This window comes from Novosphingobium beihaiense (genome assembly GCF_022832375.1).
Lineage (GTDB): Bacteria > Pseudomonadota > Alphaproteobacteria > Sphingomonadales > Sphingomonadaceae > Novosphingobium > Novosphingobium beihaiensis.
On record NZ_JALHLG010000033.1, the window covers coordinates 1 to 57,671 of the forward strand.

The following is a 57,671-nucleotide window of genomic DNA, read 5'->3' on the forward strand; positions in this document are numbered from 1 at the left end:
GGATTCGCTAACGGAATCCATTGGCCATTTGCGCAACAAAGCCCCCCGGCACCACTCTTTCCCCAAAAGGAAGCAGTGGTTCAGAGTTGAAGCTCCAGTCCGCGAAGGCCTCAAGACAGGCTACGGCAGCCCTCTTCCCATTTTGAAGAATCATGCGATGGTTCGCCCGGGCCATAGGTGGCCTGTGGCACCGGTGTTTCAGCGGGTAAGCTGACAGATGCCTACACCCTTCGGGTATCGATTCCGGGGCACGGCCTCAGCCCGATCGCCTTCGTTGCCATCAGAATGATTGATAATCAGTTCCTTGCACACGTACTTTGGATTTACCTCCGAATTGCATGCCCCCGCACATCCTAACGCAGGTTAGCTAATGACTTAGTCATTGGAATGCTCTGATTCCTTGGGGGGTATCGGCAAGCACATGGTTGATCCGATCGTGTCCATTGTGACGCCTGCGCGCGTTGCAAGCCACACGCTGCAACGCACGTTCGCAAGCGTCGCCAGCCAACTCTTCGATCGCTGGGAACATATCGTCGTAACTTATCCCTCCGATCTCGAAACGGAGCGGGTCGCCCGCCAGGGCGCGTCCCGTGATCCGCGCATCGTCGTGAAAAGCGCCCCGTGTGAAACCGCCGCTGCCGCACGCAACGCCGGAGTGGCCAGCGCAAGGGGGCAGCACGTCCTGTTCCTGGATGCCGACGACACGATCGCTCCGGCCCACCTGACGCGGATGGTCCGCCAGGCCGCAGCCACCGGCGCCGATGTCGTGGTCTCGGGCTATCGCCGCATAAGTTCCGGCGGAACAGTGATCCAGCGGCGCGCCGAACACACCGGCCCTCTCGACATCGACAGGATCCTGAATGGTCCGCCTGCCGCTCTGCACAGCATGCTGTTCCGCCGCCAGCTGCTGGAGAAAGTCGGCTGTTTCGATGCAGGACTGGAAACAAACGAGGACTGGGACCTGTGCCTGAAGGCGGTGGCGGCGGACGCCACGTTCCACGGCTGCCCGGGCGAATCGGCGGAATACTGGATCAGCCCGGAATCGCTTTCCAGCACAGGCGCCGCGATGATCCGTGACCGCTGGCAGGTGGCGCAGCGCGCCGAAAAGCTCCGGCTTGCCGGGAAAGGGTCTGCCGAAGGCAAGGATCTGGCCCAGGACCGGCTCAACACCGCCTTGTGGACAAGCGCCGTCGCCATCGCGCGCGGCCGCAGCACCGGGGGCCTTGCCGCGATGACCGGTGCCGGGCCGCTACCGGCCCCGGCCTCGCTGTCGGCCGGCGAAGGAACCGCGGCGCTGGTCGACGGCCTGATGGTGGGCTTTGGATGCAAGCCCTCCCGGATCGAAACGCACATGGCGGCGCGCTGGGAGGCGCTGGAAGCCTGCCTTGCCGAACTGGCCGACGCCTTCGCCGATCCCGGTCTCGACGAAGCCTTGCTTTCCGGTTTCGAGCTGGAACTGGCCCGGATGGCATCCCCCGGTGCCCGACGCTTCATCGGCAAGAGCCTTGCGATCCCGGCAGGCCTTGGTCTGATGCGCCCGCTGGATGTCCCCGCCGATGCCCGGCAGGTCATTCTGCGCCTTCCACTGCTGCGCCCCCGGTCCATGGCGACGGCCGCTTTCGCACCGGCCGTCGCACAAGGACGGAGCGCGGCCGCGCTGCTGGCGCGGCGTGCGGCGGCCTGGCTGGCCGAACGGCCCCGTTCGCGCTTTGCCAAGCTCGCCTGGCTGCGTGACCGCGCGATACGCGCCGCCATTCTGGGACGGCGCAAGGTCCGCACGCGATTCCAGCCCGAGCCGCAGGAAGAAGCCCCCGTCGATCCCGTCTCAACCACCAATTGGGACGCGATCTTCACCAGCGAAAACCCCTGGGGCTATGACCGCGACTACGAGCAGGGCAAATACGAACGGACACTGTCGCTGCTTGCGGGCAAGACGATCGGCCGCGCACTCGAACTCGCCTGCGCCGAGGGACATTTCACAGAGCAACTGGCCAAACGCGTGGAGCACCTCACCGCGTCCGACGTGTCCGCGAAAGCACTTGAACGGTGCGAGGAGCGATGCCGGGCCCGCGATCTGACCAATGTGGACTTCCTCGAACTCGATTTCTTCCAGAAGCCGATCGGCGAAGGCTGGGATCTCATCGTATCGTCCGAAGTGCTCTACTACATGGCCTCTCGCGACGATCTCGCCCGCTACGCGCGCCGGGTTTCCGAAGCTCTGGCGGATGGAGGATACTTTCTCCACGCCCACGCCTACGAGGTCGACGACAGCCGGGACCGCAGCGGCTTCGACTGGGGAGACCAGTTCGCGGCCCGCACGATTTCCCGAACGTTTTCAGACACTCCTGGCCTCGTCCTCGAAGCCGCCATCGAAACGGAACTCTATCGCTGCGAGCTCTACCGCAAGCGCGGCGCGCAGGATCAGGCCGCCCTTCCCGCTCAGGCCGTGACGCAGTCGATCCGTTCCGAACTCGATCCGGCGCTGGCCGCCGACGCCGTCTGGAACGGCGCTCTGGTCACGCGCGGCGAAGCAGAAGCCGAGCGCCACTACCGCGTGCCCGTGCTGATGTACCATTCCATTTCCAGCCACGGCCCAGACTCGCTGCGCCCGTGGCGGACCACGCCGGAAGAGTTCGAACATCAGCTCCGGTTTCTCCGGCGGCGCGGCTACCGCTCGCTGTCGATGGAGGAATGGGATACGGCACGCGCACGCGGAACCGCGCTCAGCGGCCGTCCGGTCCTCATCACCTTCGACGACGGGTTCGCGGATTTCGCCGAACAGGCCTGGCCTATCCTGAAACGCAACGGCTTCGATGCGCTGGCCTTCGTGGTTTCCGGCGCGGCAGGCGAGGCGTCGGACTGGGACCGCTGGCACGGCCCGCCCGCGCCGCTCATGGATTGGGAATGCCTGGCCAGCCTGGCGGACGAGGGGCTTGCCATCGGCAGCCATTTCCACACACACCTGCCGCTGGACCACCTAACGTCAGCCGAGATCGAACGCCAGGCCCGCCTGTCACGCGAAATCATTGCCAGCAAGACCGGCACGGTGCCAACCACGATCGCGCCTCCTTTCGGGATCTGCCAGCCCCGCCATGCGGAAATCCTGCGCCGGGCCGGGTTCGAGCGCGTGTTTCTGGCCGAAGGCGATCAGGCTCCGCTCTTCGGCCCACGGCTGCGCACGCCGCGCATAGAGGTGCCGGGCGGCCTGCCTATTTCCCATTTCGCGGAGCTGGTCGGCGCAACCGAACCCGCCGAAGCGGCAGACCTGCCATGATGGGCGCCGCCCCGCAGGTCAGCTTCATAGTGCCTGCCTACAACGCCGCGCAAACCCTTCCAGAAACACTGAAAAGCCTGGAGGCCCAGACCATCGCGGACTGGGAGGCGATTGTCGTGGATGATGGCTCTCGCGACCGCACGCCGCAGGTCGCAAAGCGCTGGGCCAAGGACGATCCGCGCATCCGCGTGATCCGCCAGACCAATGCCGGAGCCTCCGCCGCGCGCAACAGGGGCATCGCCGAAGCCAGAGGCGCCTATATCGCCTTTCTCGATTCCGACGACTGGATCACGCCGGATTTCCTCGAAACCCTGCTGCCTTTGACGGACGGCGGCCGGACGGTCGCCTATTGCGCCTACCAGCGGATTCTGCCCAGCGGACGCACCGGGCCGGTAGACTGGTGCCCGGAACTGCAGGCGGACGCTTTCGAAGTCCTCGTGCACCGGTGCGAACCGGCCATACACTGCCTTTTGATCCCCGCCGCCGTGCTGCACGCCGCCGGTGGCTTCGACACTTCCCTGCGGACATGCGAGGACTGGGATCTGTGGTTGCGGATCGCGAGGACCGGCGCGGCGTTCCACGGCACGCAGCGCGCGCTTTCCAGCTACCGGATGCAGCCCTTTTCGCTCTCGACGATGCGCGCGCTGCAGGACGACGCAGGCCGTGTCTCCGCGTTGGCCTCTCGCCCCGATCCCCGGGTAACAGCCCCGGCGGCGCCTTACGCGAATGGCTGGCAGGAAGCACCGGATAAGCGGCTGGCCGCGGCCCTGACCGAACAAGGGCGCCGCTTCAGCCGCGGCCTCCCCCTTGAGCCGGACTGGATCGTCAAGGCCCTGGGAGCCGATTGGCGGGAAGCTGCAGCATCGGGCCCGGGCGATGTGGTCGCAGCCATCGAACAGGCCAGCACGCGCCTGTCCCCGAACCCCGGCGCCCGGTTCGTGCAGGACATGGCCAAGGCCGTCGCGCAATCCGATCCCTGGCTGGGCGCCCTGCTGCTGGACTGGCATGACCTTCACCGGGCCGAGAAAGCCTCGCAAAGAGAGCCTGCCTGCATCGGGCGGTGGCTTGCCATACCGGTCGATCTGAACGATCTTCCCGGCATCCTTTCACCGCCGCCGGGCTGCGATGCGCTGTTGCTGAACTGCCGCATCCAGGGGCGCTGGCGGGCTCTGGCGCTGCCGTTTCACGAGCCGCTCTCCCGCGCGCAGATCGCCCAGGCCCTGCTGCACCACTTCAGCATTCCCGAACTGGCAAGAGAAGCGAAAGTCTGGCGCTCACCGCGCTTTATGGCCCGGCTGGCCGCCGAAACCGCTGCCATGGCCCGCCACAATGGCTTTCGTGTGCCAGACCGGGCGCGGCTGACGGCATGGGGCAGCACGGCCCTGCGCCGCGCGTTCGCCCGCCAGACCGGTATCAAACCGGCACCGCTGGTGCCCGGAACGCCGTTCGGCGTGGTGCCGGTGCTCATGTTCGACCGCATCGTTACCGGCACAGCGGGCGTTCTCGATGCCGAGATCGGAACCCGGCAACTCGGTGAACTCTTCGCCCTGCTGGCCGAAGAAGGCTATCAGGCCGTGAGCCTTGCCGAACTCGCCGCGGCCCGGCGGGGAGAGCTTGCCGTGCCGGAACGCCCTGTCGTTCTGGCTTTCACCGACGCACCCAGCGCGCTCTCTACCGGCGTTCTGACGGACTTGCCCCCTGCCCTCGGATGCGCTGAGGTTTTCTTCACACCCGGCGACATTGCCCGCGGCTTGCCCCGCGACGCCATGCGCGGGGAAGCAGGCGCACGGCTGCGAGCAAGCCTGCGCGTGCCGGAAATGCCGCTCGCCACGGCCGAGGCCCTTTCCGTCACCGCGCATTGGCAAAGCCAGCTCGCTCTCCAAAGCGGGCAGCAGGCGGCCAGCGGCGCCTATTGCGATTGCCCCGGACTGCCCGCCGCCATTCTCCAGCACGCAGGCTTTGCGCTTGTCCTTTCCCCGGGATCGACCCCGGCGAGGCTGGACACGGGTTGCCCTTTCATTCCCGCCATACAGTGCAGCGGAGCCGGGGGCATCGGCGATGTCCTCGAATGCCTGCGGCCTGCGGCCTGATCCCATGGCGGCGTCCCCGGAACACACCGGCACGGCCCAGCTCACCAGCGCTCTGCGGTTGATGGCGCCCGAACTCAGAGCCAGGAAAGGGATACTGGCTTTCCTCGTCGTTCTCGGCCTGGGCGTCGCCGTGGCCGAGACGCTGGGGGCGGCGACGCTCCTGCTGCTGTTCACCGTCATGTTCGGCGATCCCAAGTCGCTTGTCAGCCTGGAATTCACCGACGATGCGATCGTGAACGCCGCGATTGCCAAAGTTCTGTCGGTACTGGAGGCCAATCTGGCCGTGACAGTGACGGCACTGGTTATGCTTCTGCTCTTGAGGATAGCCATCGTCGCCATCCACGGCGTCGTGACAAGCCGGGTGGAGGAACGCGTGGCGCACCGCCTTCGCGTCCGCCTGTTTGAGGCGTGCCTGCGGCTTCCCCTGCTGGAAGCCCGCCAGCATTCCTGGGGCCAACTCTACAGCGCGATAGACCAGCACAGCCATGCCGTCCCCGAAGTGCTGGATGCGATCTGCTATGCCCTGCGCGATGCCGTGGTGCTGGTTCTGCTGGGGCTGCTGCTGCTGATCGGCGCCCCGGCGCTGCTGGGCGTCGCTCTCGCCACGGCGGTCGTGACCAGCCGTCTGCAACGTCTGGCCGACCGCCCGGTCCACGATGCGGGTGTGCAGATTGCGCAAGCCCAGCAGAAGATGTCCGAAACGCTGATCCGCACAGTGCAGGCCATGCGCACGATCAGGGCTTTCGGCCTCACCAAAGCGCAGACCGCACGGTTTTCTCAGGTTTCGGACGAGACCGCACGGGCTCAGGCGCGCGCGCAGGTCATCACCAGCCTTACCGAACCGCTCAGCCATGTCAGCACGCTGGTAGCCGTGCTGGCCATGGGGCTGTTTGCGGGGCTTTCCGGAACCGCGCCTGCGACTTTGGCTCTGGCCGCCGGGCTGCTCTATCGCCTGCAGCCCTATGCCGCCTCGATCCAGGAATGCCGCCTCCTCATCGTCGAGCGGCTGCCGAGCCTGCGCATTGTCAACGAAGTTCTGGAGCGGGCCCCTGCCCCCGTTCGGCCCGGCACCCGTTTGCCCGGCGGCCCTTCCGAGATCCGCTTCGAACGGGTTTCGTTTCGCTATCCGGGGGCCCGGCGCACTTTGCTCAACGAGGTATCGCTGGCGATCCCGCCCAGCGGATGGACGCATATCGATGGCCCCAGCGGGGCTGGCAAGTCCACCATCGTCAACCTTCTGCTCGGCCTTATCGATCCGGACCACGGGGTGATAACCGCCGGCGGATACCCGCTTCGCGAACTTGAGCCGGAAAGCTGGCGCCAGACCATCGCCGTCTGCGGTCAGGATATCGAACTGATCAGCGGCTCGGTTCGCGAGAATATCATCCTCGGCACCCCGGATGCGGATGACGCGCTCGTCTCCAGAGCCATTGATGCCTCCGGCCTCGCCCCTCTGATCGCCTCGCTTCCCGCCGGTCTCGATACCCCGCTGGGAGAACAGGGCAGCCTGCTGTCGGGCGGTCAGCGGCAGAGGGTGGGCATTGCCCGCGCGCTGGTGCGCCAGCCCGCTCTGCTCATTCTCGACGAAGCCTCAAGCGCACTGGATCAGCCGTCCCAGCAAGCCATCATGGAGGCCATTGCCCGGGAAATGCAGGGCAAGGCAGTGATCGTCATCGGCCACCAGCTCGTGCCCCTGCCCGAACTGGCCGCGTATTTTCACTTCGGCCTTCCCGCCCATACTGTTCGCGAGGCCCAGCTCCACCATGCTTGACAGCCGGACATCGGTGGCCGTCATCATTCCCGCCTTCAACGCGGGTGCGACCATTGCCAGAACGCTGCGATCGGTGCTGGCGCAAAGTCTCGTGCCCGACGAAGTCGTGATCGTCGATGACGGTTCGACCGACGATACCCTCATCCGGATCCAGGCCTTCGCACCGCATTTCCCGCAGCTCACCGTGACAAGCCAGGCCAATGCCGGGCCCGCCTCCGCGCGCAATTGCGCCATCCGTCTGACGGACTCCGCCTTCGTCGCGCCGATCGATGCCGACGACGTCTGGCATCCGGACTATCTGCAGGCCTGCGTGTCCGCGCTCCGCACCAACCCGCATGTCGGGCTGGCCTATGCCTGGCATCACCTCATCGACATGGAGGATCGCGTCCTGCGCGGACCTATGCCCTTCACTGTCGAAGGGGAAGCGCTGGGCCCGATGCTGCTCACCAATTTCGTCGGCAATGGCAGCAGCGCCGTCTACCGGCGGCAGGCCATAGAGGACGCCGGGTTCTATCAGCCCCCCACGCGGCGCAGCCACGGCGGAGAGGACTATCTCCTGCAATTGCGCATTGCCGCGGAATGGCAGGTGGCCTGCGTGCAAAGGGATCTGGTGGGATACCGCAAGGCCTGGGGATCGCTTTCGAGCGACTGCCGCGACGCGCTCACCACCCGGCTCGCCGCCATCCGCATCGCGCTGAACGAGTCCGGTCCCTGCCGTTTTCCCGTCGAGCGCTGGGTGCGCGGCGATGCGCAACGCACGCTTGCGGTTCGCCTGCTGGGACAGGGAGACTGGTCCGAATCGATGCGTACTGCGGCAAGGGCACTGGCATCGGACACACCGGCCTTCCTGTTCGATTTCGGCTTGCGTGTGCGCAACCTGGCCCTGCGGCGGATCGCGGGCCACGCGCCGGTGGACCGCCCGCTGGACCGCTTGCTGCTCTGGCGCCTCCGGCTCCTGACCGGCCGCCTAGCGCGCGGAGGAACGGTGCCCTACCCTCTCGAAAGCCAATGGGCGCTGCCATACGATCCCGCTCCAGCCTTCGATGCGCCCGATAGTCTGCCCGCTGTAGTACCGCAACCGGGGCAGGTTTAGCACCAGCAGAGCGCGCATCACGTTCACCAGGCTGCGCCCCGCCCACCAAACCAGCGCCGCCGGGCCGAAGTGATGCTTGCGCAGAACATAGCCGAGACCGCGGGCATAGACCCTGCCCTTGCGGACCATGGCATCGTCGGGCTGATGGACCGGCAGTTCATGGTGATGACCGATCAGCCCGGGATCGAAATAGCACGGCGCTCCCTGCTCAAGCGCGCGCAGGATCAGATCGTAGCCCTCCCCGCCCTGCCACACGCCCGGCCCGCCAAGGGAGATGTTCTCGTCATAACCGCCAAGCGCCTTCATCAGCCCGGCATCGACGGCCATGTTCCATTCGATCTGCCGCGTAAAGACGTTGGACCGGCGGATCGGGCCGCTATGCCGGTCGAACCGGCCGTTTATGGTGCGCCCGAAGACATCCGCGGCCCGGCCGGTGACGAGTTGCGCGCCGGTCCTCTCCAGTATCCCGTCGAGGCGATCAAGATAGCCGGGGGGATACCATGCGTCATCATCCGGGAAGAGCAGTATGCCCGCCTCTGCCTGCAGCCAGCCGATATTGCGCGCCACGCTGGCACCGCCTCCCCTCGGGATACGCAGATGCCGGATGCGGAACGGCCAGCGCGCCTGATCCAGCAAGGGTGCCAGAACGATCTTGTCGTTCTGATCGACGATGATCACCTCGAAATCTGAGAATGTCTGCTGTGCCAGACTCTGCAGGAGGCGCTGCAGGTCCCGGTTCCTGTCCACCGTCGCAACGACGAGGCTGAAACGGAACGCCCGCCCGGTATCTGGATCTTGGCCCATGAGGCCATGTGGTACCTAACTTCGCGGGTGCAGGCTTCTGCCCAATGGTATTAGCCCGCTTGAAAGCGTTGTCTGCGGGCATTGCCGACGTCTAAAATATCCCCAAGGTCGCAATCGAGACAGCAGGGGCTAACGGCGCATGGACTGTCCTTTTTCAGACCGGCTGGCGCGCTTTCCATCGGGATCCCCGGCTGGCGCCATCCGGACTGCAGAATTCTAGATGGCTCTTCCGGGCCTCAGCATAAACGGCAAGTTTCTCATTCAGGCGACCACCGGCGTGCAACGCGTTGCCCGGGAGATCACGCGTGAAATCGACGAAATGCTGGATCGCGGGGAACTGCGCACGAAAGTGACCTTGCTGGTTCCACCCGGCTCCTGGACGGCAGACCTTGAGCTGAAGCACATCGAGGTCAAAACGATCGGCAGGCTCAGCGGCTTTCTCTGGGAACAGCTGGAACTGCCCCGTCACGCCGGCGCGGACCTGTTGCTTTGCCTTGGCAACACCGCGCCTGTTGCCATGCTGAAACGCCACCATTCGCGCATTGCCGTGGTAATCCACGACGTGTCCTATCTGGATTTCCCGGACGCCTACAAGCTTCCCTACAGAGTGATACACCGCGCGCTGCTGCCGCTGCTGCTGACCGGCGCGCGCGAGATCTTCACAGTTTCGCGGACCGAACGCCGCCGCCTCGCGCGGATCAACGCCGACGCCGCCCGGCGCACCACGGTCGTTCCGAACGGAAGCTGGCGGGAAAGCGATCCCCCCCCAAGCCCCGCCCCGCTGAAACTGCGCCCGGGATATGCCCTCTATGTCGGGTCGCTGTCGCTCAGGAAAAACTTCAAACGCATCCTCGATACGGCCATCCGCCTGGCGCGGGAGGACGGCATGGAGTTCCTCTTCGTGGGCGAAACGGCCCGGATCATGCACAAACCGGATGCGGAAGTTCCCGCTGACGTGGCCGGCCGCATCCACTTCCTCGGCCAGATCGATGACAGGGACGAGCTTGCCCGGATCTACGCGCAGGCCCGGGTCATGGTCTTTCCTTCACTTTACGAAGCCTCTCCCTTGCCGCCGCTCGAAGCGGCCTATTTTCGCTGCCCCGTCGTGGTCTCCAACATTCCCTCCATGTGGGAACGGTGCGGACAGGCGGCGGCCTACTGCGATCCACACTCCACCGATTCCATTGTCAGTGCCGTCCGCGAAGTTCTCTCCGACCCGCATTTCAGCAACACGCTCGCGGCGGCCGGGCACCGCGTGGCGGCCGCCCGCCTCTGGGCCGATCAGGCCCGGGCCATCTGTGCGAAGATCATGCCCGAAAGCGTAACCCCCGAAGCGCTGGAGCGGATCCACGTCCCTGATCTGCTCAGAAAAACCGCATAGCCTGTCAGCCTCCGGAAGGGCACGGGCCGGTACCGCGGAATGGCTATCGCTTCACCTCCAAGCAGTATCCGGAATCAGCGCGCTCAATTGTGGAGTACCCCAAAAGAGGTAAGGCGTAAAACGCGGTAGCTATAAATACAATATTGTCCCGGACAGCAAAACCGAACTATTCATCGGATCATAACAACGCAGGCACGCCACATCTTTGACACACGCTGCCGCGGCGTACTGCCCATACATCTGGGAACAGCGCCTTACACCTAAGGCGTGACATCAATTGCGTATCAATGCTGCCTTTTCTGTAAACCGTGCGAGGTGAGGCTGATGCACGATCCATCGGAAACGAAGACTCTTCCGGCCTGGAAAACACTTGTAGTGCTGGCCTGCGCCGTGCTCGGCCTGGTGGGTATTTTTGACGCCGTCACCAACCTCCCGGTCGTGTCCGGATGCGCCTTCTACTCCCATTGCGACGAAGGCGCCTTTCGCAATCCTCCCGGCGCCATGGGACGCGACGTGCCGTGACCGAAAGGCCGCACGATCCCGCATTTGTCGTCTATGACGGAGAGTGCGTCTTCTGCCAGAACTATGTCCGCATGCTCCGCCTGAAAGAATCGGTAGGCCCAGTCGATCTCATCGATGCGCGAAGCGATGCCCCGCAAGTCCGCGATCTCTGGGCCCGGGGCTATGACCTCGACGAGGGCATGGTGTTTTCCTATCGCGGCCGCATCTACCACGGGTCCGATGCGATCCACGCCCTGGCCCTGCTGGCTTCTCCATCTACGGTATTCAACCGCATAAATGCCACGGTTCTCTCGCATCCGGCCATCGCGCGCTTGGCTTATCCCTGGCTCAAGGCCGGGCGCCGCATCACCCTCTGGATGCGCGGCCGCAAACTGATGGGAACACCGGCGGTATCCGCCGAATCTCCCGAAACCGATCCGCTTCCGGCATCGTCCGACAAGCCCTCGTAAATGGCCAGGCTAAAGAACCTGACGCCCGCCGAAAACGTGGCGGGCCAGCACTTCGACACGATCATCATAGGATCGGGGTTCGGCTCCGGTTTCTTCCTGCTCGAAGCCTTGAAGCACAAGCGCACGGGCCGCGTGCTCCTTCTCGAATGGGGGGAGATCCGCAGCCACGCCGAACAGATGGAAGCAGGCGCGCATTCCGCGATCAAACCAGGCACCACATATACCAATTCCAGCGCCAAGCCGTGGAATTTCACGATCGGCTTCGGCGGCGGCACCAATTGCTGGTTCGGCCAGACGCCGCGGTTTCATCCTTCGGATTTCCGGCTGCACTCGCTCTACGGCGTCGGCCGGGACTGGCCGTTCGACTATGCCGAGCTCGAACCCTATTACTGCGAGGCAGAAGAGGTCATGGCCATTTCCGGTGACGAGGACATGGCCGCCGTCCTGCCGCGCTCCCGCCCCTTTCCGCAGCCTGCGCATATCCTTTCGACACCGGACGCCATGCTCAAGAAAGCGCGCAAGGACATGCACTTTGCCATGCCGACCGCGCGGGCGAGGCTGGCAACGGACTCGCGCCCGGCATGCTGCGCCAACTTGCGCTGCACCTTGTGCCCGATCGACGCCAAGTTCACCGCCAACAACAGCCTCACCGGCGTGTTCGAACACCCCAGCGTAACCTTTTGCGCCGGAGCTCGTGTGGATCATTTGGAGACGGAGAACGGCCTCGTGCGCTCCGTCCACTTCGAAACCGGGACAGGCAGCCATACCGTTAGCGGCGATCTCATCGTCCTCGGCGCCAATGCCATCCACTCACCCGCTATCCTGCTGCGCTCGGGAATCGGCAGCGGCCTGACCGGCAGGGGCCTGCACGAAGCCTATGGCATCGAAGCCGAAGTCATGCTGGACGGCATCGATAATTTCGATGGCAGCACGATCACGACGGGCCTGGACTATGGCGCCTATGACGGCCCCTTCCGCAAGACCAGCGGGTCGGCCCTGCTCTATTTCGAGAACCGCTGGAAATTCGGATTCCGCCCGGAAACCGGGCGCTGGCGCCAGACTTTGCCGATCGTGATCGTCGTCGAGGAGCTTCCCCGGGACGGGGACAGGATAGAACTGGACCCAAACGGCCAGCCGCACGTGATCGGCGAAGCGCCCAGCGCCTATGCAAGGGACGGAGCGGAGCGGGCTTTCAACCTGTTGCCGGAAATTCTGGCCGCGCTGCCGGTGGAGCGGATCGAGAAACGCGGCGTCCGCCCTACGGAGAGCCACCTGCAGGGCAGCCTGCGAATGGGAACCGACCCCGCCCGGTCCGTGGTCGATCATAACCAGATCCACCACGTCTGCCGCAACCTTGCCGTCGTCGGTTCCAGCGTTTTCCCGAGTTGCTCCGCCGCCAATCCCAGCCTGACCGTCGCGGCGATGTCCCTGCGCGCGGGACGGAGCCTGCTCGCATGATCCCCGTCCGCCGCCGCACAGTGATTGCCGCCAGCGTAGTAACCGTACTGGCCGTGGCGGGAGGATTCGAAATGGCCGGGCCCCGCCCGGGGCAATCCAAAGCCCTGCGCGGCATCCTGCAGCGCATGATCGGCGACTTCACCATGGAAGAATCCGCGTTCGACCGTTTCGTGGAGGATTTCTGCGCGGCCAAAGCGCACTGGTCCACCTTCGAAGCCGATGCCCTGGCCATTCTTGAGAACGCCGGCATCATCCGTTCGGCGGCCCGCGCATACCCCGGACTGGCCAGCAAGCTGGACCAGTTGGAACGCCAGGCCCTGACCGAGTTTGCCCTGGCCACAGGGATCCAGGGGCCGCCCGGCTCCCATCCGCTCGCCTACCTCGGCCTCTTCGCTTCCGGGGCGTGCAACAATCCTTTTGCCCGGCTCGCTTGAGCCAGAACCCTCTCAAAAATGATTATATCTTTTCGGGTTGCCCTCTCAAAATGGGTGTCTCTCCATAGCATTGGAAAGTCCAAACCGGATGCGTGTATTCTTGCTCCCAGACAACGATCTGCATCAAAATCCAATTCCACATCGCAGGTACGGGAAACATCGCGGCCTGTAGAAAGACATAACGGGAAACGCAGAAATGGAAGATGTATCACAGCGCCCCATAGCGAGCGGCAGCGCCATGAGAATGGACTGCCTCAACACACTTCACCCGCAACTCAACTACAGTGATTTCGCGCCGGTTTCCCGCCAGCTTCTGATCAGTTACGCCCAACTGGCGGACCGGGGCGTACCCGTGCAGGCCATCGCCGCGGCCATGCTGGGGGCGACTTTGAATTTCTATGACGCATTCGGCCTTTCGCATGAATTGCCCGACCTGCTGCGCTCCATGGCGGAACTGCTGGAACGGGGAAACCTGCATTCCTGACCGGCGGGCCTTGACTGGCAGAACACCTCGGCCTCCCGCCCCTTTCCCCATGGGAGAGGTCCTCTACCCATTTTGGCCCCCCTCTTTTTCCCATCTTCGCCACCTGCAACCGATGCCTTAGCCTGATCTGGAATTGGCCCTTACGCAAACGCGAAAGGCCAGGCAGCGACAAGGATAGTCCCATTGCAGGTTTCAAGTCAGGCATCGGCACTTCCCCTCGCCCCCCATGCGAAGCGCCCTGCGGCCCGGCAAGTACGCGACGAACCCCATTTTCAGGCTTGGAGGAGGAGCCCGGCCTCCAGCAGCACTCCCCGGCAACGGGACGTGCTGCTGGTTGGCGGGGACCTGCACAACATCGGCGATCTCGCCCTGACCGTGCAGAACGTGCTTCTGGCCCGCGATGAGAACCGCAAGGCCGTGGTGCGTACCTGGGGACAGCCTTCGCCAGCGGCCCGCAAGCAACTTCACCACTATGGCGCCAGCTGGATCAACGGCCGCAACCTTGCCGCCCTGATCGCCTGTGCCTTCAGGCGGGACATCGTGCTGGGCGGCGGCGAGCTTATCCGGGCGAACACATCGATCCCGCCGCTGCTCTTCCTGTGGATGGCCGTTGTGGCCGCGCGGCTGGGCGGGGGCAGCGTGTCCATCCGCGGGCTCGGCGCAGGCCGGGTCACGGGACTGCGTGCCCGTCTCTGGCGCGGCATTCTGGAGCGCGCCGGGTCCATTGCCGTCAGGGACGAGCGCAGTGCCGAAAACGTGCGGCTGCTAAGCCCTTTCAGCCAACCCGTGGTGGCTGCGGACATGGCGTTTCTGGGCAATCGCATCGCGGCAACGGCGGACAATGCCGAAAGCCGCTTTCCCGGAGCTGTCGTGATCGCGCCGTGTATCGACGCTTCGGAACAGCGCCATCTCGATTCCGGAACCATCGCGCGGCTCGCGGCCGCAGCCCGAGAGCGCTGGCCGCAAGCGCGAATCGTTCTGGCCTGCCACGATGCCAGGGCCTTCATGGACCGGGCGGCCGCCGAAAGACTGGTGCGCGAAGCCGGGCTCGATGCCACGTTGTACGACGCGGATGGCGATCTAGCCCATATGCAGGCGCTCTACCGCGATGCGCGGCTGGTCATCACCAACCGGCTGCATGCGGGGATCTTCTCGCTTCTGCATGACACGCCGCTGCTGGTGATCGACGACGGAAACCCCAAACTGGGCATCCTCACCCGCGAGTTCGGCTGCCCGGCCGTTGACGATCTTCCGCCAGATCTGCTGCCCCAGGCGATCGAACGCGCCCTGAACCAGGACTTGCCCGCCAGCCGCGCCGTCAGAAACGCCATGAACGAAAACGCCGCGCGTAATCTGGATGCGCACCGCACGGTGATTTTCAATGTGAAGTACAGCCCAAACCTGGGCGACGGCGTGATTGCGGAATGTCTGGAAGGCGAACTGAGGCGGTGCGATCCGCGGCTGGCTCCCTTCTCAATCGACATGGCCGGAAGGACCGATTTCTGCTCCGGCCACGGCCGCCACCGCAGGCGGATGCTTGCCACGCGCGAATGGTTGCCGGACCCGGTGCGCAGCCGCCTGATCCCCCTGCTGCTCTCCCCGCTGATCCGCTTCCGCCACGCGCCGCGCTGGCGCCGCAGGATGCGGAATTGCAGCAGCGTCGTCATCGGCGGCGGCGCCCTGTTCGCGGACGTTGACCAGAATTTCCCCATCAAGCTGTCTCAGGCCGTCGATCTCGCGACCGAAAACGGCCTTCCCGTCGCCATCGCCAGCGTCGGAGTGACGAACGGCTGGTCGCGGCAGGGCCTGCAGCGGCTGATATCCCGCCTGTTGCGGGCCCGTGTGCTGATGTCCTCGGTTCGCGATCAGGCTTCCGCCGAGACCTGGAATGCCCTGTTCGGCGCGCGCGGCGTGAAACCGGCGAAGGTCGCCCCCGATCCGGGGTTGCTGAGCGCGCGGCAATTCGGGCATAGCCCGCGCACAGCCTCCGGCCAGAAGCGGATTGCACTGTGCGTGACGGCCCCGATCGCGCTGCGGCTGCACCACGAAGACGAGCATAACGACAGGCACCTCGAAGCCTGGATGCAGGGCGTCGCGCGCGATCTCGCCAGCCGGGGGTGCAGTGTCACCCTGTTCACCAACGGCAGCCCCGAAGACCGCCTTTTCCGCGATCGCCTGCGAACGGCGCTTTCCGATACGCCGGAAGTGGAATTTGCCGGGGATTTCGCGACACCGCAGGAACTGGCCCACTTCATTTCCGGCTTTGACTGCATCCTGGCGCACCGGCTGCATGCCTGCATCGTCGCCTATTCCTACCGCATTCCCTGCATCGGTTTCGCGTGGGACCGCAAGCTGCGCAGCTTTTTCGAACAGACCCTGCGCGGCCGGTTCGTGGCCGATCCGCGCGCAGCGACGCCGATGGATATTGCCGGCCTCGCGCTTGCGGCGATGGACGAAGGGGTGGACGCGGAAACGCACGGCCAGCTCGTCGAAGAAGCGGCCGCAGCGGTTCGCAGGCTCGCGGATTGCCTGTTGGCCAGCAACCAGGGACCGGCACGATGATCGGGCGTATCGTTATCGTCAACGATCTGTCGCACGCCATGGGCGGCGCCTCGGCCCTTGCCATTCAGGCGGCCAAGGGGCTGGCACGCCGGGGCTATCCGGTCACTTTCATCTGCGGCAGCGCAGGCAATAGCGATCTGGAGACTGAAGGCATCGAAGTGCTGGCATTGGGCCAGGAGCGCCTGCTCGCGGCCAATCCGGTGACGACTTTCGTGCGCGGCATCTACAACCGGCAGGCCGCCGCCATGGTGAGCCAGTGGATCGCCGACAACGATACCCCGCACACCGTGTATCACGTCCACGGCTGGTCCCAGATCCTCTCCCCATCGCTGTTCGGTGCATTGGCGCCGGTGCATGACCGCACCCTCGTGCACGCCCACGATTTCTTCGCGACATGCCCTAATGGCGCCATGTTCGACTATGGCAAGAGCGCCCCCTGCCCTGCAAAGCCGATGAGCGTCGCGTGCATGACCACGGGCTGCGACCGGCGCGGCCCGGCCTCCAAGGTCTGGCGCGTGGCACGGCAGGCCGTGCAGGACCGCACCTTGCGGCACAAACGGCTGCCATTGCTGCTGATCCACGGCAATATGGCCCCCTATTTCCAGCGCTCCGGATACCGGCCGGAAGAGATGGCGGTGCTGCCCAACCCGGTTGTCCCCTTCACTACGGAGCGGGTGGCGGCCGAGTACAATCACGAGGTGCTGTTCGTCGGCCGCATGGAAGCGACCAAGGGCATTGATCTCGCGGCACGGGCCTGCCGTCATGCCGGTGTCCGCCTGATGGCGATCGGCACCGGCGACCTTCTCGGCACTCTTTGCGAGGCCTATCCCGAAATGGCATGGCTCGGCCACAAGCCGTCCGGGGAGATCCCGGCCTTTGCCCGCCGGGCCCGGATGGCGGTCATGCCCAGCCGCCATATCGAGCCTTTCGGGCTTGCTGCGGTCGAAGCGCTCTGGAGCGGCATTCCGGTTCTCTCTTCCCGCTCCTCGCTCATCGCTCCCGATATCGAAGCGGCGGGTGCCGGGCGTTCGATCGACCCGCGCAATACCGAAGAGTTCGCAGCCGCCATCGCAGCGATTGCCCATGACGATGCAGGGGCCCGGCGCATGAGCCATAACGCCGCCACGCGGACCGGCGGGCTGGCGCTTACGCCTGAAAAATGGATCGATGCCCTCGCCGCCGCTTACGAGGGTCTGCTTCTCGGCGGCAACGAAGGCCTCGCCGATGCGGCTCTTTCATGGGCGGCGGGGTCCCCTGGAAACGGCGCGGAAGCGGCCATGCCCGCCGCGCGTGCCGCCACTTCCCCGTCCCTGGCACATTAGAGAGGTTTCTGAAATGCGCCTTCATGTCGTCTTCGCGACGCTCAACCGGGCCGAACTGCTTACCAAAACGGTGGACCGGCTCGCCGATCAGATCCGGCAGCCGGACGGGATCGTGATCTCTGCCACGTGCCCCGCCGATGTCCTCGGACTGGAAACCGCGCGTCCTGACACGCATGTCCTGCTGTCCGGCAAGGGCCTGTGCAAACAGCGCAACCGGGCGCTCGACTACCTTGCCGGAAACACCGACATCGTCGTCTTCTTCGATGACGATTTCGTGCCGCACAAGGATTACCTCGCCGAAATCGAGCGGCTTTTCGTCCTTGAACCCGATGTGGCGGGGGCCACCGGCGATCTGCTCGACGATGGCATCCACGGAGACGAGATCGCTTTCGAGGACGCGGTGGAGCGGCTCGATAGCCACGGACTGGCGCAGGACGATAGCTGGCGCAGCCGTCAGGCGCTCTACGGATGCAACATGGCGATCCGCATGTCCTGCGCCGAAGGGCTGCAATTCGACGAAGCCCTGCCCCTCTACGGCTGGCAGGAAGACATCGACTACACCTATCAGCTCGGGCAGCGCGGGCGCATGGTTTCCGGCCCGCGCCTGACGGGCATCCACCTCGGCACCCGCAGCGCCCGCACGCCCGGCAAACGCCTGGGCTATTCGCAAGTCGCCAACCTCGTGCACATGTGGCGCAAGGGAACGATGCAGCCGAGGCTCGGCCAGAGGCTGATGCTCCAGAATCTGACGTCCAATGCCGCCCGCAGCCTGTTTCCCGAACCCCACATAGACCGGCGCGGGCGGCTGACCGGCAATCTGATGGCGATCGGCGATCTGATGCGGGGACGGATCGACCCGCGCCGGGTGGAAACGCTATGACGGCACCGTTGCCGATCTACTTCAACGGCAAGTTCTACAGCGGCGGGCTCAACGGTGTGCACCGCGTCGCGGACCGGCTGATCCGCGAATGCGACCGGGAACTGGCGCGACTGCCGGAAGACGAGCGCCCCGATGCCTTTCTCATGACATCGGGCAAGGCGGACTGGGTTCCCGACCTGCAAGTGATCAAGCGCCGCAACTACACCAGAACCGACCAGATCTGGGAACAGTTCGTGCTGCCTTTCGCCGCCCGCAGCGGGATTCTGGTCAACCTTGCAAACCTGGCGCCGATTGCCCACCGCAACAAGATCACCATGATCCACGATGCGCAGTTCCTGTTTTCGGACTGCGGGTATCCCGCCAGGCAGCGGCTGGGATACCGGTGGCTGACACCGATGCTGGGCCGTTCGAGCCGCGCCACGCTCACCGTCTCCGAATTCTCGCGCCGCATGCTGCATCAGTTCTCGGTCGTGAACGAAAAGCAGACGCACGTCATTGCCAACGGCGCCGATCACATTCTGGATGTGGAAGAAGATCCCGGCGTGCGCGCAAGGCTGGGCATCGAGGGCGAAAGCTATGCCGTGATGTTCGGCAGCCCCAAGGGATACAAGAACAACGCGACTCCGTTCGCCGCTTTCGCGGACGGCAGGCTTTCGCCCACCAGGCTCGTCATCGTCGGCCCGGAACGCGCGCAGCTCGAAGCGGCTGGGCTGACGCCGCCTGACGGCACGATCTTCGCCGGAAAGCTCAACGACCGGGAACTCAAGGGTGTGCTGGCCGGGGGGCTTGCCATTCTCTTCCCGTCCCGCACCGAAGGGTTCGGATTGCCACCGCTGGAAGCCATGCTCTGCGGCTGCCCGGTTCTCGCCAGTCCGGCGGGCGCCATTCCCGAAGTCTGCGCGGATGCGGCCATCTATGCCGGTACGGACCGGCCCGGAGAATGGATCGAGGCGATCGAAATAATGCGCAGCGATCCGCAGCTGCGCCAGCGCAAGATCGCCGAAGGATACGCGCGTGCCGCCCGCTTCACCTGGAGCGGGGCCGGTGCAAGCCTGATGAACGTCATCCACGCCCTTGCCGGGGAGAAGCTTCAATGACCGATATGCCGGCCGTTTCCGTCCCTTCCCGATCCCCCGCCAGCATTCCCACCGGCATTCCCACCGTCGATGCCGTTATTCCCACTTACAACCGGCGCGATCTGCTGCCCGCCGCCGTTGCCAGCATCACCGCGCAGACGCTGCCCGTCCGGCGCATCCTCATCGTCGATGACGGATCGACCGATGGCTCGATCGAGTGGGTGCGAAGCGCGGCCAGGCAAGACCCACGCATCGTGCTGATCGAGAGGCAGCACGGCGGCGCCAATGTCGCGCGCAACGCAGGGATAGCGCAGGCACAGTCCGAATGGGTGGCCTTCCTTGATTCCGACGATGCCTGGGAACCGGAAAAACTCGAACGGCAATTCGCGGTTCTGAAGGACCGGCCGGACGTTGTCGGCATCTTCTGCGGCTTTCGCCACGTCGGCGGCGCCGTGGAACGCATTCACTTGCCGCGGGACAATCCCTCCCTGCTCGATCTGCGCTGTTCCAACGCGCTGGGCAGCACATCGGGCGCGGTGGTCCGCACGGCGGCCCTGCGTCAGGCTGGCGGATTCAATCCGGATCTGCCGAGCTGCCAGGACTGGGACTTGTGGTTCCGCCTGCGCAAGATCGGCCGCCTGGCCGTGATCCGGCAGCCGCTGGCGCTCTTCAACAATGGTCCGCACGAACGCATCACCACCAATATGCACAAAGTGCTTTCCGGCCACCGCGCCATGTTTGCGCACCTGCTATCCGATGTCGCCCGGCCAAGCGAACGCAGCGCCATCATGTCGAAACACAAACTGGTGGAAGCCGATATCAAGCGGCGCTTCGGAGATTCCCGATCGGCCCTGCTGATGGTTCTGCAATCGCTGCTTCGCCACCCCAGCAAGTCCGCCCTTGCCGCCTTGTGGCGCCTCGTCCGCTCGATGACGCGCAGCCTGCGAAAGCCGGGAGCCCTGCAACAGTGCTGAGGGCCAGCGCCGCCAAAGGGGCGATGGCGCTCGGGACGACCCGGATCGCGCTGAACATCGGCAATACGCTGGCGATCTTCATCCTGGCCCGGCTGCTGACGCCGGAGGATTTCGGCCTGGTCGCGATCTGCACGACCGTGCTGGGCATCATCATCGCCCTGACCGAGCTCTCGCTGGGCTCGGCCCTCATCCAGCGCCGGGAAGTCTCGCGCGAGCACATCGACACCGCATGGACCCTGGCACTGTCGCGCGCGCTGCTGATTGCCTGCGGGTTCCTCTTGTTCGCGCATCCGGTCAGCCTGCTTTACGGAGATCCGCGGCTGGGGCCGCTGTTCGTCGTAACGGGCATCACGGCCGCCTTCACCGGGCTCACCAATCCGCGCGTCGCGCTCCGGACGAAGGATATGCAGTTCGGCCCGATGATGGCCATGCAGGTCACGCAGAAGCTGCTGGGCCTTGCCATTTCCATCGCGCTGGCCCTGTGGCTGCGCAATTACTGGGCGCTGGTGATCGGAACCGCGGTGGGCACGGCCTGTTCAACGCTGCTCAGTTACTTCATCGCGCCCTATCTGCCCCGCTTTTCACTGGCCCGCTCGAAAGACCTGATGGGCTTTTCAAGCTGGCTCTTTTGCGCGCAAGTGGTCGGCGTGATCAACTGGCGCTTCGACCAGCTCCTGATCGGCCTGTTCCTGCCGCCCGCCAAGCTCGGCATCTATTCGGTCAGCGACAATACAGCGGCCATCCCCAGCCGCGAAATGACCGCGCCGATCGTTCAGGTGCTGTTTCCCAGCTTTTCGACGATGCAGGACGACCTGCCCCGGCTGCGCAGCGCCTATCTCAATGCGCAAACGACCCTCGGCCTGGCCAGCCTGCCCATCGGCATCGGGCTGGCGCTTGTGGCCGAACCGTTCGTTGAGCTGGCGCTGGGGCCGAAGTGGCTGGAAGCGGTGCCGATCATCCAGTTCATCACATGGGCCTATGCGATCCAGACGCTCACGTCCGGATCGCGGCCCGTGGCCATGGCGCTCGGCAAAACGCGCACGCTGTTTTTCCGTGATCTGGCCGGACTTGCGCTTCGCGTTCCGTGCGTGAGCATCGGGCTGGCCGGATGGGGCCTCATGGGGCTGGTCACGGGGCGGCTGCTGAGTTCGGTAATCGGCGTGTTCGTGACGTTCGGCATGGTAAAGACCGTGCTGGGCATCCCCATCGGCGAGCAGATCTGGTCCCAGCGGCGTACCCTGTTTGCCGTGGCCGCGATGACGATCTCGGTCAGCATGATCGACCAGCATCTGGTCGCTCTCCATGCCCTGCCGCTGATGCGCCTTGCCGTTCTGACCGGCACCGGCGGCATCACATTCCTGGGAGCACTTGCCTTGTTCTGGGCCGCGGGAGGACGGCGGCCGGGGCCCGAAACCGAACTGATCAACCTTGCCCGCGGAGCCCTGGCAAAGATCTAAAGATCTGACGTCCGAACTCCGCCCCCTTCCTGGCCCCGTCAGCGCGCCAGCCCCAGGCGGGCGGTCATCCGGCTCAGCCGCCGCTGAACCTTCGACGGGGCGAACTTGTTCTGGATCGCGCGCGGATTGAACACCCCCGGCCGGATCATTTCCGGCCCTTGCAGGCTCAACGCCGGCTTGCCGGAAAGCTTCGCGATCTGGCGCGCCTGGAGCAGCTCGCTTTCGATGAACAGTGCGCAGCCGGACTCGCGATAGACTTCGGCCTTGAAGCTGCCGTGCAGCCCCAGCCGCCTGCGCGTGGCGGCATCGGGCAGGTCCAGCATGCGCAGTTCCTTGTAGCGGATGCCGTGGCGGACCAGCCATTCCTCGGTCTGCGGCCGGTATTTCTCCAGACGGCTTGTAACCAGCATGGCGATCTCGCGGCGCGGAAGGTGCAAAGGCTCCGCCGTCAGCAGGAATTCGAGATAGGCAGCCCCGTCATCGTTCTGCTCGGAGCGCGGGTCCACGCACAGGACGCCATCGATATCGAAGCATGAGCGCGAAACGATGGGGTGATGCAGAACATTCCATTCGAACACCCGCGGTTCGGGCACATCGGCAAAGATGAAATCGGCATCGGAAACCTCTTCCCCGGTGCCATAGACCGCCGCGAAAGTGAGGCGCGGCGGATTGGCCAGCGCGGCCAGCTTGGCGCGGGCCTCCCGCATCGATTCGCCGGTGCGGCAGCTATCGTCGATCACCAGCACATGGGCGAAATCGCCGCCCGCCCCTGCTTCCGTTTCGCGCCGGGTGCTTCCACTGGCCAATATGCGCCCTTCCGCGAAAGCGTCGATATCGGCCAGCGGCAGATTGCGGGCGAGGGCAATCATCGTTGCAGGCAGCATGCCGCTGCGCGGAATGCCGACGACAAGATCGATATCTCTCGGCAGGCGGTGCAGGTTGCTCCAGACGTCCTTGTACAAGTCCTTGATCGATCGGAAGTACATCAACTCGAACCTCTTGTTGCCGGTGCAAGCGCTCCCGTCCCCCCGAGGGCATCGGGCGGAGCGAGACGGCTTACGCAAAGAGTGAAGCGGGGCCTGACCGGGATCGCCGGCAGCATCCGCCGAAGCGCCAGAGCGGCCCCTGCGAACAGGGCGAAATTCGTACCCGGATGGCTGTTGGGAGAGGAAATCGCGGCGGGAACCAGAACGACGCAAGCCGTCGTCGCGCATGCCGTCATGACGGCCGCAACGGCCTCTCCCCGGCGTGCGCCCATCATCCCCACAGGGCGAATGATGCTGATCACGTATCCGGCGAACGTCATGACGCCAATCACGCCCATCGTCCCCAGGATCGCCGTGAACAGGCTGGAGGAGCGGAAGCTGCCCGGACCTATGCCCAGCCCTCCCGAAACCATGAACGCGGAAAAGCCCTGCATGGCCCAGAACAGCCGCTGCTGGCCGGAACTGGAACTGCCCTTGTCGACCGTCATGTGCAGAATCATGTCCGACACCTGCAGCGCCAGACTGGGAATCGCGGCCAGCGCGACGGCGATCAGGAACAGCACCGAAAGCCCGGCCATGACAGCCTGCCGCAGACGGACAGGCTCCGCGCCTTTCGGAAAGATCAGCAGGCGGGCGAGGAAGAACATCAAATAGCAGCCAATGCCGACGTAAGCCGTGCCGGACGTGCTGATAAACAGGGCCCCGCCCAGAACCACGGCGGCGACCCCCGTGTGCCTTGCCCATACCGACCGGTACCAGCACTCGCAGTTGAAAATGAACCATGCGATGCCGAAGGCGGCCCATCCCGATGCTTCGGGAAACAGGCCGTCGATGCGGTTGAAGCCCTGATAGGACTGGTCAAGCTGCGCATAAGTTCCGTTCCGGAACAGGGCGAACACGGCCTCTACCGGTGTCCCCTTGGTGAAAGCCGCCACAAGGCCAGTTACGGCATGTACCCAGGCCAGCACCACGCTGCCTTTCACCAGCGCCTCGATCCCGCCTTCCGTGCGCATGGCCACATAGCCCGCCAGCGCGACCAGCAAGGCGCCAAGCAGATAGACCGCCGCCGTCAGGTTCTGCGCCGTGGGTTCGAGCGGAACCGTATCGAACAGGCTCCTGGCATTGGTAAAACGCATCGGCGCGACGTTGAGCTGCCCTGCGAAGATGCGCGGCGCGGCAAATGCCGCGGCCATTCCGTAAAGCGTGAAAAGCACGAAAAGGAAGTTTGCCTTTACACCTTCCACCAGCAAGGCGAAGTATCCGCCCCGGGGCATCAGAATGCGCAGGAAAACGAAGAGCAGCGCGAACTGGACCGGCGGAATGGAGCTGTTTCCCAGCGCCGTGAGCGTCACGGCGGATGAGCCTCCGAACAGGCCCGAAAACAGCAGGAATACCAGCAGCGACCGCAGCGGCTGGAACAGCAGCGCCGAACCGATCAGCAACTGGATCATGCCGACGAAAGTAAAGTGCATGCTATTGCCACCCCGCCACGTTCTGCGGGCAGGATGCAGGCGCGCTGCCCACCCGGAACAGGCGCACGCGATACCGGAATGTATGCCCCGAACTGCCCGAACCGGGGGCAAGCCGAATATCGACCGCCTGTCCGGCTTTCAGGTGCAGGTTCGTCACCGCCACTTTCGCCGCGTCTGACAGCACGGTCCGCCCGATTTCCCCGCCGCCCGGCGCGTGCACAGTGATCAGTATGGTGGAGGAAGACGTTCCCCCTTTTGTAAAGCACCCCAGCAGAGAGGCGCTGAGATCACGCGGCGCCGTGTAACGCAGCGTGATCTGCGCGGCCTTCGTCACCGCGCCTGTCGCATCGTCTATCCGCATGGGCTTCAGCCACCGGTTGCCCAGACTGGTCGAGAACGTGCTGTCGAGGGGGGCGAGAGGCTTTTCCTTACCGGGCGCGCCGGACAGATAGCCCCATGGCGCCGCGCCATATTGCAGCAGGCTGTCGGCAAGGACAGTGCTCGGGCCCAGCCCGGGCCGGGCACCGAACACGACAACGGGTACCAGGCCAAGTTCCACTTTTCCGGAGAGCTGATTTCCCTGCGCATCGAATACTTGCGATCCCGGCGCAGGATTGAGCGTGCGCGGCACGCCCCAGACCACCCAGCGATCGGCCCCGTAGCGCCAGATCGGCGAAAGGCGCGTGTCCGAGACCTGCTGCGGCCGCCCGCGCGGCAGAAGTTCACGCTGCACCAGGCGAAACGCCCGTCCCGCCGGTTTCATGGCGCCCCCGGACGTCAGCAATCCCATCGCGGGAAACCACTTCTGATCGACAAGCGCATACCATGACGCCATCCGGACACCCGATCCGGACAGCAGCGTCACCATCTTCACCAGTGCCCCGGCCCCTTCGGCAGGCGCATCGAAATTGTCGCTGAACTCCGTGGCCCAGACCGGCAGCACTTTCCCGTGCTTTCGCATGGTATCGGCAAGATGCGCGATCTCCCAATCGACGTTCTCGCCATGGTTGCGATAGGGATGCACGGCAATGCCATCGGCGTGGGACAGTAGCCCCAGACCGAACAGCGTATCGAGATAGCCGGTGCCGATGGCGTTCGTCGATCCGCCGATCAGCGCGACATCGGGGTGCGCCGCTTTGAACCGGCCATAGATCGCCCGCATCAATGCAGCATAGTTGGTTTGGACATAGCTCTTGCTGCCCAGCGACTTGGCGCCGTTCAGTTCGTTGCCGACCTCGATCCCGGCAAGACAATCGCCGAAACGCGACGCCACGCGGTCGAGATAGCGGCCGAACGCCTCCTGCCCTTCCGCCGAACTGACCAGAAGCCCGCCATCATAGAGCGGGTTCGATGGAACGATCGCCAGCACCAGCCCCATACCCCGCGAGCAGGCCTGGTCGAGCGGCGCAACGCTGGCCGGAAAGGCGATGCGGCCCTTTTCCTTCTCTGCCGCCGCCCAACTGACACCGTCGCGAAGCAAGGGGGCCTCCAGCGCCCGGGCCTGATCCAGCCGGCCTGACGGCCACCCCTGGGAAAAGTGCGTCTGCGCGCCAAGGATGAAGGGTTCGACCGCAGCCGCCCTCGCCCCGGACCCGCCTTCCATCCGGAAACCGAGGAGGAGCGCGAGCCCCCCTACGATTACGGCCCCGGCAGCGAGTAAAGCGCCCTTCCTCATCGCACCGTCACACCCGCACCGCCGACAGGATCTTCTCGTCAAAACGCTCGGGCGCGAAGAGGTTCGCGCGTTGCACGGCCTTGCGCGAATCGAAATGCGTCAGCCAGTCTTCCAGACGCTCCAGCGCGTCGATCAGCGATTCGGGCTCCTGCCGTTCGAAGAACAGGCCAGTCTCGCCCGGCACGATACTGTCGAGCACCCCTCCGCGCCCGTAGGCCACCACCGGACGGCCCGCCGCCATCGCCTCCACCGGAACGATGCCGAAGTCCTCCTCCGCCGTGAACACCAGCGCCCGCGCCTGGGCATAGGCCTTGCGCAGCTTGTCGAATTCCAGCCGGGGAACGAAGCGAATGTTCGGCTTGGCAATGGACTTGAGCTTCTTGAGCATGCCGCCCTCCCCCACCATCAGCAGCGGAAGCCCGGTCTGGTTGAAAGCTTCCACGGCCAGATCGGGGCGCTTGTACGGAACCATCTGGCCGACCCAGAGATAACTGCTGCCGACATCCTCCGTCGGCGTGAACAGGCTGGTTTCCACCGGGGGATGGATCACGTCCGCCTCGCGCCGCCAGCACTTGCGCACGCGGTCCCGAACGAAGAAGCTGTTCGCCGCGATCTTGTCGACACGGGCGCTTGAGGCCATGTCCCACTGCCGCATCCGGTGATAGATGAAGGGCATGGCCGCCCGGGCCAGCGGATTGGCCTCGCGCCGGTACTGGTGGTAGTGGTCCCACAAGTACCGCATGGGCGAGTGGCAATAGCACAAGTGCAGCGCATGGGGGCTGGTGATCACGCCCTTGGCCGGGCCGCTCTCGCTGCTGATAACAAGATCGTACCCCGTCAGATCGAGGTGCTCCAGCGCCATCGGCATCAGCGGCAGATAGTACTGGTAGAGCTTTCGGGAGAGCGGCAATCCATTGATCCAGCTCGTCGTCACGTTCGTCTCGCGGATCACTTTCGACATGCGCGATTCGTCGTAGACATGCGTGAACAGGTCCGCCCCGGGAAACAGGTTGAGCAGGCGTTCGATAACCCGCTCGCCGCCGCGCATGGACACGAGCCAGTAATGGACGATGGCCACCCGCGGCGCGCTGAAACGGGCCGGAAACGGCTGGACTTCGGCCGCCAGAGCCGCACTCACGCGTAGTACTCCTTGTACTGGCGATAGAAGTAGGCCGGGTCCTCATGCCCGAACAGGCGGCGGCGGCGCATGTCGATCTGGTTGATCGTCAGGCCCACCACATTGACGCGGTCGGCCGGCAACAGGTTGAGCGCCGCCCGCACCGCGCCCTGCAGCGTCCGCCGCCACCGCACCACCATGACCGTCGCGTCGGCCAGTACGGCCAGCGTGCGCCCGCTGGCGACCGGCAGGATCGGCGGCAGATCCAGCACGATATATTCGAAATTGCCCCGCAGTTCCTGCACCAGTTGCAGGAAGGGTTCGCTTGTCAGCAGCAGTTCGGGCGCATGGTTCGATGGCTTGAGCGCCAGCACGGACAGGCCGTCTTCGCTGGAAACCAGCGCATCCTGCAAGGACGCCTTGCCTTCCAGCACCTCTATCAGGCCCGGATGATCCGGCGCCAGGCGAAGCAGGCGGCTTACGCCCCGGCCGCGCAGATCGCAATCGAGCAGCACCGTCCCCTTTCCACTGAGCGCCAGCGTCTGCGCAAGGCAGGTCGATACCGTGGTCTTGCCCTCTTTCGGCAGCGCCGATGTCACCGCGATGACTTGCGCCGGTCCATAGACCGCCTGCTCGATCGAGGTGCGCAGCGACCGGAAGGATTCCGCGAAAGCCGAACGCGGCTCCTCGTTCAGCGCGGGAACGGCGCGCCGCATCTTGCTGACCGAGGACAGCAGCGGGATCGAACCGAGATAGCGATGGCCGATCCCGTATTCGATCTCCTCGGCTGTCGAAATCCCCCGGAACAGGGCCTCGGCGCAGTATGCCGCAGCCACGCCCGCACCCAGCCCGATAACCAGAGCCAGGACCATGTTCATCGGAATGTTCGGCGAACTGGGCAGAAGCGGCGCTTCCGCCAGCGACAGGATGCGCGCATTGGGCCGTTCGGTGCCATCTTCGGCCACGAGCTGCTTGAAGCTGTTGAGGTACGTCTCATAGAGCGCCTGCGACGCCTGCGCCTTGCGCTCAAGCTCATCGAGCCCGACCATTGCCGCATTGTTCTGCGCCAGTTTGCCCCGGGCCGCGCCAAGGCTGGAGTTGAGCGAGGCCAGCCGCTGATTGGCAACATCACGCTGGGCCTCAAGATTGGACATTATACGCTTGATTTCACTTTGAATCTGCCGCCTGATTTCCGCAAGCTCGCCTTTGGCCTGCACCAGTTGCGGATAGTTGGGGCCATAGCGCGTTTCGAAGTTGGCCACCTGCCCGCCCACTTGCGCTTCACGCGCCCGCAGGCTGCCGATGACGCCGGAACCAAGCGCTTCGCCGACATCGTCGCCGACAGACCCCGAGCGCAATTGCGCTCGTGCCGTCGCCAGTCTGGCCTGACTTTCGGCCGCTTCCGCACGAGCAGTCGTAACCGCCTGATTATAGCTCGAAATCTCCTGCTCGGTCAGCGAAGCGCCGGAGGTGCTAAGCAGCCCGTTCGCGATACGGTAGCGCTGCAACGCCTCGGTATCGGCGTGCGCCTGCTGGCGCAGTTCTTCGAGGCGGGAGGCCACGACCTTGGTGGTGTCCTTGTTGCGGTCCCGCGCGAGGTTCACTTCCCATTTTGTGAACTGCTCGGCATACATATTCGCGCCGCGCGCGGCATCCGCGCCGTTATCCGCGTCGAAGTAAATGCGAAGGGCATAGCTTTCGCCGCTGCGCTCGGCCGAAACGCTGGACTGGAAACCGGAAATGATATCCGCGCGCTGCTTGGCGCTTTTGCCGTCCAGTGCGCCCAAGGCTTCCGCGACACGCTCCGCAAGCGCGCGCGCCTCCAGTATCTCGACTTGGGTATCGACATAGGCACTGTTCGGCGCAGGCCCGGCCTGACGGCCCGCGGCTGAGGAACCGCTCGCATCTTCCGGCGGCGCCTCCAGACTGACCGTCGCCTCGGCGGAATAGACGATGGGCCGCGTAAACGTGATGGCCGCGCCAATGCAGACGGCAATCGCCGTGATCAGCAGAATCAGCCCCAGCCTTCTGCGGAAGAAGGAAAGCGAACCGCTCAGATCGACACTGTCGGCGGGCGTCATCAGCGCCTGGCCGGGAGACAGTGCCAGTTCCCGCCGCGGGTCCTGCCCGGGACTGATGATTTGCTGCGAACTGTTCATGGTTTATCTCCTGTCCGCCGGGCAGCGCCATGCCAGGGAATCTCAAAGGACAAAGCTGATGCCCGCGCGAATGCTCGCACCGTCGTAGGACCGGGCACCAAGCCCGGAGCCATCCTGTTTGCGCACCCCGGCTCCGGCGAACGCCGCCAGATGAGGGGTGAGCTGATACCGGGCGGTCGCTTCCGCGAAGTAGCGTGTGTCGGTGCGGTCGATGCCCTTGTAATCGTTGCGGACCAGTCCGGCTTCGATGCCAATCAACAGACGGCTGCCGATCGCCGTGGACGCATTCGCCGCGAACGTCGTGCGCAGGATGGACGATGTATTCTCGAACGGGCTGCGCTCGACTTCGCGTTCCACGCGCAGACCGAACTTGGTCCGGGCCGTCGGTGTCCAGGTGGCCTGGAGGTTGAAGTCCACCGCCTTGATATCGCTTTCGGAGGGATCGTCCGAATTCTGCAGGACGTAACCCGCCCCGGCTTCCACGTTGACGAGATCCGAAACCTCGTAGTCAATGCCCGCAAGCACGGAAAACCCTTGCGAATTGCGGACCGGATTAACGTCGTAGCGCAGCCGGTTGCCGCTCACGCGCATGAAAAAGCCGAGCGCCGGGCTGCTGCGGTAGCCAACGCGTGCCGCAAGCGAATCGCGGCGGACGTCACGGGAAGACTGGTCCAGCGTCACGCCGTCAAGCTGCGCATCATGATACGTCAGCTTGCGCGTGGCCGCATCGACGCGCCAGTCGACTATGCCTCCGCTGCGCCCGAACTGCAGGCGAGCGCCGAATTCGTTATAGGAAACTGGCTCGTCCGTCGCGAACTGGTCGCCAAACGTGCCGCGCCGCTCGATTCGGCGGGCCTCGCCAATGGTCGTGCTAATGAAATAGCGTTCGGCCAGATCCAGCTTGGTATCGGCCTGAACCGACCACTGATTGCTGTTTTCAGCCCCGGTTTCGAAATAGCGCCTGCCTTCGGCCGACGCCCTCACTTCCAGCGCATGCCGCGAGAAGTCGCTGGAAAGGCGGATGCTCGGCCGCACCACGGCAACCGTATCCGATGTGTGGTTCGGCTGGTTGTAGATGTTTGTGTCATACCGCACGTCTGCAGTGACCCGCGGGCGCAGGATAAAGGGCTGAACCCGGATCCCCTCCGGCTCGAAAGCTTCGACCATGGTTTCCGGCACATCGACCGGACGGTCCTGCGAAAAGGCCTCTGCTGGAAGGAAGGCAATCGGGCCGGTAAGGCACATTGCCGAAATCATGCGAAGGGAGGTGCCTCGAAAAGCCAGTGGTCTTTCCTTCAGAAGTTGACGGTTTCTTGAGACATTGCCGGTTACAGACCGGGCATCGGCAAAGGCCCCTTCACGGGGCGATGCAACGAGGGTCCGCGTGCGAAACACTGCTCGAACTGCATATGAACACGAGGCCCCGTCTTCGATGGATTCCCGCGGGGCCCCCGCCGGTTTTCCGCACCGGGAAAGCGAGGCCGTCCTGTGTTCCGGACCATTTCTGCGCGGCCTGGCGGTTGCCCTGCCCTTGGCCCTGGCGATCTGGACGATGATCTTGTTCTGGTTGATCTGACGGCCGGTCTCTCCCGCAGGCCGGGCTAGCATGACCCCCGTCCGGTAGCGACGGCCGGGATCGTTGCGAAAAGGATCTTCCAGTTCATCAGCAGCGTATGCACGCGGGCGTATTTGACGTCCGCGGCCACGCGGCGGCGGTACGCGACGCTGCTGCGGCCTGAGACCTGCCACAGCCCGGTCAGCCCCGGACGGACGGCGTAGTAGTGATAGATATAGCGGCCATACCGGGCGATTTCAGCCTGAACGATCGGGCGCGGCCCGACGAGGCTCATTTCCCCCCGCACCACGTTGAACAGCTGAGGCAACTCGTCGAGGCTGGTGATCCGGAGCAGCCGCCCGATCCGCGTCACGCGGGGATCATCGGGAAGCTTGTGATCGCGTTCCCAGATCTCCCGCAAATCCGGATTGGCGCGCAGAATGTGCTCAAGCCGCTGTTCGGCGCCGACATACATCGAACGGAATTTCAGGCACGGAAAGCTGCGCCCGTCACGGCCGACCCGGCGATGGGCGAACACGGCAGGGCCGGGATCGTCGATCCAGATCGCCACGGCCACAACGATGAAGACCGGCAGCAGGATCAGGATGAGAACCAAGGCCCCGATCAGATCGACGGGCCGGGCCAGCGGGCTGGCCGGGCGCGAGGCCTTGTCCCAGCGATCCCATCGCAATGTCGCGCGGGGGCCGCGCGAAACCTGGCCCCTGTCCGGGCCATGCATTCCGAAATCGATGCGCTGCGGTTGTACCAGCGTGGGCGCGATAGCCTGGGATACTACGGCCCGTCCCCGCCCATGCAGGCGGCTTGCGTGCAAACTCATGACAATGGCCTTTCCTCGTTGGTGGCAGCCAGAGGCGGGACCGCCTCCCTGCACCGGGAGTTTCGAAGAACAGGAATTCAGGCCTTAGATTGAGTTCACACGCGCCATTCGCGCAAACACGCATTCGACTTAGCCGGATACCCATTTAGGATAAAAAATTGTTAATACCCTGGGTTGCCATCCCTCCTAAGAGTGCAGGCTGTGCTGTTATCACTCGCAAGAGCAATGGCGAACTTCATCCATATTCATAGCATTCCGGATTGAAGGACTATTCGGAAGCCCGGCTTTCAAGAATAGTGTGAAGCGGAGGAGAAGAGTTTGCGAAAAATTGATTTTGGCTCAACTACTCTGTCTAATACACAGAAGTACCGAGGCCATCTGTCGAACCGCATATCGCGGCTGCAACAATATCTTCGCGTGGCCGCAAGTTGCGTCCTGAGCGCGCTTTTGTTGAGCGGATGCACCACGCAATCGTATCCGGAAGCCAATGTTGCCCAGGCCAACGCCGAAGTATCGCGTGGCTATCACATCGGCACCGGCGACAAGCTGCGGATCACGGTTTTCAATGAACCATCCTTGTCAGGCGATTTCGACGTCGGACTTGATGGTAAAGTCGAAATGCCGCTGATCACGCCCGTTGCCGCGGCTGACAAGACGCCCGACGATGTCCGTCAGGCGATCGCGGCCAAGCTGGGCGCAGGCGGCTATGTTCTCGAACCGCGCGTTGCCGTGGCCGTGCTGAGCTATCACCCCTTCTATGTTCTGGGCGAAGTCAACAAGCCCGGCGAATATACATATTCAAGCGACCTCTCACTTCTGCAAGCCATTGCCATGGCCGGCGGGTTCACGGCCCGCGCCAACAAGGCGAGCGTTGTCGTCCGCCGCGAGGGCTGGAATTCGGGACGGAAAGTCACTCTGGGAGATCCGCTTCTCATCATTGCCCCGGGCGATACGGTCATGGTCACGGAGTCTGTATTTTGACTGCTGCCGACGCCCTTTTGCACGCGCGCGTTATGTTCACTCTTGAACATTTCGCCGCATCCATAAACAGCTTTTAAAACCGGCACATAGCAAAATGACGGCTAATATTAAACGCTTTAACACCCATTACAAACCCGCTTAGATTTGATCCACTCTGTATTTTTACTAGAAAGTTAAAGCACTTTAGATAACTATGTAAGAACACTGCATTCGAGAACGATTCGGCATGCAGGCATGAACACCTTTTACAATTCGCCCATCCTGACGGGGTGCATTGCTGCCGAAAAAAGATCTTGGGAGAAGATGGGGTGACGCCTTCGACGGTGTTTCTCTTAAGGAACCCGGCACACCGGTGCCACGGAGACGGCAACTAACTGAAAGGCTTGGCTGAACGCCGACTGGCACGGGCACCCCCCGAGTTCGTGCCATACGCCGCATTCGGGAGTCGAACCTTGGGAACATCAGTTTCTATAGTCAATCAAAGCCCCATTTCGCGGGAAGGACTGCGCAGAATCCTGTCCGAAGGGGACATCACGATATTCGCTTCGGTCTCCTGCGTAGACGAGCTTGGCGAAATCGACAGCGGCTGCGAGCATGTCGTGCTCCTGGACATGGTGACATCTTCAGAGCAGGTCGCTTCCCTGAAATCGCTTCTTGACCGGGACCGGCACTTCAAGGCCGTCGTCCTTGTCGAGAAGTTCGATTATGGCGCCATGATCGAATGCTTCAATCACGGGGCCCAGGGATACGTCGTCAAGGACATGTCCTGCGATGCCCTCATCGCGCTGATCCAGCTGGCGGCGCTGGGCCACAAGGTCATGCCGCCGGACGTCATCGATCAGCTTCCGCAGCGCGAAACGCCGCGCGGGCCGCTTGAGCAGGAAGCCGATCCCGCGGTGATCGAATCCAATCTCTCGCTGCGCGAACAGGACGTGCTGAGTTGTCTGATGGCCGGGTATTCTAACAAACGGATCGCCCGCAGCCTCGACCTCAGCGAAGCGACGGTGAAAGTTCACGTCAAAGCCATACTTCGCAAACTGAAAGTCATGAACAGAACGCAGGCCGCGATTTGGGCAACCTCGCGCGGACTGCCCAGCAGAGGGAATCTGGCATAGCCAGCGCTCCCCGTATTCCGGAATCACTTCAAGATCTTGCACTACCCTTATTGTTGCGGCCCCACCTTCGATATCGGAGATTTCCATGCAGGCAGCCGGTGCAATTCCCTTTTTCCGCCAGCCGTTGCGCATCACACCGCCCGGCCAGCGCGCCCTTCCCACATTCGATGGATTGACGGCGTTCGCCCCTTTCTGGGGTGCGGCCGCTCTGTTCAGCATCGCCGGTGATCCGCAGGGGCTGATCGGGCGGGAAGGACTATTCTACTTCGCGCTGGCATGGGCCATCGTGGTAAACAGCGCAGTAACGATCCTGTACCCGCGCAAGACCTGGGCCCTGGTGTCGCTCGCACTCGTAACCACGATCCTCTATCTGGTGCGGCTGCCCGTCGCATCGAACAACAAGACGATTACGACGGCGTTCGACCTCTCCCTGCTGGTCTGCGCAGGGTATCTGTACGCCAAGGGAACGCTGGACCGTTCGCGCCTCTACGAACTCATCCGCATGCCCGCGCGATTGCTGCTGGCGACAATGTACTTCTATGGCATCTACCACAAGATAAACACGGATTTTCTGGATCCGACAGTAAGCTGCGCCGTGGGCCTCTACAAACCGCTCGCCGCACCATTCGGCGTGGAAGACAATCTGATCGGGCGGTACGCGGCGATTTGGGCGACTTTCGTTATCGAGGGGATCGCGATCGTTTCGCTATTCTGGCGAAAGTGGTTTGCCGTGGGCCTCGTCGTCGCTCTGGTCTTCCACTACATCATACCGATTTCCGCCTACAGCTGGTACATGGACTTCTCCAGCCTGGTTTTCGCGCTGTACATGCTGACGATGCCCCGCGAAGCCAGCGCCAAGGTCTATGAGCTGACATACACCTGGGTTGTCATGCCCTTGCGCGATACGTTCGGACGGATCGGGGTGATCGCCCCGGCCGTGGCATTGCTTTTCCTAGCAACTTCGCTGGTGCTGATGCTGACCCTCGCCCATCCGGGGCGCCCGGCATTGATGCTGCTCCATTCGATCTTCATTCTGATCTGGGCGGTAGTCGGCGGCGCCGCGATGACCGTGATGGTCTTCGCGGCCATGCACTATCTGCCATACAAGGGCAGCGCACCGGCCCCGGCGCCCCGCTGGACCTGGATCATACCGGTGCTGTTCTTCGTGAGCTGCCTTTCCCCCTACGTGGGGCTGAAGACGGAAAGCTCCATAAACATGTTCAGCAACCTGCGCACCGAAGGCGGCACGACTAACCACCTGATGTTTTCAAAGCCGCCATACTTGTTCTCCTATCAGTCCGAAGTGGTGAAAGTGACGGATTCGTCCAGCCCCTCGCTGCGCAAGTCCGCCGCACAGGGGCAACTGCATATCCTGTTCGCGGTTGAGGAATACATGCGCCGCCACCCCAATCAGTGGGTGACTTATGTTATGAACGGCAAGACCTATTCACACCAGACAGCCGCCAATCTCCCGGCCAATTCCGCCTCCTGGCTGGAACGCAAGCTGCTTATTTTCAAGACGGTCGATCCGGTGAGCCCGAAAGTCTGCACACACTGACCTGAGGACTCGCAAAGGCGGACGCTACCGCCTCTCCCGGCGCTTGCCAAAGGCCGCGGCGCCGGGCACATCGCGGGGCATGACGCTTGAGCAATTGCGGATCTTCGTCGGCGTTGCCGAACGCGAACACGTCACCCGTGCGGCCGAAGCTCTCAATGTCACGCAATCGGCGGCCAGCGGAGCGATCGCCGCGCTGGAGGCCCGTCATGGCGTCAAGCTGTTCGACCGGGTCGGGCGCCGTATCGAACTGACCGGCGCGGGCCGGATGTTTCTTGAGGAAGCCCGCGCCGTTCTTGCCCGGGCCGCCAGCGCTGAACTGGCCCTGTCGGAATATGGCGGGCTCCGGCGCGGATCGCTGCGGCTGGTCGCCAGCCAGACCATTGCCGGATACTGGCTGCCGGAACGCCTCGCGGCATTTCACCGGCGCTATCCCGCCATCGAATTGTCCGTGGCCATCGCCAACACCGAAGGGGCAGCCCGGGCCGTGCACACCGGCGAGGCCGAACTGGGATTTATCGAGGGTGCCATAGACGATCCGGCGCTGGCGCAATGGCCGGTGGGGGCAGACCAGATGGTGATGACGGGGCTGGAACCGGCCGATGCCGTCACCAGCGAATGGCTGACCCGCGCGCCCTGGGTCATGCGCGAGGAGGGATCCGGAACACGCTCCACGTTCGAAGCGGCGATCCGCGATCGGGGGCTCGATCCCCGTTCGCTCAACGTGGTGCTGACCCTGCCCTCGAACGAGGCCGTACTGGCGGCCGTGCGGTCCGGTGCCGGGCATGGCGTGCTTTCCACGCTGGTTGCAGGCCCGGCCATTGCCGCGCGCACCCTCCATGCGCTGCCGTTCCACTTGCCCGAGCGGCCGTTCTTCGCAATTCGCCAGAAGGAACGGTACCGCAGCAAGGCCGCCGGAGCGCTGCTTGATGTCATCGCCGGTTATGAAGCCCAGCCCGACTGGGTGATTTGATCGCAGTTCCCGATCAAACCGCCCGGCTATCCGGTGGGGATCGGGCTGTGCCAGAACCATACCCGCATGAAGACATCGAAAATACGCAGGATTCCCGCCATCCCGCTTCAGAACAATCAATCTCAAATAGAGATTGAAACCATGTGAATACACCGTTGGATTGATTGATCTTCGCAGTCCACCTGTCTCCCGCCGCAAGGAGACAGCCGTGATTGCCAACTTTCCCTTCCGCCCCTTTCTCCGCCTCGTCCCAGGGCTCGCGCTCTGTCTTGCCGTGACTGGAGCCGCCTTTGCCTTGCAACGGGCGGAGGAAGCACTGTTTGGGCGGGCCTGGCTCGAAGCGCTGGTACTGGCGATCCTGCTCGGCACGGCGCTGCGCTCGGTGTGGACGCCCCAGACCCGCTGGTTTCCCGGCATCGCCTTCAGCGCCAAGTTTCTGCTGGAAGTGGCCGTCGTGCTGCTGGGCGTATCGGTGAGCGCCGCCACGATCCTCGCCGCCGGGCCGTGGATGCTGCTTGGCATTGCAGGCGTGGTGATCGTGGCCATTGGCGCCAGCTTCCTGATCGGACGGCTGCTGCGCCTGCCGGTGCGCATGGCCTTGCTGGTCGCCTGCGGCAATTCGATCTGCGGCAATTCCGCCATCGCTGCCGTTGCCCCTGTCATCGGCGCGGACGGGGATGATGTCGCCGCCTCGATCGGATTCACGGCGGTATTGGGCGTGGTGGTTGTGCTTGGCCTCCCGCTGCTGGGAATCGCGCTTCACCTCGACGGCTTGCAATACGGCACACTGGCGGGGCTGACTGTCTATGCGGTGCCGCAAGTGCTGGCCGCCACGGCCCCGCTGGGATCAGCGGCGGTGCAGATGGGCACGCTGGTCAAGCTGGTGCGCGTTCTCATGCTCGGGCCGGTCTGTCTGCTGCTTTCGATCATGGCGCCGCGCCTGCGCGAAGAGACCGGCGAAATGCCCCCGCATGTAACCGCCGGAGACCGTCCCCGGCCCGGCCGCCCTGCCCTTCACCACTTCGTCCCCTGGTTCATCGCAGGGTTCCTCGTGCTGGTGGCGGCCCGTTCGTGCGGCTTCGTGCCCCGGGCTCTGGTAGCACCTGCGGGCACTGCCGCGACTTTCCTCACGGTCGTATCGATGGCCGCGCTTGGCCTTGGCGTCGATGTGCGCTCGGTAGCTTCGGCGGGCGGGCGCGTCACCGGGGCCGTGGTGCTCTCGCTGGTGGTGCTGGGCGCGATCAGCCTTGCCCTCATCCGGGTTCTTGCCATCGCCCCGTAACGCGGCCTGTTTCCCAGCGCTTTCATATGTCTGTCACCAGCAGGGCGCAGGAGGGGCCCGCCTTACGTCCCCCCTGATCCAGCCCGGAGTTTCGATGTCCTTCTTCGCCCTTTCCCTTGGTCTTGCCGCGAGTACAGCCGCTGCCGGGGAGACAACCCCGGCTCTTCGCATGAACGACATCCAGGCCGTCGGCACGCACAACAGCTACAAGCAGGCCATGAGCGAAGAGGTCCGCCGCAAGATTGCGGCCAAGAGCGCAAAGGCGGTGCTGGCGCTGGACTACAGCCACCGCCCGCTTGCCGAACAGCTCGATCATGGTGCGCGGCAGCTTGAAATCGATGTAAACTACGATCCCGAAGGCGGATACTACGCCGGAAATTCGGACGACGCGGAACTGCGCAAACCCGGTTTCAAGGTCCTTCACATCGCCTTCAGCGATGCCGCAAGCAGTTGCGAGCGCCTCGTCACCTGCCTGACCCAGATCCGCGACTGGTCACGCGCGCATCCACACCATGCCCCGATCCTGCTGATGTTCAACACCAAGGAAACCGGCGACGAAGCCCACGGCAAACCCGCCAAGCGCTTCACTGAAGCGGCCTTCGACGCCCTCGACGCCGAAATCCGCTCGGTCATCCCGCGCGGCATGCTGATCCTGCCCGACGATGTGCAGGGCGGCTATCCGACCCTGCGCGAGGCGGTGCTGGCGGGCAACTGGCCCACGTTGGACGCGGCGCGCGGCAAAGTGTTCTTCGCGCTCGATGAACACGAGGACAAAGTCGCGATCTACCGGGGCAAGCGCAAATCTCTGGAAGGACGCGTGTTCTTCGTGAACACGCGCGAAGATTCGCCGGCCGCAGCCTACCTCACGCTCAACGATCCCATCGCGCAGGCCGAACGGATCAAGCGTGACGTCAAGGCAGGCTTTATCGTGCGCACCCGCGCCGACGCCGATACCTGGGAAGCCCGCGCGGGCAACCTCACCCGGCTGCGCGCGGCACTGGCGAGCGGGGCGCAGTACATCTCTACCGACTATCTCTGGGAAGACCCGCGCCTGCCGGGATACCGCGTGGCCTTGCCGGGCGGCGGTCCGGTGCGGTGCAATCCGGTCCGGTGCCCGGGCGGTGCGGAGCCGAAAGAATAGGACGGCGCGCCGGTCCCGCATAGGGGCCCGTCGGCCTGGGATACCGCTGCGGCAGATAGAATCCGTCGAACGCTTCCGCCGTTGCGGTCCTTGCTGCACCGCGTCAAACCTGTGCAAACGGATGGGCCAAAAGATCCCACCGCGGGCCGTGACAGGCTAACGTCATAGTTCGTCGTAAAATGTCGCAAACGCGTAAAGGGCGCTTGCAGCAGCCTCAGAATGCCTTGATAGCACCTGTCAATTCGTCAGAAAGTACTACCAGTTGGCTCCTTCCTCCTATCCCCCCGCCCCCAGCCGCACCATTGCCCGGCCATACCGTCTCGCTCTGGGCATGCTGGCAGCCGCCAGTCTCGCCTCGTGCTCAGGCGGAGAACAAGGCGGCCAGAAGCGTCCGCCTGCCCAGGTTGGTTATATCGTGGCGAAGGTGGCCGAAGTTCCGGTTAGCGTGTCGCTCAGCGGCCGCACCGTCGCCTATGAAACCTCGGAAGTGCGCCCGCAGGTATCGGGAGTAATCCGCAAGCGCTACTTCACCGAAGGCGGCTATGTGCGGGCTGGGCAGGCGCTGTTCCAGATCGATCCCAGCCTCTACCGGGCCGCCGTCAACCAGGCGAAGGCCAATCTCGCCAGCGCCAGGGCGACAGCCGATGCTGCGGCCGCGAAGGCGCAGCGCTACAAACCGCTGGCCGACATGGAAGCCGTCGCCAAGCAGGACTATACCGACGCGCTGGCCAGTGCCCGCGTGGCCAAGGCCACCGTGGCGCAGATGGCCGCCGCGCTCGATACCGCCAAGGTCAATCTGCGCTTCACCACCGTTCCCGCCCCGATCAGCGGGCGCATCGGCCGCTCGCTGTTCACCACCGGCGCGCTCGCCAGCACCAACCAGACCGATCCGCTGGCCGTGATCCAGCGTACCGATCCGATCTATGTGGACATGCAGCAATCCGCCGCCGATCTCACCGCCCTGCGCCGCAAGCTGGCCGCAGGCGGCGTCACGCCGGGCAGCACGCAAGTGCACCTGAAGCTGGATGACGGATCGGAATATCCGGCCACCGGAACCGTGCAGTTTTCGGAAGTCACGGTCGATCAGGGCACCGGCACCGTGACTCTGCGCGCGCGCTTTCCCAATCCGGACGGGATGCTGCTGCCGGGCATGTTCGTCACGGCCATGTTCGATCAGGCCAATGACCCCAATGCCATTCTGGTGCCCCAGAATTCCGTCCAGCGCGATTTCGACGGCAGTGCCTACGTGATGGTGGCAGGGGCGGACGGCAAGGCCGTGCGCCGCACGGTCACGGCCAACCGCACTTATGGGCCAAGCTCGGTCATCACCTCCGGGCTGAAACCGGGCGACAAGGTTATCGTGCAGGGGCTGAACGGCCTGCGTCAGGGCGCCGCGATCAAGCCTGTTCCCGCTTCGGCGCCGCAACCGGTCGGCCAGAACGCCAGACCTGCCGGCGCGAACACCGCGAACAAGGGCGGCTGAGCCCGGCATGTCACGCATCTTCATCGACCGGCCCATCTTCGCATGGGTGCTTGCCATCGTCGTCATGCTGGGCGGCATCGGCGCGCTCAATTTCCTTCCCAACGAGCAATATCCCGATATTGCCCCGACGCAGGTCAACATCCGCGCGACCTATCCCGGTGCCTCGGCCCAGACGATCGAGAACAGCGTCACCCAGATCATCGAGCAACAGCTCACCGGGATCGACGGCCTGCTCTATTTCAGCTCGCAATCGTCCAACCGCGGGCAGGCGACGATCAGCGCGGTCTTCGCCAAGGGCACCGATCCCGACATCGCGCAAGTGCAGGTCCAGAACAAGGTCCAGTCCGCCCTCTCCCGCCTGCCGCAGTCGGTGCAGAACCAGGGCGTGCGGGTCACCAAGTCCAACCCCGACCAGCTCCTGCTGATCGCGGTCTACGACACCACCGACACCCGTTCCAATCAGGACGTGTCGGATTATCTTTCGTCCAACATTCAGGATCCGATCTCGCGCGTGCAGGGCGTGGGCGAAGTGCGCGTGTTCGGCGCGCCGCACGCCATGCGCATCTGGCTCAATCCCCGGAAGCTGGCGGCCGTCTCGCTGATGCCGAGCGACGTGGTCTCGGCCATCCAGTCGCAGAACACCGAAGTGGCGGCGGGCGAACTTGGCGGACTGCCCGCGCCCAAGGATCAGGCGATCGACGCCATCGTCACCGCCGGATCGCGGCTGCAGACGCCAGACCAGTTCCGCGCGATCGTGCTCAAGACCAATCCGGACGGTTCGGCCGTGACCATCGGCGATGTCGCCCGGGTGGAAATCGGCGCCGAGAGCTACAGCGCGATCAGCCGCTTCAACGCCCATCCCGGCTCGGGCATTTCCGTCTCGCTGTCTCCTGGCGCCGACGCGCTGGCAACGGCCGAGGCGGTGAAAGCCAAGATGCAGGAGCTTTCCACCAGCATGCCGGAAGGGCTTGCCTTCATCTACGGCAACGATTCCACGAACTTCATCAAGCTGTCCGTCTCCGAAGTGGAAAAGGCGCTGTTCGAAGCGATCGTGCTCGTCGTGATCGTGATGTTCGTGTTCCTGCAAAGCTGGCGCGCCACGCTGATCCCCGCCATCGCCGTGCCGGTGGTGCTTCTGGGCACTTTCGCGATTTTCTATCTGGTCGGCTTCTCGATCAACACGATGACGCTGTTCGGCCTCGTGCTGGCCATCGGCCTGCTGGTGGACGATGCCATTGTCGTGGTCGAGAATGTCGAGCGCCTGATGGAAGAAAATCCGGGCATGTCGGCGCGCGAAGCGACGATCAAGTCGATGCAGGAAATTCAGGTCGCGCTGATCGCCATTGCGCTGGTGCTTTCCGCCGTGTTCCTGCCGATGGCCTTTTTCGGCGGATCGACGGGCGTGATCTACCGCCAGTTCTCGCTCACCATCGTTTCGGCCATGGTGCTCTCGGTGCTCGTCGCGCTGATCCTGAGCCCGGCGCTCACGGCCACGCTGCTCAAGCCCAGACATCCGGGCGAGGAGTCCGCCCCGGCGGTGGTCGAACGGCGGCTGCCGCTGCTCGCGCATGCGTGGGACAAGTTCCACAACGGTTTCAACCGCACGTTCGAACGCATGACCCATGCCTACGTGCGCCAGACCGAACGCGTGGTCGAGCACAAGTGGCGCTGGCTGGGCCTGTTCGGCATCGTCTGCCTGGCCACACTGATGCTGTTCCAGCGGCTGCCCACCGGGTTCCTGCCCAACGAAGACCAGGGCAACATCATGGTGCAGTGGCGCCTGCCCGCGGGCACCCCGCGCGAAAAGACGCAGGAAGTCCAGAGCGCGGTCGAAAAGTACTTCCTCACCGAGGAAAAACGCAACGTGCGCGGCATCTTCACGATTTCCGGCGGCGGCTTCGGCGCCTCGGGCCAGAACACCGGCATGGGCTTCGTCAAGCTCAAGCTCTGGGACGAGCGCGAAGGGCCCGAGAACAGCGCGCAAGCCATCGTCGAGCGCGCCAGCACGGCGTTCCGGGGCCTCCGCGATGCGCAGGTCTTTACCCTCGTCCCCGGTGCGATCCGCGGTTTGGGGCAGTCTTCGGGCTTCACGATGGAACTGCAGAACCGCACCGGCATGAGCCGTCAGGCCTTTGAACAGGCCCGCGACAAGCTGCTGGCAGAGGCCATGCAAAACCCCGAACTGGCCAGTGTGCGGCTGAGCGACCTGCCCGACGTATCGACGCTCAAGATTGATTCGAACACGCGGGCGCTGATGTCCTACGGGCTGAACCCGCGGGACGTGAACTCCACGCTCTCCACGGCCTGGGGTGGCACTTACGTCAACGACTTCATCGACAAGGGGCGCGTCAAGCGCGTCTATGTTCAGGGCGATGCGCCGTTCCGCTCCCGGCCAGAGGATCTGGCGCAGTGGTACGTGCGCGGCGCCAATGGCCAGATGGCGCCCTTCTCCGCCTTCGCGAAAGTCGGCTGGTCGACCGCGCCCAGCTCGACCTCGCGCTTCAACGGGCTTCCAGCTTACGAATTTTCCGGCACGCCCGCGCCCGGCGTCAGCTCGGGCACGGCGATGGACATCATGGCGGATCTGGCCGCCAAGATTCCGGGCACCAGTGTGGCCTGGTCGGGCTCGTCCTATCAGGAGCGGCTGTCTTCCGGGCAAGCGCCGGTGCTCTATGCGCTTTCGCTGCTGGTGGTGTTCCTGTGCCTCGCCGCGCTCTACGAAAGCTGGTCGATCCCGGTGGCGGTGGTGCTGGTCATTCCGCTGGGCCTCTTGGGCGCGATCGGCTTCACCGCGCTGCGCGGGTTGCAGAACGACGTCTATCTGCAGATCGGCCTGCTGACGACCATGGGCCTTGCCGCCAAGAACGCGATCCTGATGATCGAATTCGCCGAACAGGCCGAAAAGCAAGGCATGCGCGTGATCGAAGCAGCACTGCTCGCAGCCCGCATCCGTCTGCGCCCGATCCTCATGACCAGCTTCGCCTTCATCTTCGGCGTGCTGCCGCTCGCCACCGCGACCGGCGCGGGCGCCAACAGCCGCATCGCCATCGGCACCGCCGTGGTCGGCGGCATGCTGACGGCCACGATTCTGGCGATCTTCTTCATTCCGCTGTTCTTCGTGCTGGTGCGCCGCAGCGTGCGCGACGGGCTGGCCGCCGCCCACCGCTGGTGGCGCAACCGGAACACGCCGGGAGAAGCCGCATGAGGCGCGCAATGCCGATGAAACGGGCAATGAAACGGACTCTGGCCCTGCTTCCCGCCGTGGCGCTGGGCGCCTGCTCGATGGCTCCGAAATATGTCGCGCCCACACCGCCGGTCCCGGCGTCCTGGCCCGCCGGGGATGCCTATCTCGCGCAGAGCGAGGCGGGCCTGCCGCTGGTCTCCTACAAGGAGATCTTCCGCGATCCCCGGCTGCAAACGCTGATCGAGCAGGCACTGCGCAACAACCGCGATTTGCGCGTGGCCGCCGCCAATGTCGCCGCCGCGCGGGCGCGGATCACGGTTACCCGCGCCAACCAGTTCCCGGCGCTGGACGTTCAGGGATCGGCCACGCATTCCGAAACCGCAGGCCAGGTCACGGGAGATGGCTGGTCCTATTCCGCGCAAGGCGGCATTTCGAGCTTCGAGCTGGACCTGTTCGGCAAGCTGCAGAACGCGACCGAAGCCCAGCGCAACACCGCGCTTTCCACCGAGGCTTCGGCCCGCACGGTGCGGCTCGGGCTGGTGGCCAATCTGGCGCTCGCGTGGGCAGGCTATGCGGCGGACAAGGACCTGCTGGCGATTGCCCAGTCCACCGTCGCCAATGCTGAAGACAGCGTCCGCCTGACCGGGGCCCGCCTCAAAGGCGGCATCGCGCCGCGCGCGGACCTCAGCCGGGCGCAGCAGGTGCTGGAAACCGCCAAGGGCGATGCCGCCACGCAGACCGCCGCGCTGGCGCAGGATATCAATGCGATCCGCCTGCTGGTCGGCGCCGGTTTCGACCGCTCCCTGCTCCCCAACAGCATCACGGAAGTGAGCAAGGGCCTGGCCGTGCTGCCCGCAGGCACCAGCTCCGAAGTGCTCCTGCGCCGACCGGATGTCGTTTCCGCCGAATACGCGCTGCGTTCCGCCAATGCCGATATCGGCGTGGCCCGGGCGGAGCTGTTCCCCAGCATCTCGCTCACCGGCCTGCTGGGTTTTGCCAGCGATGCGCTGTCCTCACTGTTCGATCATGGGTCTTTCACCTCGACCGCCCGCGGCACGGCAAGCTGGTCGATCTTCAACGCGGGCGGCAAGGCGGCGAACGTGAAAGTCGCCAAGGCCCAGCGCGATGCCGCATTGGCGACATACGAAAAGGCAATCCAGACCGCGTTCCGCGAAGTGTCGGACGCGCTGGCCGATCAGGGCACGCTCGCCGAGCGCCTGCGCGCCGCCAGCGCCAACACCGCCGCCGCACAGGATACCGCGCGGCTGACCGAAGCAACCTACAAGCGGGGCATCGCCAGCTCGCTGGACAACCTCGTCGCCCAGCGCACGCTCTATACCGCCCGCCGCGCGGAAGTGGCCGTGCGCCTGCAAGCCGCCACCAACCGCATCACACTCTACCGCGTGCTAGGCGGGGATCAGGCAACGGCGCCGCAAGAGCCCCAATGAACCGCCGTTCGTGTCGAACGGAACATAGTGGAGCTGCCCCTACACCGCCTCAGGAATAGAGAGGGATGATCTGCGGCAGTTCCACCGTGGTGCGTATGCCCGGCGCGGCGGCGCAGACGGCCGGGATCGCATTGATCGGCCGGTGCGCCGTCAGCCCCGGGGTGTAGGCGGCATAGTCCTCCGCCGAAACCGGGAACGTAATGTCCACTTTCACCGGGGTGTCGCCCTCGGTGGTGATCCGCCAGCCGGATTCGCGCAAGTCCCAGTCGGCGTTCTCGATATCGGTGGTGACGTACCAGTTGGCGCGGAAGCGCAGGACCGCCCTGCCCTTGTGCTTGCAGGTGATCGTGGTGCGCATGGCGCCCACGGTACCTGCAGGAACAGTGCCTGCCGCGATCTGCAAATCGGATTTCGTGGCCGAGAGTTCGCCGAACGCCTCGATCTCGTCGGCAGGCAGGCCGATGGCTTCGGCCACTTGCGAAAGCGAGCTGCCGAAATCGCCTTTCAGATGCTCGGCGCGGCGCTGGTCGAAGGGAGCCATCGGCGCGGCGAAGCCCATCACCTGAAACAGCATGTCCGGCGAATCGCGGCTGGAAACGTCGGCATATTCGTCGATCGTCAGCAGCCCGTGCCCGCGCTGGAGCGACAGCAGCGGGATCGCCAGCGCCTCGGTCACGAAGCCGGGGCTGGAGCCGGTGGAATAGATGGAAGTTCCGCCCTTGGCGCACGCCTCCTCGATCCGGGCACGGTTTGCCGGGTCCATCAGCGGCGGATAGTGAAAGTCGCCGCGCGTGGTGACGACATTCTTGCCCGATGCCAGCAGCGCACATAACGCATCGTAATCGGTGCCCTGCGGCATGAAGATCACGCAGTCGGCATCAATTGCCACGATCTCGTCGAGGGAATTGGTGGCCTTTATGCCGGTTTCGGGCAACCCGCACAGGTCGCCTGCATCCTTGCCGACTTTGTCCGGCGAACTCACCCAGAGCCCGGCCAGCTCCATGCGCGGATGCTCGATCACCATGCGCAGCGCGCGGCTGCCGACATTGCCCGTAGCCCACTGGATAACGCGCCAGGTCTTGCCTTCCGGCATTGTGCTTCTCTCCCGTTCGACTGACAGCCGCCGCGCTTCAGGGCGGCGGACGATTACTGGCATTTGGCCAGCAGGCGCCCATGCAGGCAATCCCCGCGTGGGAACGCGCCGCTGGTCAGATATCGGCCGGTCAGAAGTTGAAGCCGAACTCCACGCCGTAAGTCGCGGGCTTCGACCAGTTGGCGCCGATCCCGAAGCTGGAATACTGCGCCTGGGTCATATAGCGGCTGTCCGTCACGTTATCGCCGAACAGGGCGAGGTAGTAGGACCCGTCGGGCGCCGTCCACTGCCCGCGCAGCGCCAGCGTGGCATAACCGTCTTCCTTGAACTGCACGCCCGAAGGCCCGAAGAAGAAGCTCGACGAGTAGAAGAGGTTGCCCGACAACGCGAGATCGCCCCCGCCCAGACGGGTTTCGTAGCGCCCGCCCAGAAAGCCCGTGAATTCGGGCGTGCGCTGCATCGTCACGTTCTTGAGCGTGGCCGGCACCACAAGGAAGGTTACCCCGTTCGCGGCGCAGCTGTCCGCCACGTCCGTGCCGAGATCAGTGCAGCGCGTGTAGACCGGCGCGTTGTTGAACGTCTTGTAGCGCGCATGGACATAGGACGCCCCGGCCGAAAGGCTGAAAGCAGGCGTCACCTTGTACTGCAGCGAACCTTCCAGACCATAGATCTCGGAGGTGGCCGCATTGATGATCTCCGCCGTGCCGGTGCGGTAGATCGAGACCTGCAGGTTCTTGTAATCATAATAGAATGCGGCGGTTTCGAACGACAGCCCGCGGTCTTCATACTTGAAGCCGATCTCGTAGGCGTTGATGTCCTCGGGCTGCACGTCGTTGCAGACAAAGTTGGTCGCGGGCGTCTGGCATGACCCGCCCACATCGAGAATCGCCGCCTTGTATCCCTTGGTAAACGAGGCATAGACACTGGTCTGACGGGTAGGCTTGTAGCGCAGCACCACGCGCGGCGTAATCTTGTCGTTCGAGATGTCCGGCACCGGCATTTCCACCGCCGTGAACTGCTGGTTCCAGTAGGCATCGACGATCTTGTCCTTGGAATAGCGCGCACCGGCCGTGATGAAGAAACGCGGGGTCACTTCGTATGTGGCATCGGCGAAAGCGGCATAGCTTCTCGACGTCGTGCTCGATCCGCCAAGGCGTATGTGTGAGGCAGCATCATTGCCAAAGTTGTCGATAAAAGTGATGTACTGGTCGGTGTTCTCGAAATAGAACAGACCGGCGGTCCATTGCAGCGGCGTGCCCGGCTTGGAGGTCAGCAGGAGTTCCTGACTCCATGTCTCGTTGTTGTTGGGCAAGCCCAGCTGAAATCCCAAAACCTGCGCAGGTCCGAAACCGTACTCCACACGCTGTGCTGCTGTGATGTTCTCAAGCCCCGAATAATCGAGGTCCTGCGACATGTTGCTCTTCTCGTTGCGGTACTGCGAATAGGACGTGAGATCCGCAAAGCCCAGATCCGCCTTGATCGTAGCCTGAAGCACGTCGCTGTTGGAACGGATGAACTCCCCTACCGAGCCGCTCGCGATCCTGTTCTTGGCTGTAGTATAGGTCCCCGGAATACCGCCAAACGGCGCGCCCAGCCCGAAATCGGCCGTATCCAGCGTCGCAGCGAGCATCGGCGAAGGATCGTCTACATCGCCATGCTTGTAGCGCAGCAGGACGTCGACACTGTCCGACAGTTCGGCCTTCAGGCCCAGACGCACCGACCAGTTCCGGTAGTCGCCCACGCGGCGCTTGTTGTTCGAGATATCGTGCTGCCACCCGTCGCCACGGCGGTACATGCCTTCGATCGTCATCGCGACACGGTCAGAGATCACGTAATTGGTGAAAGCCTCTGCCTGGAGCTCGTTATAACGCCCGAAGCTGACCTGGCCCTCTGCCGAATTGCCGGTGACCGAAGGTTCCTTGGTCGAAACCAGAATCGCACCGCCGGTGGTATTGCGGCCGAACAGCGTGCCCTGCGGCCCTTTGAGCACCTGAATGCTCTCCACGCTGATCAGATCGAAGTCCGCCGCCAGCGGATTGGGCGAATAGAACCCGTCGATGTAGATGCCGACATTGCCGCCGCCGCCCGATGTCGTCACCGCGGTGCCGATGCCGCGGATCGTCGGCTGGAAGAACCCGCCTGCAAAGTCGAACCGCAGCGCCGGGGTGACTTTGCCGATGTCGGCAAGCTGGTTGACGCTCGACGTTCTCAGGGCATCGCTGCTGAGGTTGGTAATCGAAATCGGCACATCGACTTGCGCTTCCGCGCGGCGCTGCGCGGTGACGATGATCACGCCGCTGTCGATAGCCGTATCGCCTTCCTGCTGGGCAAAAGCCTGGCCCGGCGTCAGCGCCGCCAGCCCGATGAGCCCGAACAGGGACGCACTTGTCCTTACTGTCTTCACGGTATCCCTCCCTTTTTTATGCGGCAAATTCGTAATGCCGTGCCTGACACTTTTCCAGCGCCTTACTTGACACCTGTTGAATTTACCGCGTGTGCAGCTTTGCTGCAACAGAGGTTGGAAGACCGAAAAACGCCCGTTAGCGACCCGCTCAGGGGCCGATAAAGCCGATCGTGTCCTGATGCGGATCGTAGGATTCCGCCTTCCAGCGAACTGATCCGAAAGGCCGTTCGAGGCGGCGATGGACGCGGTGCCCCTGATTGCTGCGATTGTAGGAATCCGCTTCGCCCTGGATCGCAATGTCCGTCTGGGTATAGCGATCCCTCATGCGCAGATAATCGCCCCAGGTCGGGCAATGGTAGCGTTCGGTCCATAGCGCCGGATCGGCGATGTCGCGCGCGATAGACCACTGGAAGGCGCCGATGCGCTTGCGCACCGTCTGCATCTTCATCATCACCGCGAAAAACTCGCGCGCCCGGTCGGGATCGACGTCGTACTCGACCTCGACGACGATCGGGCCGGAACGCAGGGACAAGTCCATTGCGACCTCCGGATCGTTGGAAAGCGCCACGGTCGACGTGTCCGCATCGTGATCAGATTCGATGCGCAGGATCAGCCCCAGGAAGGCAGTAGCCCCCACCGCCGCGCCAGACATCATCATCGCATAGGCAACGCCGTGCCCGTTGGCCAGTTCGCCCCATCCCCACGCGCCGATGCCGATACCGGCGGTTATCGCGGACGAAAACAGCGACAGCGCCCGGGCCGCCACCCAGCGCGGCGCGGACATCTGCACAGTGACGTTGAGCATTGCGATTGTCAGGATATTTCCTGCACCAACAACAAGATAGGCGGCACAGCTCAGAACCAGTGACGTGCTCAGCCCGGCGGCTGCCAGAGCCAGTCCGCTTGTGACCGCGCAGATCCGCACGGCGGTTTCGGTCGACAGCCGTTCACGGATCTGGCTCACGAACAGCGCTCCGGTCACGGCGCCCACTCCCTGCGCACCGAGCAGGATGCCGAACGTCGCGGCATTGCCGTGCAGGATGTCCTTGGCCACCAGCGGCGCCAGTGCAGAGGCGGTGGCGGTCGTCAGCCCGAAGGCCAGAACCCTGAGCAAGGCGGTGCGGATGGCCGGTGCGTGAAACGCATAGCGCGCACCGCTGATCAGCGCCCGGTCGATCCTTTCGGGAGGCAAGCGTGACGGCACATGCGCGCGCCGCCACAGGAAGAAGGCGGCGAGCAAAGGCAGATAGAGCACCGCCGTCATCCCGAACACCGATTTGGCCCCGTAGATCACCACGATCAGGCCACCCAGCGCCGGACCGAAGCTGCGCGCGACGTTATAGCTGATAGTCCCGAGCGCCACGGCCGCAGGCAGATGCGCGCGCGAGACCTGTTCGGGGATCGAGGCCTGCCAGGACGGTGAATAGAGCGCCACTCCGGCGCCGATCAGCACGCAGAACAGCAGCAGCGCCCAGGGCGTTATCAGGCCGAAATGCGAAATCCCCGCCAGTGTCGCGGCGCAGACGGCGCTGAAGCCCAGCCCGCTCATCGCAATGCGGCGGCGGTCGAACATGTCGGCGATGGCCCCGGCGGGCAATGTCACCAGCATCAGCGGCACCATCATCGCCGTCTGCACTAGCGCCACCATGCTGGGCGAATCCGACAGGCGCGTCATTTCCCACGCCGCGCCCACCCCCAGGAACAGTTGCCCGAAATTGGAAAACAGGCTGGCGGACCAGATCCTGCGAAACACCGGCTCGCGCAGCGGCGCGAAAGCGCCACCAGCGTCCTCTTGCCCATCGGCATCGATGCTGCCGTTCATCCTGACTTCGCCCCTGTTTAGTATCCTGCTGCCCGCGATCTTGTCGCAAGCGCCACCCCCGTCAAGCCAGCGCATCGCGAAGACGATCGATTGACGCAATCCCGGCCCGTCCCAATATACTAACCCATGAAAGCAATCGCCGCTGCGATAGGGCGCTGCGGAGCAATTGCTTTTCCCCATGCAGCCCCGCATGACCCGCGCAAACAGCGCCTGCGCGCAGTCTGCGCCCATTGGGATTTCGAGGAGACCGATCGTGACCGAAGCCTATATCATCGATACTGTCAGAACCCCGCGCGGGATCGGCAAGATGGGCAAGGGCGCGCTCTCGCAGATGCATCCGGAGCACCTCTCCGCCGCGGTCCTTGCCGCCCTGCACGAACGCAACGGCTTCGAGACAGCGGACGTCGACGACGTGATCTGGGGCGTTTCCGCAGCGATCGGCCTGCAGAGCGGCGATATCGGCCGCATGGCCGCGCTCGATGCCGGGTACGACGTGAAAGTGGGCGGCGTCACGCTCAACCGCTTCTGCGGCTCGTCCATTACCTCGACCAGCCTGGCCGCCGCGATGATCATGTCCGGCATGTCGGACCTCATGGTCTCGGGCGGCATGGACATGCTTTCCTATGCCAATGCTTTCGGCATGAAGATGCGCGAGGCGGGCGTGGGCAGCGCGGGCATGGGCGCGGGCAATCCGCGCCTGCAGGCCAAGCATCCGCAATCCAACCAGGGCGTGTGCGCCGATGCCATCGCCGCGATGGAAGGCATCACCCGCGCCGAGCTCGAACAGCTTGGCGTTGAAAGCCAGCGCCGTGCAGCCAAGGCCATTGCCGAAGGGCGCTTCGCCAAGTCGACCATCGTGGTGAAGGACGATGAGGGCAACGTCATCCTCGACCATGAGGAATATCCGCGCCCAGACACCACGGCCGAAAGCCTGGCCCAGCTCAAGCCCGCCTTCGAGATGTTCCTGAACATGCCTTCGGCCAAGGGCGGCAAGACTTATGCCGAGCTGATCAATCAGGTCTATCCCGATATCGATATCAAGCCGATCCACCACGTCGGCATTTCCTCGGGCGTGGTCGATGGCGCCTCGGGCATTCTGCTGGCGTCCAAGGACTATGCCGAGAAGCACGGGATGAAACCGCGCGCCCGGATCGTCGCCATGGCCGAAACCGGCGATTGCCCCACGCTGATGCTCAACGGCCCGGTGCCTGCCGCGAAGAAAGTGCTGGCCAAAGCGGGACTTACCAAGGACGACATCGACACCTGGGAAGTCAACGAGGCCTTTGCCGTCGTCGTGGAGAAGTTCATTCGCGACCTTGATCTCGACCGCGCCAAAGTGAATCCCAACGGCGGTTCGATCGCGCTCGGCCACCCGATCGCGGGCACCGGTGCAATCCTGATCGGCACGGCGCTTGACGAACTCGAACGCACCGGCGGGCGTTACGGCCTGATCACGATGTGCGCGGCGGGCGGCATGGCGCCTGCGATGATCATCGAACGGGTCTGAAAACCGGCCGCACCGGCCAAACAGGAGTAGCGCGTGGCGAGCGACGCCGACAACAAGACGACTGGTCCGCAAAAAGACCCTTTCGGCATCCGTGACGAGAGTCCCAGGCGGCAGGTCGGCCTGCGCATGACGGTCATCGCCCGCCTCCAGCGCAACAGCTTCGACCGCAAGGTGTCGGCGCTGAACGTGACCCGTTCGCAATGGGCGATGATTGCCATCGTCTCGCGCTATCCGGGCTCCACCCAGCGCACGATCGCAGAATATCTCGAAATGTCGGAAGCCTCGGCGGGCCGTCTGATCGACCGCCTCTGCGCCGACGGGCTTCTGGAACGGCGCGACCGCCGCGACGACCGCCGCGCGCGCGCCGTCTATCTGACCGAGAAAGCCGAGCCACTGCTGGCCAAGCTCGGCACGATCGCGTCCGAAAGCGAGCAGCGCATGTTCAGCGGGTTTTCCGATGAAGAGCTCGAACAGCTGCTCAACTTCATGGACCGCATCTACGAGAACGTCAGCCGCGGTTAGGTGCTGTCTGCATTCAGTTCAGGGTGAGTCGAAAATGGTGTTTTTGCGCGACCCGGAGCGCAGCGTACTTTCTGTACGTGAACACCGGAAGCGCGCAAAAGCGCCATTTGCAGGCCGCCATGGGCTGAATGCAGACAGCACCTAGGACATCATGCCCACAATTTGAGTCAGGCTCCGTTCGTGTCGAGCGAAGTCGAGACGCGCTGGATCAGAGCTACCGCATCTCGACACGAACGGCAGGCAACCCAAGTTACGCGCACGGCACTCTGACGCTGCTTAACACCAGGCCCGTTCCACACATCGCGCACAAACAGAAAGGGCGGCCCCGAAGGACCGCCCTTTCCGTCTTGAGAGCTGGTGAAAGCTTACTTCGCGCGCGCGACGTCCTTCTTCGACAGCGAAGTCGTAACCTTGCCGTCCACTTCGCTCACGGTCGAAGCCGGAACGGTGATCAGGCGGCCGTTCATGATGACCTGCGGGTTGCCGTCGGCATTGACGCGATAGATCGGGGCGATGCGGTAGCCGTTCGAAGCGTAGAGCATCATGCCGGCGTTGAGCTGAACCGGAGCGGCAGCTTCTTCGGTCACTTCATGCACCGCCTGGGTTTCGGCGAACACCGTGGTGGGGACGACGGCGAGCGTCGCGACGGTGGCCAGAGCGGCGAGAGGGGCAAACTTGTTCATCGTGCAAACTCCGAAATCTGAATTGTGTTTTTTCAACTTACTAACCTAGGTTAGGAGTTACCCGCCCCGAAGTCAATTGCAATTGTTGCAAGCGCAAAAGCAGTTTGCTCAACACATCAAAAGTCCCGGTTTTCCGGGCATCACAGACATTGCTGCACTGCATCATTCTCTTGACGCAACGGCGAATCGGTTTCCCATAATCGTCTGCACGATGGGCTCCACGGTTGATCCGCAAGGGGTTTCCGCGCACATCGGGACGAACCTCGAAAGCGGCTCGCGCAGCCGGTTGCGGGGATACACGAACACAAAAAACGATAGGGACTGGCAGCAGATGTCTACAAAGGTCATGGAGGGCGTGCGCGTTCTCGAAGTCGCGCAGTTCACTTTCACGCCCGCCGCCGGCGCGATCCTCGCCGACTGGGGCGCGGACGTCATCAAGATCGAGCATCCGGTGCGCGGCGATACCCAGCGCGGCTTCCTCAACATGGGCGGCGTCACGCTCGACCCGCAGCGACACACCCTGTTCGAGCACCCCAACCGCGGCAAGCGCTCCGTCGGCATCGACCTGTCCACGCCGGAAGGCCAGGAAGTGCTCTACGAACTCGCCAAGCAGTGCGACGTGTTCCTGACCAACTACCTCCCGCAGGTGCGCCAGAAGAACAAGTTCGACGTCGAACACATCCGCGCCGTCAATCCCAACATCATCTACGCGCGCGGCTCGGCGCTGGGTGACAAGGGGCCCGAACGCCTCGTTGGCGGTTTCGACGGCACCTGCTTCTGGTCGCGCAGCGGCATTGCCTATTCGATGACGCCCGAGGAACTGGGCGCGCCGCTTTCGCAGGGCATCCCCGCATTCGGCGATTCCATCGGCGGCATGTTCATCGCGGGCGGCATTTCCGCCGCGCTCTATCACCGCGAAAAGACCGGCGAGACGGCCGAACTCGATGTCTCGCTGCTCAGCACCGCGGCCTGGGCCTCGGGCGCGCTGATCGCACAGGTCGCCGAGACCGGTATCCTCACCCGCAACCCGATGCCGGGCTCGGGCGGCGCGGCGCGCAACCCCTTCATGGGCAATTACCAGACCTCGGACGGCGGCACGATCAACCTCTGCACGATCTCGCCCACCGGCCACATCAAGAGCCTGTTCGAGCATGTCGGCGTACCCGAAGCGGCGGACGACCCCCGCTTCTCCGACCCGCGCGCCCTGTTCGAGAATGCCGGGGCCGCCAGCGACATCCTGGTGAAGGCTTTCGCTGCCCAGCCTTTCGAATACTGGCGTCAGCACCTCAAGACGTTCTCTGGCCAGTGGGCCCCGATCCAGAGCTTCGCCGACTTGCTCACCGATGAGCAGGCGCTCGCCAACGACATGCTGGTGGAAGTCGAGGCGGCGGATGGCGGCGATCCGCTCAAGCTGGTGCGCGGCCCGGTGCAGTGGAACCACGAACCGCTCGAAACCTCGCGTTCTCCGCAAGCGTCCGAGCATACCGAAATCGTGCTCATGGAAATGGGCGTCGAGTGGGACAAGATCGAGGAATGGAAGGCCAAGGGCGCGATCGCCTGAGGCGGCGCTTCCTCTGACCGTTCCCGGGAGACGAAGGCGGATATGACGCAGGTGATGAAAGGCGTAAGGGTGCTCGAAGTCGCCCAGTTCGTCTTCGTCCCTGCGGCCGGGGCGGTACTGGCGGACTGGGGCGCGGACGTCATCAAGGTGGAACACCCCGTGCGCGGCGATACCCAGCGCGGGATGCTGACCATTGCGGGGGCCAAACTCGATCCTGTGGTCAATCCGATGATGGAGCACCCCAACCGGGGCAAGCGCAGCATCGGCATCGACGTCACCACGCCCGAAGGGCAGGCGCTCATCTACGAGCTGGCGAAGAATGCCGATGTGTTCCTGACCAACTATCTCCCTTCTGCCCGGCAAAAGCTGAAGATCGACGTGGAACACATTCGCGCGGTCAATCCCGATATCGTCTACGCGCGCGGCACCGGCTTTGGCGACAAGGGGCCGGACCGCGATCGCGGCGCGTTCGATGCCACTGCGTTCTGGATCCATTCGGGGCTCGGCCATGCGCTGACGCCGGAGGAATTCGACATGCCGCTGACTATGGGCGTGGGCGGCCTGGGCGATTCCATCAGCGGCATGTATCTGGCGGGCGGGATCGCCGCCGCGCTCTACAACCGCGCGCAGACGGGGAAAACGTCAGAAGTCGATGTCTCGCTGTTCAACAGCGCGATGTGGTCGATGGGGCAAGTGATCGCGCCCTACCTGCATACCGGCCAGATGCGGCGCCCCGGTATTCCGCAGGCAGGCGGCGCGGCGGTCAACCCGTTCCTGGGCCATTTCAAGACGTCGGACGGGCGCGTCATCGCCTTGTTCATCCTCGCTCCCGGTGCCTACATCCGCGACACTTTCGTACATCTCGGCATTCCCGAAGCCGCGGACGATCCGCGCTTTGCCGATGCGCTTTCGCTGATGGAGGACAGCGCGGCCGCGAGCGAACTGATCACTGCCGCCATCGCCGCAAAACCTTTCGCCTACTGGTGCGAGCATCTGCAGACCATGCGTGGCCAGTGGGCCGCCGTGCAGACCATGCTCGATCTGGGCGGCGACCCGCAGGCACTGGCCAACGACACCTTCATGGATGTCGATCCGGTCGACGGCTCCGATCCGATGCGCGTGGTGCGCAGCCCGGTGCAGTTCGACCACCAGCCCTTTGCCACGCCTCGTGCTCCGCAGCTATCCGAACATACTGAAACGGTACTGCTGGAGCTCGGTCTTGAATGGGACGATATCGAGCGCCTAAAAGTTCAGGGCGCGATCGCATGAAGACAATTCAGACAACCCGCTAAGAAGGAAATCAAGATGAAGCCTGGAACCCGCCTGAAGAGCGCCGCCTGCGATACCGAAGTCATGGTGATCCGCTGCGCCGACGGCCAGATCGAATGCGGCGGTTCGCCGATGGGCGAAGCCAAGCCCGCCGATGCCGCGCCGCTCTCCGCCGATTTCTCGGCCGGTACGCTGATGGGCAAACGCTATGTCGATGCCGACGGCAAGTACGAGCTGCTCTGCGTGAAGCCCGGCAAGGGCTCGCTTTCGGTCGATGGCGTCGCGCTGGTCGTCAAGGACGCCAAGCCGCTTCCCGCCTCCGACTGATCCCCGGCAACACTTCTATTCCTGCCAAGGCCGCACCAGACAATGAACATCGCTCTCCTTCTCGAAATGGCGGCGGAAGCCGCGCCTGACCGCATTGCCCTCGTTTGCGACGGCAAGCGCTGGACTTACGGAGACCTGCTCGACGCCGCGCGCGGCGCCTTCGAGCTGATCCAGGAGAGCGAGGCGGAATACGTCGCCCTGCTCGACGAGAGCAGCGAGGCGGCGGTGATCGCCGTGTTCGGCGCGGCCCTGGCGGGCGTGCCCTATTGCCCGCTCAACTACCGCCTGCCCGATGCCGATCTGGCCGCCCTGCTCGGCCGCGTCGCCCCGGCGCTGGTGGTGGGCGATGAGGAACGCATCACCCGCATCGCGGGCGATCAGGAGCACACGATCTTCTCGCGCGAGGAATTCACGCTCAAGGCACAGGAAACCGTGCCCGAGCCGGACTCGCGCGAATACGATCCGGGCGAAGGCATTGCGATCCAACTCTTCACCAGCGGCACCACGGCGGCGCCCAAGGCGGCGATCCTGCGCCACTCGAACCTGCTGGGCTATATCCTGGGCACGGTGGAGTTCGGTTCCGCCGACGAGGCCGAAGCCGCGCTGGTGGTCGTGCCGCCCTATCACATCGCGGGTATCTCGGCGCTGCTCAGCTCGATCTATTCGCAGCGCAAGATCGTGATGCTGCCCAACTTCTCGCCCGAAGGCTGGCTGGAACTGGTGCAGACCGAAGCCGTCACCAATGCTTTCGTGGTGCCGACGATGCTCGCACGCATCGTCGATGCCATGGAAAAGGGCGTGGCCGCGGATACCGCCAGCCTGCGCGCCATCGCCTATGGCGGCGGCAAGATGCCGCTGGAAGTGATCCACAAGGCGCTGGAGCGCTTCCCCGGCGCTGGTTTCACCAATGCCTATGGCCTGACCGAAACCAGCTCAACCGTGGCCCTGCTCGGCCCCGACGATCACCGCGAGGCGCTGGCGTCCGATGATCCCAAGGTGCGCGCCCGCCTGACCTCGCTAGGCAAGCCGATCCCGACCGTCGAAATGCAGATCCGCGGCGAGAACGGAGAAGTGCTCGGCCCCAACGAAGCGGGCGAGATCTACGTGCGTGGCGATCAGGTTTCGGGCGAGTACAAGGAAAAGAGCGCGCTCGATGCCGAAGGCTGGTTCCCCACCCGCGATGCCGGATACATGGACGAGCATGGCTACCTGTTCCTCTCCGGCCGCGCCGACGACGTGATCGTGCGCGGGGGCGAGAACATGTCTCCCGGCGAGATCGAGGACGTGCTGCTCACCCACCCTGCGATTGCCGACGCCTGCGCCTGCGCCATCCCCTCGGTGGAATGGGGCGAGGCAGTGGGCACCGCCATCGTCGTCCGCGAAGGTCATGAAGCCCCTGCCGAAGACGAACTCAAGGCGCTGATCCGCTCGCGCCTGCGGTCCTCACGCGTGCCCGAGAAGATCAAGTTCGTCGAAGAGCTGCCCTAC

General features: G+C 64.2%; 42 protein-coding genes and 1 pseudogene (1 of these 43 running past the window's edge). 31 read left to right on the top strand and 12 right to left on the bottom strand.

What is annotated here, in order from left to right; all coding sequences use genetic code 11:
- Positions 1-421: 421 nt before the first annotated feature.
- Genes MTR66_RS16330 through MTR66_RS16345 form a run of 4 tightly spaced genes read left to right on the top strand, consistent with a single transcriptional unit; the run spans position 422 to position 8,228 of the window.
- Positions 422-3,274 (top strand): trifunctional glycosyltransferase/class I SAM-dependent methyltransferase/polysaccharide deacetylase, encoded by a 2,853-nt coding sequence (locus tag MTR66_RS16330; protein ID WP_243923010.1) that lies wholly within the window; start codon positions 422-424, stop codon positions 3,272-3,274.
- Entirely contained in the window at positions 3,271-5,364 is a 2,094-nt protein-coding gene (locus MTR66_RS16335; RefSeq protein ID WP_243923012.1) for a glycosyltransferase family 2 protein, read from the top strand. Before MTR66_RS16330 ends, MTR66_RS16335 begins: the two co-directional genes overlap by 4 nt.
- Positions 5,365-5,368: 4 nt before the next feature.
- Positions 5,369-7,135 carry an ABC transporter ATP-binding protein gene (locus MTR66_RS16340; protein WP_243923014.1) on the top strand — a complete coding sequence of 589 codons (1,767 nt, stop codon included), beginning with the start codon at positions 5,369-5,371 and terminating at the stop codon, positions 7,133-7,135.
- The gene (locus MTR66_RS16345) at positions 7,128-8,228 is read left to right on the top strand and encodes a glycosyltransferase family 2 protein (protein WP_243923016.1); all 1,101 of its coding nucleotides are present in this window, start codon (positions 7,128-7,130) and stop codon (positions 8,226-8,228) included. Before MTR66_RS16340 ends, MTR66_RS16345 begins: the two co-directional genes overlap by 8 nt.
- Positions 8,229-8,615: 387 nt before the next feature.
- On the opposite strand, the pseudogene MTR66_RS16350 reads toward MTR66_RS16345, so the two are convergent.
- Positions 8,616-9,032: pseudogene (locus MTR66_RS16350) on the bottom strand (glycosyltransferase family 2 protein); the annotation flags it as partial.
- 220 nt (positions 9,033-9,252) lie between these two features.
- Here MTR66_RS16350 and MTR66_RS16355 point away from each other — a divergent pair.
- The 12 genes from MTR66_RS16355 (at position 9,253) to MTR66_RS16410 (ending at position 22,031) form a co-directional block, all read left to right on the top strand.
- The gene (locus MTR66_RS16355; protein ID WP_243923018.1) at positions 9,253-10,413 is read left to right on the top strand and encodes a glycosyltransferase family 4 protein; all 1,161 of its coding nucleotides are present in this window, start codon (positions 9,253-9,255) and stop codon (positions 10,411-10,413) included.
- Between the two features lie 324 nt (positions 10,414-10,737).
- Positions 10,738-10,935, top strand: a complete 198-nt coding sequence (locus MTR66_RS16360; protein ID WP_243923020.1) for a hypothetical protein — start codon at positions 10,738-10,740, stop codon at positions 10,933-10,935.
- Entirely contained in the window at positions 10,932-11,384 is a 453-nt protein-coding gene (locus tag MTR66_RS16365) for a DCC1-like thiol-disulfide oxidoreductase family protein (RefSeq protein WP_243923022.1), read from the top strand. The genes MTR66_RS16360 and MTR66_RS16365 overlap by 4 nt, the downstream gene beginning before the upstream one ends.
- Positions 11,385-12,842: a GMC oxidoreductase gene (locus tag MTR66_RS16370; RefSeq protein ID WP_243923024.1), complete on the top strand. Its 1,458-nt coding sequence runs from the start codon at positions 11,385-11,387 to the stop codon at positions 12,840-12,842.
- A gap of 71 nt (positions 12,843-12,913) precedes the next feature.
- Entirely contained in the window at positions 12,914-13,276 is a 363-nt protein-coding gene (locus MTR66_RS16375; RefSeq protein WP_243923026.1) for a hypothetical protein, read from the top strand.
- Between the two features lie 238 nt (positions 13,277-13,514).
- Positions 13,515-13,760, top strand: a complete 246-nt coding sequence (locus tag MTR66_RS16380; protein ID WP_243923028.1) for a hypothetical protein — start codon at positions 13,515-13,517, stop codon at positions 13,758-13,760.
- Positions 13,761-14,084: 324 nt separating this feature from the next.
- Positions 14,085-16,322, top strand: coding sequence for a polysaccharide pyruvyl transferase family protein (locus tag MTR66_RS16385; RefSeq protein WP_243923030.1), 2,238 nt, complete (start codon positions 14,085-14,087; stop codon positions 16,320-16,322).
- Complete coding sequence (locus tag MTR66_RS16390) at positions 16,319-17,644, top strand: glycosyltransferase family 4 protein (protein ID WP_243923032.1); 1,326 nt, start codon at positions 16,319-16,321, stop codon at positions 17,642-17,644. Before MTR66_RS16385 ends, MTR66_RS16390 begins: the two co-directional genes overlap by 4 nt.
- Before the next feature lie 13 nt (positions 17,645-17,657).
- Positions 17,658-18,524 (top strand): glycosyltransferase family 2 protein, encoded by an 867-nt coding sequence (locus MTR66_RS16395; RefSeq protein ID WP_243923034.1) that lies wholly within the window; start codon positions 17,658-17,660, stop codon positions 18,522-18,524.
- The gene (locus MTR66_RS16400) at positions 18,521-19,621 is read left to right on the top strand and encodes a glycosyltransferase family 4 protein (protein ID WP_243923036.1); all 1,101 of its coding nucleotides are present in this window, start codon (positions 18,521-18,523) and stop codon (positions 19,619-19,621) included. The genes MTR66_RS16395 and MTR66_RS16400 overlap by 4 nt, the downstream gene beginning before the upstream one ends.
- Positions 19,618-20,574 carry a glycosyltransferase family 2 protein gene (locus tag MTR66_RS16405; protein ID WP_243923038.1) on the top strand — a complete coding sequence of 319 codons (957 nt, stop codon included), beginning with the start codon at positions 19,618-19,620 and terminating at the stop codon, positions 20,572-20,574. Before MTR66_RS16400 ends, MTR66_RS16405 begins: the two co-directional genes overlap by 4 nt.
- The gene (locus MTR66_RS16410; protein WP_243923040.1) at positions 20,568-22,031 is read left to right on the top strand and encodes a lipopolysaccharide biosynthesis protein; all 1,464 of its coding nucleotides are present in this window, start codon (positions 20,568-20,570) and stop codon (positions 22,029-22,031) included. The genes MTR66_RS16405 and MTR66_RS16410 overlap by 7 nt, the downstream gene beginning before the upstream one ends.
- 38 nt (positions 22,032-22,069) lie before the next feature.
- On the opposite strand, the gene MTR66_RS16415 is transcribed toward MTR66_RS16410, so the two are convergent.
- The 7 genes from MTR66_RS16415 to MTR66_RS16445 form a co-directional block, all read right to left on the bottom strand.
- Positions 22,070-23,017 carry a phosphoribosyltransferase family protein gene (locus tag MTR66_RS16415; protein ID WP_243923042.1) on the bottom strand — a complete coding sequence of 316 codons (948 nt, stop codon included), beginning with the start codon at positions 23,015-23,017 and terminating at the stop codon, positions 22,070-22,072.
- Positions 23,017-24,489, bottom strand: coding sequence for a glycoside hydrolase (locus tag MTR66_RS16420; protein WP_243923044.1), 1,473 nt, complete (start codon positions 24,487-24,489; stop codon positions 23,017-23,019). The genes MTR66_RS16415 and MTR66_RS16420 overlap by 1 nt, the downstream gene beginning before the upstream one ends.
- Before the next feature lies 1 nt (position 24,490).
- Complete coding sequence (locus MTR66_RS16425) at positions 24,491-25,969, bottom strand: hypothetical protein (protein WP_243923046.1); 1,479 nt, start codon at positions 25,967-25,969, stop codon at positions 24,491-24,493.
- Between the two features lie 202 nt (positions 25,970-26,171).
- Positions 26,172-27,212 (bottom strand): glycosyltransferase, encoded by a 1,041-nt coding sequence (locus MTR66_RS16430; RefSeq protein WP_243923105.1) that lies wholly within the window; start codon positions 27,210-27,212, stop codon positions 26,172-26,174.
- A gap of 86 nt (positions 27,213-27,298) precedes the next feature.
- On the bottom strand, positions 27,299-29,440 hold the full coding sequence (locus MTR66_RS16435; protein ID WP_243923049.1) for a GumC family protein: 2,142 nt from the start codon (positions 29,438-29,440) through the stop codon (positions 27,299-27,301).
- 42 nt (positions 29,441-29,482) lie between these two features.
- Complete coding sequence (locus MTR66_RS16440; RefSeq protein ID WP_243923050.1) at positions 29,483-30,697, bottom strand: outer membrane beta-barrel protein; 1,215 nt, start codon at positions 30,695-30,697, stop codon at positions 29,483-29,485.
- A 344-nt stretch (positions 30,698-31,041) separates the two neighbouring features.
- On the bottom strand, positions 31,042-31,833 hold the full coding sequence (locus MTR66_RS16445; protein ID WP_327194521.1) for a sugar transferase: 792 nt from the start codon (positions 31,831-31,833) through the stop codon (positions 31,042-31,044).
- Positions 31,834-32,151: 318 nt separating this feature from the next.
- On the opposite strand from MTR66_RS16445, the gene MTR66_RS16450 reads away from it, so the two are divergent.
- The 9 genes from MTR66_RS16450 to MTR66_RS16490 all read left to right on the top strand — a co-directional run bounded on the left by MTR66_RS16450 (position 32,152) and on the right by MTR66_RS16490 (position 44,995).
- Entirely contained in the window at positions 32,152-32,814 is a 663-nt protein-coding gene (locus tag MTR66_RS16450) for a polysaccharide biosynthesis/export family protein (protein ID WP_243923052.1), read from the top strand.
- A 452-nt stretch (positions 32,815-33,266) separates the two neighbouring features.
- Positions 33,267-33,929, top strand: a complete 663-nt coding sequence (locus MTR66_RS16455) for a LuxR C-terminal-related transcriptional regulator (protein WP_243923054.1) — start codon at positions 33,267-33,269, stop codon at positions 33,927-33,929.
- A gap of 85 nt (positions 33,930-34,014) precedes the next feature.
- Positions 34,015-35,487, top strand: a complete 1,473-nt coding sequence (locus MTR66_RS16460; RefSeq protein ID WP_243923056.1) for a thiol-disulfide oxidoreductase — start codon at positions 34,015-34,017, stop codon at positions 35,485-35,487.
- Positions 35,488-35,566: 79 nt separating this feature from the next.
- A complete protein-coding gene (locus MTR66_RS16465; RefSeq protein ID WP_243923058.1) occupies positions 35,567-36,457 on the top strand; it encodes a LysR substrate-binding domain-containing protein in 891 nt (296 codons plus the stop codon).
- Between the two features lie 208 nt (positions 36,458-36,665).
- Positions 36,666-37,739, top strand: a complete 1,074-nt coding sequence (locus MTR66_RS16470) for a YeiH family protein (RefSeq protein ID WP_243923061.1) — start codon at positions 36,666-36,668, stop codon at positions 37,737-37,739.
- A 169-nt stretch (positions 37,740-37,908) separates the two neighbouring features.
- A complete protein-coding gene (locus MTR66_RS16475) occupies positions 37,909-38,880 on the top strand; it encodes a phosphatidylinositol-specific phospholipase C1-like protein (RefSeq protein ID WP_243923063.1) in 972 nt (323 codons plus the stop codon).
- A 331-nt stretch (positions 38,881-39,211) separates the two neighbouring features.
- Complete coding sequence (locus tag MTR66_RS16480; protein ID WP_243923110.1) at positions 39,212-40,363, top strand: efflux RND transporter periplasmic adaptor subunit; 1,152 nt, start codon at positions 39,212-39,214, stop codon at positions 40,361-40,363.
- A gap of 7 nt (positions 40,364-40,370) precedes the next feature.
- Positions 40,371-43,568 carry an efflux RND transporter permease subunit gene (locus MTR66_RS16485; protein ID WP_243923065.1) on the top strand — a complete coding sequence of 1,066 codons (3,198 nt, stop codon included), beginning with the start codon at positions 40,371-40,373 and terminating at the stop codon, positions 43,566-43,568.
- A 26-nt stretch (positions 43,569-43,594) separates the two neighbouring features.
- Complete coding sequence (locus MTR66_RS16490) at positions 43,595-44,995, top strand: efflux transporter outer membrane subunit (protein WP_243923067.1); 1,401 nt, start codon at positions 43,595-43,597, stop codon at positions 44,993-44,995.
- Positions 44,996-45,044: 49 nt separating this feature from the next.
- Here the strand turns inward: MTR66_RS16490 and MTR66_RS16495 are convergent, their stop codons facing one another.
- The 3 genes from MTR66_RS16495 to MTR66_RS16505 all read right to left on the bottom strand — a co-directional run bounded on the left by MTR66_RS16495 (position 45,045) and on the right by MTR66_RS16505 (position 50,314).
- Positions 45,045-46,088: an NAD(P)H-dependent amine dehydrogenase family protein gene (locus MTR66_RS16495; protein ID WP_243923069.1), complete on the bottom strand. Its 1,044-nt coding sequence runs from the start codon at positions 46,086-46,088 to the stop codon at positions 45,045-45,047.
- 130 nt (positions 46,089-46,218) lie between these two features.
- Positions 46,219-48,492: a TonB-dependent receptor gene (locus tag MTR66_RS16500; protein WP_243923071.1), complete on the bottom strand. Its 2,274-nt coding sequence runs from the start codon at positions 48,490-48,492 to the stop codon at positions 46,219-46,221.
- Between the two features lie 148 nt (positions 48,493-48,640).
- Positions 48,641-50,314, bottom strand: coding sequence for an MFS transporter (locus tag MTR66_RS16505; RefSeq protein ID WP_243923112.1), 1,674 nt, complete (start codon positions 50,312-50,314; stop codon positions 48,641-48,643).
- Positions 50,315-50,567: 253 nt separating this feature from the next.
- Here MTR66_RS16505 and MTR66_RS16510 point away from each other — a divergent pair, with 253 nt between their 5' ends.
- Both MTR66_RS16510 and MTR66_RS16515 read left to right on the top strand, forming a co-directional pair.
- Complete coding sequence (locus tag MTR66_RS16510) at positions 50,568-51,821, top strand: acetyl-CoA C-acetyltransferase (RefSeq protein WP_243923073.1); 1,254 nt, start codon at positions 50,568-50,570, stop codon at positions 51,819-51,821.
- A 33-nt stretch (positions 51,822-51,854) separates the two neighbouring features.
- Entirely contained in the window at positions 51,855-52,343 is a 489-nt protein-coding gene (locus MTR66_RS16515) for a MarR family winged helix-turn-helix transcriptional regulator (RefSeq protein ID WP_243923075.1), read from the top strand.
- Between the two features lie 365 nt (positions 52,344-52,708).
- Here MTR66_RS16515 and MTR66_RS16520 read toward each other — a convergent pair whose 3' ends face one another.
- Complete coding sequence (locus tag MTR66_RS16520; RefSeq protein WP_243923078.1) at positions 52,709-53,026, bottom strand: hypothetical protein; 318 nt, start codon at positions 53,024-53,026, stop codon at positions 52,709-52,711.
- A 331-nt stretch (positions 53,027-53,357) separates the two neighbouring features.
- On the opposite strand from MTR66_RS16520, the gene MTR66_RS16525 reads away from it, so the two are divergent.
- The 4 genes in view from MTR66_RS16525 to MTR66_RS16540 are tightly spaced (at most 42 nt apart) and all read left to right on the top strand, a layout consistent with a single transcriptional unit that may run on beyond the window.
- Positions 53,358-54,587, top strand: a complete 1,230-nt coding sequence (locus MTR66_RS16525; protein WP_243923080.1) for a CaiB/BaiF CoA transferase family protein — start codon at positions 53,358-53,360, stop codon at positions 54,585-54,587.
- A gap of 42 nt (positions 54,588-54,629) precedes the next feature.
- Positions 54,630-55,856, top strand: a complete 1,227-nt coding sequence (locus MTR66_RS16530; protein ID WP_243923082.1) for a CaiB/BaiF CoA transferase family protein — start codon at positions 54,630-54,632, stop codon at positions 55,854-55,856.
- 36 nt (positions 55,857-55,892) lie between these two features.
- Positions 55,893-56,183: a hypothetical protein gene (locus MTR66_RS16535; protein ID WP_243923084.1), complete on the top strand. Its 291-nt coding sequence runs from the start codon at positions 55,893-55,895 to the stop codon at positions 56,181-56,183.
- A gap of 42 nt (positions 56,184-56,225) precedes the next feature.
- A protein-coding gene (locus tag MTR66_RS16540) for a class I adenylate-forming enzyme family protein (RefSeq protein ID WP_243923086.1) crosses the window boundary here: on the top strand, positions 56,226-57,671 show its 5' portion. 54 nt of this gene lie beyond the right edge of the window; only the first 1,446 of its 1,500 coding nucleotides appear in the window; the start codon lies at positions 56,226-56,228; its stop codon lies beyond the right edge, outside the window.

Coding starts and splice junctions, on each gene's coding strand:
- MTR66_RS16340 (WP_243923014.1), top strand. CDS start 5,369: ATGGCGGCGTCCCCGGAACACACCGGCACGGCCCAGCTCACCAGCGCT.
- MTR66_RS16535 (WP_243923084.1), top strand. CDS start 55,893: ATGAAGCCTGGAACCCGCCTGAAGAGCGCCGCCTGCGATACCGAAGTC.
- MTR66_RS16445 (WP_327194521.1), bottom strand. CDS start 31,833: ATGAGTTTGCACGCAAGCCGCCTGCATGGGCGGGGACGGGCCGTAGTA.
- MTR66_RS16335 (WP_243923012.1), top strand. CDS start 3,271: ATGATGGGCGCCGCCCCGCAGGTCAGCTTCATAGTGCCTGCCTACAAC.
- MTR66_RS16440 (WP_243923050.1), bottom strand. CDS start 30,697: ATGATTTCGGCAATGTGCCTTACCGGCCCGATTGCCTTCCTTCCAGCA.
- MTR66_RS16405 (WP_243923038.1), top strand. CDS start 19,618: ATGACCGATATGCCGGCCGTTTCCGTCCCTTCCCGATCCCCCGCCAGC.
- MTR66_RS16520 (WP_243923078.1), bottom strand. CDS start 53,026: ATGAACAAGTTTGCCCCTCTCGCCGCTCTGGCCACCGTCGCGACGCTC.
- MTR66_RS16375 (WP_243923026.1), top strand. CDS start 12,914: ATGGCCGGGCCCCGCCCGGGGCAATCCAAAGCCCTGCGCGGCATCCTG.
- MTR66_RS16435 (WP_243923049.1), bottom strand. CDS start 29,440: ATGAACAGTTCGCAGCAAATCATCAGTCCCGGGCAGGACCCGCGGCGG.
- MTR66_RS16345 (WP_243923016.1), top strand. CDS start 7,128: ATGCTTGACAGCCGGACATCGGTGGCCGTCATCATTCCCGCCTTCAAC.
- MTR66_RS16330 (WP_243923010.1), top strand. CDS start 422: ATGGTTGATCCGATCGTGTCCATTGTGACGCCTGCGCGCGTTGCAAGC.
- MTR66_RS16390 (WP_243923032.1), top strand. CDS start 16,319: ATGATCGGGCGTATCGTTATCGTCAACGATCTGTCGCACGCCATGGGC.
- MTR66_RS16530 (WP_243923082.1), top strand. CDS start 54,630: ATGACGCAGGTGATGAAAGGCGTAAGGGTGCTCGAAGTCGCCCAGTTC.
- MTR66_RS16370 (WP_243923024.1), top strand. CDS start 11,385: ATGGCCAGGCTAAAGAACCTGACGCCCGCCGAAAACGTGGCGGGCCAG.
- MTR66_RS16430 (WP_243923105.1), bottom strand. CDS start 27,212: ATGCGCGGCGGCGAGCGGGTTATCGAACGCCTGCTCAACCTGTTTCCC.
- MTR66_RS16380 (WP_243923028.1), top strand. CDS start 13,515: ATGAGAATGGACTGCCTCAACACACTTCACCCGCAACTCAACTACAGT.
- MTR66_RS16480 (WP_243923110.1), top strand. CDS start 39,212: ATGCTGGCAGCCGCCAGTCTCGCCTCGTGCTCAGGCGGAGAACAAGGC.
- MTR66_RS16360 (WP_243923020.1), top strand. CDS start 10,738: ATGCACGATCCATCGGAAACGAAGACTCTTCCGGCCTGGAAAACACTT.
- MTR66_RS16395 (WP_243923034.1), top strand. CDS start 17,658: ATGCGCCTTCATGTCGTCTTCGCGACGCTCAACCGGGCCGAACTGCTT.
- MTR66_RS16420 (WP_243923044.1), bottom strand. CDS start 24,489: ATGCACTTTACTTTCGTCGGCATGATCCAGTTGCTGATCGGTTCGGCG.
- MTR66_RS16400 (WP_243923036.1), top strand. CDS start 18,521: ATGACGGCACCGTTGCCGATCTACTTCAACGGCAAGTTCTACAGCGGC.
- MTR66_RS16505 (WP_243923112.1), bottom strand. CDS start 50,314: ATGAACGGCAGCATCGATGCCGATGGGCAAGAGGACGCTGGTGGCGCT.
- MTR66_RS16495 (WP_243923069.1), bottom strand. CDS start 46,088: ATGCCGGAAGGCAAGACCTGGCGCGTTATCCAGTGGGCTACGGGCAAT.
- MTR66_RS16415 (WP_243923042.1), bottom strand. CDS start 23,017: ATGTACTTCCGATCGATCAAGGACTTGTACAAGGACGTCTGGAGCAAC.
- MTR66_RS16465 (WP_243923058.1), top strand. CDS start 35,567: ATGACGCTTGAGCAATTGCGGATCTTCGTCGGCGTTGCCGAACGCGAA.
- MTR66_RS16460 (WP_243923056.1), top strand. CDS start 34,015: ATGCAGGCAGCCGGTGCAATTCCCTTTTTCCGCCAGCCGTTGCGCATC.
- MTR66_RS16490 (WP_243923067.1), top strand. CDS start 43,595: ATGAAACGGACTCTGGCCCTGCTTCCCGCCGTGGCGCTGGGCGCCTGC.
- MTR66_RS16475 (WP_243923063.1), top strand. CDS start 37,909: ATGAACGACATCCAGGCCGTCGGCACGCACAACAGCTACAAGCAGGCC.
- MTR66_RS16525 (WP_243923080.1), top strand. CDS start 53,358: ATGTCTACAAAGGTCATGGAGGGCGTGCGCGTTCTCGAAGTCGCGCAG.
- MTR66_RS16355 (WP_243923018.1), top strand. CDS start 9,253: ATGGCTCTTCCGGGCCTCAGCATAAACGGCAAGTTTCTCATTCAGGCG.
- MTR66_RS16485 (WP_243923065.1), top strand. CDS start 40,371: ATGTCACGCATCTTCATCGACCGGCCCATCTTCGCATGGGTGCTTGCC.